General features: G+C 40.4%; 55 protein-coding genes and 1 pseudogene (1 of these 56 running past the window's edge). 35 read left to right on the top strand and 21 right to left on the bottom strand.

The genetic code is table 11. From position 1 onward, the window contains the following. The 3 genes from ACEW80_RS14180 to ACEW80_RS14190 all read left to right on the top strand — a co-directional run. A partial coding sequence (locus tag ACEW80_RS14180) for a hypothetical protein (protein WP_373527200.1) occupies positions 1-243 on the top strand: 243 nt, incomplete at its 5' end. A 71-nt stretch (positions 244-314) separates the two neighbouring features. Continuing rightward, positions 315-1,838 carry an HlyD family efflux transporter periplasmic adaptor subunit gene (locus tag ACEW80_RS14185; protein ID WP_373527201.1) on the top strand — a complete coding sequence of 508 codons (1,524 nt, stop codon included), beginning with the start codon at positions 315-317 and terminating at the stop codon, positions 1,836-1,838. A gap of 137 nt (positions 1,839-1,975) precedes the next feature. Next, positions 1,976-2,722, top strand: a complete 747-nt coding sequence (locus tag ACEW80_RS14190) for a peptidylprolyl isomerase (RefSeq protein ID WP_373527202.1) — start codon at positions 1,976-1,978, stop codon at positions 2,720-2,722. Positions 2,723-2,791: 69 nt separating this feature from the next. On the opposite strand, the gene ACEW80_RS14195 is transcribed toward ACEW80_RS14190, so the two are convergent. From ACEW80_RS14195 to ACEW80_RS14205, 3 genes are all read right to left on the bottom strand, one after another. Continuing rightward, entirely contained in the window at positions 2,792-3,853 is a 1,062-nt protein-coding gene (locus tag ACEW80_RS14195) for a T3SS effector HopA1 family protein (protein ID WP_373527203.1), read from the bottom strand. A 17-nt stretch (positions 3,854-3,870) separates the two neighbouring features. Further along, entirely contained in the window at positions 3,871-5,049 is a 1,179-nt protein-coding gene (locus tag ACEW80_RS14200) for an aminoglycoside phosphotransferase family protein (protein ID WP_373527204.1), read from the bottom strand. 249 nt (positions 5,050-5,298) lie between these two features. Further along, on the bottom strand, positions 5,299-5,496 hold the full coding sequence (locus ACEW80_RS14205; protein WP_373527205.1) for a hypothetical protein: 198 nt from the start codon (positions 5,494-5,496) through the stop codon (positions 5,299-5,301). Between the two features lie 591 nt (positions 5,497-6,087). On the opposite strand from ACEW80_RS14205, the gene ACEW80_RS14210 reads away from it, so the two are divergent. From ACEW80_RS14210 to ACEW80_RS14220, 3 genes are all read left to right on the top strand, one after another. Further along, positions 6,088-6,624 (top strand): hypothetical protein, encoded by a 537-nt coding sequence (locus ACEW80_RS14210; RefSeq protein ID WP_373527206.1) that lies wholly within the window; start codon positions 6,088-6,090, stop codon positions 6,622-6,624. A 94-nt stretch (positions 6,625-6,718) separates the two neighbouring features. Then, positions 6,719-7,159: a PIN domain-containing protein gene (locus ACEW80_RS14215; RefSeq protein WP_373527207.1), complete on the top strand. Its 441-nt coding sequence runs from the start codon at positions 6,719-6,721 to the stop codon at positions 7,157-7,159. Continuing rightward, positions 7,149-7,355, top strand: a complete 207-nt coding sequence (locus tag ACEW80_RS14220; RefSeq protein WP_373527208.1) for a hypothetical protein — start codon at positions 7,149-7,151, stop codon at positions 7,353-7,355. The genes ACEW80_RS14215 and ACEW80_RS14220 overlap by 11 nt, the downstream gene beginning before the upstream one ends. A 145-nt stretch (positions 7,356-7,500) precedes the next feature. Here ACEW80_RS14220 and ACEW80_RS14225 read toward each other — a convergent pair whose 3' ends face one another. The 3 genes from ACEW80_RS14225 to trmB form a co-directional block, all read right to left on the bottom strand. Then, a complete protein-coding gene (locus ACEW80_RS14225; RefSeq protein WP_373527209.1) occupies positions 7,501-8,601 on the bottom strand; it encodes a T3SS effector HopA1 family protein in 1,101 nt (366 codons plus the stop codon). 26 nt (positions 8,602-8,627) lie between these two features. Further along, positions 8,628-9,788, bottom strand: coding sequence for a phosphotransferase (locus tag ACEW80_RS14230; protein WP_373527210.1), 1,161 nt, complete (start codon positions 9,786-9,788; stop codon positions 8,628-8,630). Positions 9,789-10,272: 484 nt separating this feature from the next. After that, a complete protein-coding gene (gene trmB, locus ACEW80_RS14235; protein ID WP_373527211.1) occupies positions 10,273-10,932 on the bottom strand; it encodes a tRNA (guanosine(46)-N7)-methyltransferase TrmB in 660 nt (219 codons plus the stop codon). A gap of 305 nt (positions 10,933-11,237) precedes the next feature. Here trmB and ACEW80_RS14240 point away from each other — a divergent pair, with 305 nt between their 5' ends. Continuing rightward, a complete protein-coding gene (locus tag ACEW80_RS14240) occupies positions 11,238-12,365 on the top strand; it encodes a metallophosphoesterase (RefSeq protein ID WP_373527212.1) in 1,128 nt (375 codons plus the stop codon). Positions 12,366-12,413: 48 nt separating this feature from the next. On the opposite strand, the gene ACEW80_RS14245 is transcribed toward ACEW80_RS14240, so the two are convergent. Then, positions 12,414-13,646 (bottom strand): FIST N-terminal domain-containing protein, encoded by a 1,233-nt coding sequence (locus ACEW80_RS14245; protein WP_373527213.1) that lies wholly within the window; start codon positions 13,644-13,646, stop codon positions 12,414-12,416. A 362-nt stretch (positions 13,647-14,008) separates the two neighbouring features. Between ACEW80_RS14245 and ACEW80_RS14250 the strand changes: the two genes are divergently transcribed. The 3 genes from ACEW80_RS14250 to ACEW80_RS14260 all read left to right on the top strand — a co-directional run bounded on the left by ACEW80_RS14250 (position 14,009) and on the right by ACEW80_RS14260 (position 16,086). Continuing rightward, positions 14,009-14,254, top strand: coding sequence for a Calvin cycle protein CP12 (locus ACEW80_RS14250; protein ID WP_373527214.1), 246 nt, complete (start codon positions 14,009-14,011; stop codon positions 14,252-14,254). A gap of 901 nt (positions 14,255-15,155) precedes the next feature. Beyond that, positions 15,156-15,752 (top strand): DUF3177 family protein, encoded by a 597-nt coding sequence (locus tag ACEW80_RS14255; protein ID WP_373527215.1) that lies wholly within the window; start codon positions 15,156-15,158, stop codon positions 15,750-15,752. Between the two features lie 34 nt (positions 15,753-15,786). After that, entirely contained in the window at positions 15,787-16,086 is a 300-nt protein-coding gene (locus ACEW80_RS14260; RefSeq protein WP_373527216.1) for a hypothetical protein, read from the top strand. Between the two features lie 273 nt (positions 16,087-16,359). Here the strand turns inward: ACEW80_RS14260 and larC are convergent, their stop codons facing one another. Continuing rightward, entirely contained in the window at positions 16,360-17,622 is a 1,263-nt protein-coding gene (larC, locus tag ACEW80_RS14265) for a nickel pincer cofactor biosynthesis protein LarC (RefSeq protein ID WP_373527217.1), read from the bottom strand. An 82-nt stretch (positions 17,623-17,704) separates the two neighbouring features. On the opposite strand from larC, the gene ACEW80_RS14270 reads away from it, so the two are divergent. The 4 genes from ACEW80_RS14270 (at position 17,705) to ACEW80_RS14285 (ending at position 21,215) form a co-directional block, all read left to right on the top strand. Then, entirely contained in the window at positions 17,705-18,364 is a 660-nt protein-coding gene (locus tag ACEW80_RS14270; protein ID WP_373527218.1) for an L-threonylcarbamoyladenylate synthase, read from the top strand. 405 nt (positions 18,365-18,769) lie between these two features. Beyond that, positions 18,770-19,990: a HetZ-related protein gene (locus tag ACEW80_RS14275; protein ID WP_373527219.1), complete on the top strand. Its 1,221-nt coding sequence runs from the start codon at positions 18,770-18,772 to the stop codon at positions 19,988-19,990. 113 nt (positions 19,991-20,103) lie between these two features. Then, positions 20,104-20,325, top strand: a complete 222-nt coding sequence (locus tag ACEW80_RS14280) for an addiction module protein (RefSeq protein WP_373527220.1) — start codon at positions 20,104-20,106, stop codon at positions 20,323-20,325. Between the two features lie 407 nt (positions 20,326-20,732). Then, complete coding sequence (locus ACEW80_RS14285; RefSeq protein WP_373527221.1) at positions 20,733-21,215, top strand: PD-(D/E)XK nuclease superfamily protein; 483 nt, start codon at positions 20,733-20,735, stop codon at positions 21,213-21,215. Here ACEW80_RS14285 and ACEW80_RS14290 read toward each other — a convergent pair. Continuing rightward, a complete protein-coding gene (locus ACEW80_RS14290; protein WP_373527222.1) occupies positions 21,212-22,039 on the bottom strand; it encodes a DNA adenine methylase in 828 nt (275 codons plus the stop codon). The two genes, ACEW80_RS14285 and ACEW80_RS14290, sit on opposite strands and share 4 nt — an antisense overlap. A gap of 163 nt (positions 22,040-22,202) precedes the next feature. On the opposite strand from ACEW80_RS14290, the gene ACEW80_RS14295 reads away from it, so the two are divergent. The 3 genes from ACEW80_RS14295 to ACEW80_RS14305 all read left to right on the top strand — a co-directional run bounded on the left by ACEW80_RS14295 (position 22,203) and on the right by ACEW80_RS14305 (position 23,733). Beyond that, on the top strand, positions 22,203-22,409 hold the full coding sequence (locus ACEW80_RS14295) for a DUF751 family protein (RefSeq protein ID WP_373527223.1): 207 nt from the start codon (positions 22,203-22,205) through the stop codon (positions 22,407-22,409). A 97-nt stretch (positions 22,410-22,506) separates the two neighbouring features. After that, positions 22,507-22,926, top strand: a complete 420-nt coding sequence (gene rbfA, locus ACEW80_RS14300; protein ID WP_373527224.1) for a 30S ribosome-binding factor RbfA — start codon at positions 22,507-22,509, stop codon at positions 22,924-22,926. A 570-nt stretch (positions 22,927-23,496) separates the two neighbouring features. Beyond that, positions 23,497-23,733, top strand: coding sequence for a DUF4327 family protein (locus tag ACEW80_RS14305; RefSeq protein ID WP_069073690.1), 237 nt, complete (start codon positions 23,497-23,499; stop codon positions 23,731-23,733). Positions 23,734-24,326: 593 nt separating this feature from the next. Here the strand turns inward: ACEW80_RS14305 and ACEW80_RS14310 are convergent. Further along, complete coding sequence (locus ACEW80_RS14310; protein WP_373527225.1) at positions 24,327-25,466, bottom strand: cystathionine gamma-synthase; 1,140 nt, start codon at positions 25,464-25,466, stop codon at positions 24,327-24,329. 10 nt (positions 25,467-25,476) lie between these two features. Next, complete coding sequence (locus ACEW80_RS14315) at positions 25,477-26,838, bottom strand: cystathionine beta-synthase (protein ID WP_373527226.1); 1,362 nt, start codon at positions 26,836-26,838, stop codon at positions 25,477-25,479. Between the two features lie 459 nt (positions 26,839-27,297). On the opposite strand from ACEW80_RS14315, the gene ACEW80_RS14320 reads away from it, so the two are divergent. The 3 genes from ACEW80_RS14320 to ACEW80_RS14330 all read left to right on the top strand — a co-directional run bounded on the left by ACEW80_RS14320 (position 27,298) and on the right by ACEW80_RS14330 (position 30,459). Continuing rightward, entirely contained in the window at positions 27,298-27,897 is a 600-nt protein-coding gene (locus ACEW80_RS14320) for an MBL fold metallo-hydrolase (RefSeq protein WP_373527227.1), read from the top strand. Positions 27,898-28,539: 642 nt separating this feature from the next. Further along, positions 28,540-29,862 (top strand): NAD(P)/FAD-dependent oxidoreductase, encoded by a 1,323-nt coding sequence (locus tag ACEW80_RS14325; protein ID WP_373527228.1) that lies wholly within the window; start codon positions 28,540-28,542, stop codon positions 29,860-29,862. A 45-nt stretch (positions 29,863-29,907) separates the two neighbouring features. After that, positions 29,908-30,459, top strand: a complete 552-nt coding sequence (locus ACEW80_RS14330) for a DoxX family protein (protein WP_373527229.1) — start codon at positions 29,908-29,910, stop codon at positions 30,457-30,459. Between the two features lie 248 nt (positions 30,460-30,707). Here the strand turns inward: ACEW80_RS14330 and msrB are convergent, their stop codons facing one another. Both msrB and ACEW80_RS14340 read right to left on the bottom strand, forming a co-directional pair. After that, a complete protein-coding gene (gene msrB, locus ACEW80_RS14335; RefSeq protein WP_373527230.1) occupies positions 30,708-31,202 on the bottom strand; it encodes a peptide-methionine (R)-S-oxide reductase MsrB in 495 nt (164 codons plus the stop codon). A gap of 308 nt (positions 31,203-31,510) precedes the next feature. Next, entirely contained in the window at positions 31,511-32,737 is a 1,227-nt protein-coding gene (locus ACEW80_RS14340; protein WP_373527231.1) for a glycoside hydrolase family 10 protein, read from the bottom strand. Positions 32,738-33,033: 296 nt separating this feature from the next. Here ACEW80_RS14340 and bchI point away from each other — a divergent pair, with 296 nt between their 5' ends. Next, on the top strand, positions 33,034-34,158 hold the full coding sequence (gene bchI / locus ACEW80_RS14345; protein WP_373527232.1) for a magnesium chelatase ATPase subunit I: 1,125 nt from the start codon (positions 33,034-33,036) through the stop codon (positions 34,156-34,158). A gap of 172 nt (positions 34,159-34,330) precedes the next feature. Then, complete coding sequence (locus ACEW80_RS14350) at positions 34,331-34,627, top strand: hypothetical protein (protein WP_373527233.1); 297 nt, start codon at positions 34,331-34,333, stop codon at positions 34,625-34,627. Positions 34,628-34,668: 41 nt separating this feature from the next. Here the strand turns inward: ACEW80_RS14350 and ACEW80_RS14355 are convergent, their stop codons facing one another. Both ACEW80_RS14355 and ACEW80_RS14360 read right to left on the bottom strand, forming a co-directional pair. Continuing rightward, positions 34,669-35,757: a DNA polymerase beta superfamily protein gene (locus ACEW80_RS14355; protein ID WP_373527234.1), complete on the bottom strand. Its 1,089-nt coding sequence runs from the start codon at positions 35,755-35,757 to the stop codon at positions 34,669-34,671. Positions 35,758-35,944: 187 nt separating this feature from the next. Beyond that, positions 35,945-36,178, bottom strand: coding sequence for a Nif11-like leader peptide family natural product precursor (locus ACEW80_RS14360; RefSeq protein WP_373527235.1), 234 nt, complete (start codon positions 36,176-36,178; stop codon positions 35,945-35,947). Between the two features lie 473 nt (positions 36,179-36,651). Here ACEW80_RS14360 and rplU point away from each other — a divergent pair, with 473 nt between their 5' ends. Next, complete coding sequence (gene rplU, locus ACEW80_RS14365; protein ID WP_373527236.1) at positions 36,652-37,059, top strand: 50S ribosomal protein L21; 408 nt, start codon at positions 36,652-36,654, stop codon at positions 37,057-37,059. A gap of 30 nt (positions 37,060-37,089) precedes the next feature. Then, positions 37,090-37,386 (top strand): 50S ribosomal protein L27, encoded by a 297-nt coding sequence (gene rpmA / locus ACEW80_RS14370; RefSeq protein WP_373527237.1) that lies wholly within the window; start codon positions 37,090-37,092, stop codon positions 37,384-37,386. 725 nt (positions 37,387-38,111) lie between these two features. Here the strand turns inward: rpmA and ACEW80_RS14375 are convergent. After that, complete coding sequence (locus tag ACEW80_RS14375) at positions 38,112-40,103, bottom strand: ABC1 kinase family protein (protein ID WP_373527238.1); 1,992 nt, start codon at positions 40,101-40,103, stop codon at positions 38,112-38,114. A 273-nt stretch (positions 40,104-40,376) separates the two neighbouring features. Here ACEW80_RS14375 and recN point away from each other — a divergent pair, with 273 nt between their 5' ends. Both recN and ACEW80_RS14385 read left to right on the top strand, forming a co-directional pair. After that, positions 40,377-42,116, top strand: coding sequence for a DNA repair protein RecN (recN, locus tag ACEW80_RS14380; protein WP_373527239.1), 1,740 nt, complete (start codon positions 40,377-40,379; stop codon positions 42,114-42,116). A 302-nt stretch (positions 42,117-42,418) separates the two neighbouring features. Then, positions 42,419-42,781, top strand: a complete 363-nt coding sequence (locus ACEW80_RS14385) for a Fic/DOC family N-terminal domain-containing protein (protein ID WP_373527240.1) — start codon at positions 42,419-42,421, stop codon at positions 42,779-42,781. Between the two features lie 158 nt (positions 42,782-42,939). Here ACEW80_RS14385 and ACEW80_RS14390 read toward each other — a convergent pair whose 3' ends face one another. Beyond that, the gene (locus ACEW80_RS14390) at positions 42,940-44,385 is read right to left on the bottom strand and encodes an FAD-binding domain-containing protein (RefSeq protein ID WP_373527241.1); all 1,446 of its coding nucleotides are present in this window, start codon (positions 44,383-44,385) and stop codon (positions 42,940-42,942) included. A gap of 269 nt (positions 44,386-44,654) precedes the next feature. Here ACEW80_RS14390 and ACEW80_RS14395 point away from each other — a divergent pair. After that, positions 44,655-44,918, top strand: a pseudogene (locus ACEW80_RS14395) (DUF4351 domain-containing protein). Here ACEW80_RS14395 and ACEW80_RS14400 read toward each other — a convergent pair. Both ACEW80_RS14400 and ACEW80_RS14405 read right to left on the bottom strand, forming a co-directional pair. Further along, the gene (locus ACEW80_RS14400) at positions 44,883-45,014 is read right to left on the bottom strand and encodes a hypothetical protein (RefSeq protein ID WP_373527253.1); all 132 of its coding nucleotides are present in this window, start codon (positions 45,012-45,014) and stop codon (positions 44,883-44,885) included. The pseudogene ACEW80_RS14395 and the gene ACEW80_RS14400 sit on opposite strands and share 36 nt — an antisense overlap. An 81-nt stretch (positions 45,015-45,095) precedes the next feature. Further along, positions 45,096-46,376, bottom strand: a complete 1,281-nt coding sequence (locus tag ACEW80_RS14405) for an APC family permease (RefSeq protein WP_373527242.1) — start codon at positions 46,374-46,376, stop codon at positions 45,096-45,098. A gap of 309 nt (positions 46,377-46,685) precedes the next feature. Between ACEW80_RS14405 and ACEW80_RS14410 the strand changes: the two genes are divergently transcribed. The 3 genes from ACEW80_RS14410 to ACEW80_RS14420 all read left to right on the top strand — a co-directional run bounded on the left by ACEW80_RS14410 (position 46,686) and on the right by ACEW80_RS14420 (position 49,718). Next, positions 46,686-47,720 carry a glutathione S-transferase family protein gene (locus tag ACEW80_RS14410; RefSeq protein WP_373527243.1) on the top strand — a complete coding sequence of 345 codons (1,035 nt, stop codon included), beginning with the start codon at positions 46,686-46,688 and terminating at the stop codon, positions 47,718-47,720. A 42-nt stretch (positions 47,721-47,762) separates the two neighbouring features. Beyond that, positions 47,763-48,647 (top strand): aspartoacylase, encoded by an 885-nt coding sequence (locus ACEW80_RS14415; RefSeq protein ID WP_373527244.1) that lies wholly within the window; start codon positions 47,763-47,765, stop codon positions 48,645-48,647. A gap of 87 nt (positions 48,648-48,734) precedes the next feature. Then, positions 48,735-49,718, top strand: a complete 984-nt coding sequence (locus tag ACEW80_RS14420; RefSeq protein ID WP_373527245.1) for a polysaccharide deacetylase family protein — start codon at positions 48,735-48,737, stop codon at positions 49,716-49,718. A 12-nt stretch (positions 49,719-49,730) separates the two neighbouring features. Here the strand turns inward: ACEW80_RS14420 and ACEW80_RS14425 are convergent, their stop codons facing one another. Then, positions 49,731-50,147 carry a response regulator gene (locus ACEW80_RS14425; RefSeq protein WP_373527246.1) on the bottom strand — a complete coding sequence of 139 codons (417 nt, stop codon included), beginning with the start codon at positions 50,145-50,147 and terminating at the stop codon, positions 49,731-49,733. A gap of 511 nt (positions 50,148-50,658) precedes the next feature. Between ACEW80_RS14425 and ACEW80_RS14430 the strand changes: the two genes are divergently transcribed. The 5 genes from ACEW80_RS14430 (at position 50,659) to ACEW80_RS14450 (ending at position 57,286) form a co-directional block, all read left to right on the top strand. Next, positions 50,659-53,139, top strand: a complete 2,481-nt coding sequence (locus tag ACEW80_RS14430; protein ID WP_373527247.1) for a dynamin family protein — start codon at positions 50,659-50,661, stop codon at positions 53,137-53,139. 392 nt (positions 53,140-53,531) lie between these two features. Continuing rightward, on the top strand, positions 53,532-53,831 hold the full coding sequence (locus tag ACEW80_RS14435) for a KGK domain-containing protein (RefSeq protein WP_373527248.1): 300 nt from the start codon (positions 53,532-53,534) through the stop codon (positions 53,829-53,831). 142 nt (positions 53,832-53,973) lie between these two features. Then, on the top strand, positions 53,974-55,590 hold the full coding sequence (locus ACEW80_RS14440; RefSeq protein ID WP_373527249.1) for an NAD(P)/FAD-dependent oxidoreductase: 1,617 nt from the start codon (positions 53,974-53,976) through the stop codon (positions 55,588-55,590). 145 nt (positions 55,591-55,735) lie between these two features. Continuing rightward, positions 55,736-56,359 (top strand): Uma2 family endonuclease, encoded by a 624-nt coding sequence (locus tag ACEW80_RS14445; RefSeq protein WP_373527250.1) that lies wholly within the window; start codon positions 55,736-55,738, stop codon positions 56,357-56,359. Positions 56,360-56,494: 135 nt separating this feature from the next. Further along, positions 56,495-57,286 (top strand): phospholipase D-like domain-containing protein, encoded by a 792-nt coding sequence (locus ACEW80_RS14450; RefSeq protein WP_373527251.1) that lies wholly within the window; start codon positions 56,495-56,497, stop codon positions 57,284-57,286. Between the two features lie 56 nt (positions 57,287-57,342). On the opposite strand, the gene ACEW80_RS14455 is transcribed toward ACEW80_RS14450, so the two are convergent. After that, positions 57,343-57,671, bottom strand: the 3' portion of a protein-coding gene (locus tag ACEW80_RS14455; protein ID WP_292748428.1) for a DNA-binding protein. The gene runs 7 nt beyond the window's last position; 329 of the gene's 336 nt are visible here — the last part of the coding sequence; its start codon lies off the right edge, out of view — the gene reads right to left on this strand; its stop codon occupies positions 57,343-57,345.

Consider the following 57,671-nt stretch of genomic DNA (forward strand, 5'->3'; position numbering starts at 1 on the left):
AGAGTTTCAATTTTTCGATACATTTTCTATATTTATGTGAGGATTTTTACCCATTTTACCCGATTGCCTTGCACTTTTTTCCCATTTATAGACTTCAATCACTATTTGTACAAGGGTTTCAGCTTTAATCAGCAAGCCCTAGATAGAGGCGTGTTGATTGAGAGTGGGACTCACCAAGAGTTGATGGCGAAGCGGGGACATTATTATTATCTCAATCATCAACAGTTGGATGTTGCGGGGTGAAAAAATAGGAAAAGTACGAAGTTTTTCTTGTCTCCACAATCCAAAATCCCAAATTTATATCAGCAAAAATCATGCCAAACACATTGAATGGAAGCGTTCAAACCGAAATCTATGAGGTAGAACAGCCCCAGGAAATTTTAAGGGAGCAAACACCAGATAGAACAACTGATGATTGGGCTGACGCGACTAAGGATTTGCTTGATAGCTTGCCCCAGGTTTGGACAAGAGGATTGCTGTATTTTTTGGTAGTGTTTGTGTCGATCATTTTACCTTGGGCAATGCTATCTAAGGTGGATGAAACAGGTTCCGCAAGAGGGCGACTTGAACCAAAGGGAAAGACGGTTAGGCTGGATGCTGCTGTGGCAGGTACTGTTGCCAAAATTCGGGTAAAGGAGGGTGATTCGGTTAAAGTTGGGCAGACTTTATTGGTGTTGGAATCAGAATTAGTTAAAGCGGAAATGCGGCAGATACAGGATAAGTTGGAGGGACAATTAAATCGACTTTCTCAGTTAAATTCATCTAAAAGTCAATTAGTTGTATCTTTGACAACGCAACAGCAACAAAATCAATCTCAACAGTTAGAAAAGCAGTCTCAAATTGATCAAGCGCGACAGAATATGAATGCTCTTAGGAATTCTTATGATTTACAAAAAGACGAAAAATTAGCTCAAGTCAATCAGGCACGGCAAACTGTTGAGCATAGTCAAACAGCTAATAAGTTAGTAAACAGTAGTTTAGCGAGTACCGAGCGCGAAGTTGAACGCTATCGCAGTCTTTGGCAATCAGGGGTTGTTCCAGAAATTAATGTTGTCCAGAAGCAAGATATAGCTAAGGACAAGCAACAGTTATACGAACAAAATCAGTCAGATATTCAGCAAGCTAAACTACGTTTGGTAGAACAACAGAGTAGTTATGAGCGGACTATTCGGCAAGCAAATGCAGATATTGAGCAGGCACAGTTGCGACTGAAAGAACAGGAAAGGAGTTATCAGACTTTGACTCGTTCCAGCAAGCTAGCTGTGCTAAAAATCGACGAGCAACAGAAGAATTTGGAGACAGAAATTACTACGCTTCAGGCAGAAATTGCTCAAAGTAGGAGTCAGATTGTCTCGTTAAAGTTTCAGTTAGGACAACGAGAGTTAAGATCCCCCGTAAATGGTAGACTGTTTCAGTTACCGATACAACGGGCTGGGTCTGTGGTGCAGCCTGGAGCAATGATTGCGGAGATTTCACCCGAAGGTTCGCCGCTAATAATTCGGGCGCAAATGGCGACGAATGAGAGTGGTTCTTTGCGAAAAGGATTGCCAGTCAAGTTAAAGTTTGATGCCTATCCTTTTCAGGATTATGGAGTACTAGAAGGAGAATTATTAGAGATTTCTCCTACTACTATAGAGGTAGAAACATCTAATGGAAAGGTTGCAGCTTATGACTTGGAAATTGCCCTAAACCAAAATTGTATTCCCTCGGCTAATAAGTGTATTGCCTTGCGTCCTGGGGATACGGCGACAGCTGAGGTAATTGTACGCCAGCGTCGGATTATTGATTTTCTGCTTGATCCATTTAAGCAGTTGCAGCAGGGAGGGGTAAAATTGTAGAAAACCCAACCCCCTTCCCTACGTCCAAAGGACATGGGAATTGGGAATGTAGAGATGTTAGATGTAATGTCTCTACATCCCGCTAAAAATTCATGCTCTCATGTTTAATTTTGCTAACCAAATTTAGGATAAATATCATGCCACAAACTATCACTATTACTAACAAAGATATTCTTCAGCAAGTTAAGTTATCTTACAAAATTCCTGAAATAGTTGAGCAGATTATTAGCCGCAAAGTGATTAGAACTGCTGCGGAAGAAGCTGGGATAAAAATAGATACAGAAGAATTACAAAAAACAGCAGACTTATTCCGCTTAATAAATAAACTCACAAGTGCTGAAGAGACTTGGGAATGGCTAGAAAAATATGGGTTGTCCTTAGATGACTTTGAAGAAATCGTATATAACAGTATCCTTATTAGTAAGTTAAGCCAACATCTATTCATAGATAAAATCGAACCTTATTTTTTTGAACATCAGCTAGACTATGCTGGTGTGGTAATGTATGAGGTTGTGTTGGATGATGAAGACTTAGCGCTAGAACTTTTCTATGCTATTAAAGAAGGTGAGATGAGTTTCTATGATGTTGGTCACAAATACATTCAGGATACAGAGTTACGCCGTTCTGGAGGATATAAAGGAATGGTGTTCCGCAACTCACTGAAGCCAGAAATTTCTGCTGCTGTTTTTACTGCTAAACCACCGGAGCTTATCAAACCAATTTTGACTTCTAAGGGAGTACACTTGATCTTAGTTGAGGAGATTATTCAATCACAATTGAATGACAAGTTGTATCAAGAAATTTCTTCACATTTGTTTTCTGAATGGTTGAAGCAACAAATTGCAAAAATTGAGGTTATTAAGCACTGGAACGACCTTAGCTGAGTTTTTATCCTGAAGTTTAACCTTGAGTTTTATTGCGTTTAACAGGGGTATTGGCTTGCACACTTTGCTTTACTCCAATGGTGTGTAGATATCTTCAGAGTTAGGATTGAGATATGGATGCTCTATGTCAATCCTAAATTTATCTAAATATTTGAGTATATATTTCATCCTAGATTCTGGAGATTCATCACCATTCGTGTGAGCTTCTAGTAAAGCATTGGCAACAATTTGACAACGGTTAATCCCAAAACTTTCTTGATACCTAAATTGTCGATCTGGGTGTTCAGCCAAGCCAATTCCAGGTGCAAGCACTTTAGTAAATAAGGGAGTCTGAGGTTGAAAGTGGGATTTATTTTCTGTATAAATAGTTTTCAAGACTTCCCAAACTAATTTATATTCAACATTATCAAATCGAAGAATTCCTGAATCATAGCGCTTATATTTTAAAGGGTTGTATAAGACTTTGAAAGTGAAAGGAACATTCATTGCATTCAATCTTGTCGTTACACATTTCATGGCTGCAATTGCAGCCTCATGACTGAAGTTAAAATAAACAAGTACCGCCTGATTGGAAAAATTTGCTGGATGCCCAAAATCACCAGACGCATCTCCCATTACCAAATAGAAATCCTGCTGTAGATAGCTAGAAGGAGACCATATTGATACAAGATCACCTACCATAGCCGATTGGTTTGTTAACGGAAGATGATGGTTTCGTTGGATGTGTATAATAACACCATCATACTGTACAGCGAGACTGCCATCAGCTTCTTCTCTTAGAACGCGGTAATCTGGATGAAACCAACCTTTTCCTATATTGTTACTCTCCAATTGTTCGTAGAATTCCCAATCAACTTCTACAGAAGCTATTTTTTTTAAAATTAGGTCATTCATCTGAAATTCTTCGCTTACTTCTGTCACAGGTGAGCCTTCGCAGTAAATGCTATATATCAATCTTAGCATCTGTAAGTTTAAGCACTTATATTGAATTTGCTGAGGCATTTTTTGTAGCTGTGCTAGTGTAGCAGTGGGAATTTCTATAGTGGGGAAGTTCGCATAAGTGAGATGTAAGTCAGAAGCTGTTATTTTAAGATTGCTAGCGATATGTTGCAATATCTTGAGTAATTGCATAATAGTTGTTATTAATGCTATTTGCTAGAATGTAGTGCTGTGTCTATAATATCTGATACCGTTAAACCAAAAACTGAGCTAAAAGATTCTTCTGGTTGGCAAAGTAAATTTTTTCCTACTTCCATCATACAAATGAACCGATTATTAGATAAATTGGGATCTTGAAAGTTACGCAAAATTGTATAAATTAACCCAAGTCCAGCAAATTGAATAACCCGTTTAAGGAAATCAGCGTGATCTTCTAAAACTTTGGGATAAGTATTGATGTAAGCTTTGGTCATAGCTGCAATTGAGGGATAAATCATTTCTAGGGGAATTGTAGCTAGCTGTAAAGATTGCTCCAGTTCAATAGCTGGATGTACAGTGATACTGTTAAGCCATACTAACAAATAACCAGCAATTGCTATTCCTAAATCGCAGGCTGGCTCACCCCAGCTAAAACTTTCCCAATCAAGAAGTTTAATTAAACTTAGATCATAATAATCAGTTTTTGATAATAGCTTCTCCGACTGCCTGTGAATTAAAATTTTATTTAAATGAAGATTATTATGGGTTAGACAGCAGTGGGACTGATGAGCTACAAGCTCAATAACTGCATTTTTCAGCTTTTCATAGCGTTGGTAAAAAGCAATAAATCTTAAACCTTCTACTGGAAACCTTCTTAAATTTTCAGGTTCAATTCTATTTAAAATATAGTTATTATAAGGGAAAGTATCTTTAAAGTTATCTTTATATTTTGTTAAGGATTTATAGCAATTCTGAGAGTTTCTAGTTTCCGAATGTAGTGTTGCTAAAGTATGTCCGACTAATTTAGCAATTGATATTGGAAAAGAGTTATTATTTTCATAATAACTCTCTAAATTAACATAATCACTGGAATATTTATATATTAGTATAGAATTGATTCCATCAAAATGAAGTATATTGGGAGCCAATGATGAGGTATAGAATAAATCAGGACAAGATGGCAAAAAGTCATGAATATACAGCTCATTGCTAATAGAGTTGTCTATAATAGGCTCATATTTATGAGATATCTGCTTAACAGCTATATTGTAAATTGGTAGATTGAGTATCCAATAGTAGTTTTTGCTACATTTAACGTCAACTTGCAGATATTCCAAATCTTTTTCTTGGCATATATTAGCGTCTACCAAGTATTTAAATAAGTTTTGATGGTTTAACTTGCCTTTCATAAACAGCCTATTTTTAGTTTTTTAATTGCATACAGCAAAGTATTACTGCTTTTACTTCTGCTTAAAACATAAGTTAATTTAGGTCAGTCTTAAACTATCCAATCTTCAAATTCCAAAAAAACAAGTGTAGCAACTTCATAGCAAATTTAGTCTATAAGTGCTAACTGATATAGAAAAGGGAAAAGGTTAAATATATAGGAGTTTGCCCTGAAACCTTTTCCTTTACCTTAATTATGAAAGTGAGTAATATTAAACAGCAAAAATATCAAAGGCAGCATGTGTTTGACAATTACCACTAGTACAACTATTTGAAACACCGCTATTAGCCGCTAGTCCTCCTGTTACCTGACCTATTTCATCATCATTTAGATAGTTCAGGAAACTTTCAGAATCGGCAAACAATGCAGTACCAGCGGGTTTGATGTCATTAACTTTTATATTAGCCATTTGAGTTTAGTCTCCAAGACAATTGTGTTAGTGATTAGGAATCAAATAGTTATGTTTGTTTCCTAATTACATCCTATTAAAAAGGTTTGAATATGCCTAGATAGTTCAACAGAGTTAACAGACCATAAAAGTTACAGATTAAGGTAAAAATAGTCGGCTATTTATGGTAAAAATCTATTTTTTGTAAAGGATTGTATAAGTAGATGAGCTTGACACCAGACAAAACTAAAATAGTTATGTCCCCATAGATTTTGAACTAACCAAAAGCGACAAAAAATCAGCCCAAAAATCCTTTAAGACTAAACGATAAAAATTTAGGGCTATTTCATTGTCGTAGTAGCAGCAAACCCCATGCTATTTGCTACAATCTGTCGAACTCAGGTGAGACGTGCTGCAAACTGCGCGATCGCTTTCCACAGCCTCTACAAAGTTGGTATCCAAACTCTAGGCTGATCAACAGATATTAAATGATTGCATTGCCAAAAATGCGTAGGCAAAGCCCGTCGTAGACATCGCATCAATTACGTCAACTATATGAGTATGATATACTCATATTATACTTACTAAGCTGATTCCTAGTTATGAGGTAACATGACCACGCCGATATCATCTAATCCAGAAACGGTAGAAACTAAGCGACAGAACTTCAACATTACTCCAGAACAAGAAGCAAAGCTCAACTGGCTACGTGATGCGATCGCTGCTCCTAATACCAAAGAAACAATCCTGCGTTCCATTGATCTAATGGTCATGCTCAAGCGCCAGATGCGCCCAGGTACTCAACTATTTCTCCACACAAGAGAAGGGCAAGTCCGCCTACTTATCCCAGAACTTGAATCTCCTCCAACAGGCAACTGGCAATATCTGGTGGAACGCCCTCACCCTTGGCGGCGGCAACTTTACATCAAAGGGCGAAAACTACTTGCTTCGACTGTGTGGCAAGATATGATTGCCAACCAGATGTCAATAGAAGAGGTAGCAGACAATTGGAACATCCCCCTTGCTGCGATCGAGGAAGCTATTCACTATTGCGAAAGTCACCAAGAACTGTTGAAACTGGAAGTAGAAGAGGAACGTTACCGCCTTGAACAAGAAGGAGTCTCCCTTGAGCCTAAAACTACTCATTGATGAAGACTCCCAGCCAAAACGTTTAGTTAATTTGTTATGGAGTGCTGATCATGATGTTAGTTAAAGAAGCCGAGAAAGTATTAGACACAGTGACATGACCAGAGTTTATTTAGACACAAGTATTTATAACCGCCCCTTTGATGACCAAATACAGCCAAAAGTATTTCTAGAAACACAAGCTGTCATCTTAATTGTACAAATGGTCGAAGCCAAATTAATAGAATTAGTTAGTTCTTCAGTTCTAGAATATGAAAATAGCCGTAACCCATTTCCTCTAAACCAACAGTCAATGGAGCGATACTTACAAATAGCTACATTGAGAGTATTACTAGATGAAAATATTAGAGGGAGAGCAAAACAACTAGAACAACAAGGGATTAAAGCCATTGATGCTCTCCACGTTGCTTGTGCCGAAGCTTCTAAAAGTGATTATTTTATCACTTGCGATAAAAGATTAATCAATCGCTGTCAAGGTTTAACACTCAAAGCAATTAACCCCACTGATTTTATTTTGGAGATAGAAGATGACAATTAAAGTTATTAATGAACAACAAAACTTACAAGAAGTAATACAAGTTTTACTCACACATTTAGAGCCATCCAAGGTGATGAAATTTTGGGCAGCTTGTAAATTAGGCGAAAGTGATTATTTACAACTAAAAGAAAAGCTATTTGCTCAAGATAATGTTGATAGTTTGTATGAAAAAATTAAAGCCTATCAAGATATGTAATGAAACATAGATGAGTCATTCTGAACGGAACGGAGTGTAGTGTTCGCCTAGCCTCTCGTAGAGAAGAATCTCACAATATGTTTCATTTCGCTTAAATGACACATTTAGGATTTATGCAAGAGAGTCTATTCTTTTCCGAAGATGTCTAATAAATATCTTCTGAATTGGCATTAACATAAGGGCGCTGCAACTCAATCCCCAAACGAGAAAATTGCCCAATGATAGCCTGCATTCTAACCTCTGGCAAGTCATCCCCTTGCTGCCAAGCTTCCAGTAACCCATTCGCCACAATCTGACAGCGATTCATCCCAAAGCTTTCTTGAACAGCAAATTTCTGGTCTGGTTCTTCTGCTAACCCCAACCCTAGTGCTAGTTGTTTGGTAAATAAAGGAATTTCTGACTTAAAATGCAATTGGTGTTCTTGATAAATAGTTTTTAAAACTTGCTTAACAACTTCATAGTCTCTCTTGTCAAAGTAAAGCACCCCTGAATCGTAGCGTTGGTATTCCTTGGGGTTATACAAAACCTTGAAACTGAAAGGAATTGCTAACTCATTCAGTCCTTGTGTTAAACTCCCCATCACTGCGACAGCACCTTCAGGAGTTACATTGATATAAATTCGTACAGTTACAGGCTGAATTTTCACATCTTCAATACGACTGAAGCCTGCATTGCCAACGGCCATGTAAAAGCCATTTTGTACTCGATTCTTAGGCATCTGAATAGCCACAGAATCACCTACCACAGATCCCACTTCAGTAGGTTGAAGATGCTTATTACGTTCAATATGCACCCTCAAACCGCCTTTAGTCACAGCTAAAGTCCCATCAGTTTCTTCTTTCAAAACAGACCAACCAGAATCAAAATAACCCTCTCCAAAATTACTTTCATGCAATTGCTTATAAAACCCCATATCTACCCCTAAAACAGTATTATTCTCCAAATCTAGGGGCAAACCATTTCCCTCGCCATCAAGTGCCAACGTACTTTGCATAGAACCGTTGTAATAGATACCGTAAAGAAAACTCCGCAATTGTAGACTCAGATATTTTTGTTGCATCTGGGTTGGCATCTTTTGAAAACGTTCAACTGCCTCAGATGGTAATTCCAAAGGTTTGTAATTTGGATGGTGGATGGAGAAATCAGGTTTTATCTCAATTTTCCGAACAATATCTTGCAGAACATCCAGTAATTGCCCAGTTAAACTAGTCTCTAGGTGAGTTTGAGGAGAATTTAATAATTGCATAACTACTTTAGTAATAACAAAATGATTTAAACAGCAGAACTACTCAGGTGACTTAATTCAACAGCAGCAGCACCAAAAATTGTTGGCATCGATTGTACAGGACGGCTTAATAATGTCTTAGCAACCTGAAGCATAGCAATCCCCATATTGCCAAAAGATTTTTGATATTGAATCATCGCCTGAATCTGTTGAATCAAAGCAAAACCTGTAAATTGCACTACCCGTTGCAAGAAATCAGGGCGGTGTTCTAGAATTTCTGGAAAAGTGTTTAAATAAGCTTGAGTTAATGCACAAATTGAAGGTTGAAGCAGTTCTAAAGGTGTTATTGCCAAGCGTAGAGATTCTTCAATACTCAAAGAATTGCTGATAATCAAGCTACCCAGCCAGATTTGTACATAGCTGCCAATAAGTGTTCCTAAATCAAAAGCTGGATCTCCCCAAGCGGAGCGTTCCCAATCAATTAGCCGGACAATATTGTTACTGGAATCGTGCCAATCTTTGTACAGCAGGATATTATTTAGTTTCAAATCATTGTGCGTTAGACAACAGGGAATCACAGCATTACCTAATTGTGCGATCGCCTGTCCCAAGCTATCATAACGTTGATATAGAGCAAAAAACTTTAACCCATCCCCAGGAACTAGACCAAAAATTTCTGGTTCAATCCGTTCTAACCCCCGAACTAAATGTGATACTTGATCAGCCATTAAATTATCAGAATTTTTAGAAAAGAATTCCTGATATTCTTGGCAGTTGAAAGTATCACGATGGATAGTGCCTAAGATGGTGCCAATTTCCCTAGCAATTTCTGTAGAAAAGCTCTTTTCTTTAGTGTAGAAATCCATTAAATCCCGATAATCATCCAGATATCTGAAGACAATAATGGAATTTTCAGCATCAAAATGCAGTGCCTCTGGCAAAAACGAGTGGTAGTTGTCAAGGTTTGGAAATTGTTGTAAAAACTCTTGAATTCGCCACTCGCTTAAAAATTCACCAGCGGCTTTTCCTTCCTGATTGTGTCGTTCTTGTTTAACTAGAAGCTTGCGATCGCCTGACCAACTCAGTAATAAATTAAAATTTTTAGCTGTAACTGGTTCTATCTGACTGGGTGGTTGGTCGCACTGATTACATAGACCATGTACAACTAAATAATCGAAAACATTATGAGAATTCAATAAAAATGTCATAACTTTTGAATTTGTAATCTATTTTTTAATTTTAAACAGCAAGAATAAAATAATGATACCTTGTTCTTTTTCTCTTAATTGTTGACTATTTTAGGTTAAACATTGAATCAGTGTAATTGCTTAATGTAGGTTTCTATTATAGGAAAAAACAAAGCTCTCTATTCTATTGTTGAAACTATAAATTAGACACAAATAAAACTTTTATGTCACTAAAAAACAAGAAATTTTGAGTTATCCCTATTTTTCTCTAAGAGCATATAATCTTAGTTACTCAAGCTGCAAAATCTTGCATACCGATTCAAATTAAATATCTCAGACCATTTCGACCATTAACTAAAACATTTATGTCCCGAAAATATTGTTAATTGACAGGTAATGTCTAATATTAAGTCGCTCTGCATCAACTTATATTTCATACAATCTCTAAAATGTCAATATGTAAAGCCAGATTTGGCATTTATCGTGCTAGACGATCGCTCTCTCATTATTCCTCATTGGTAACTTCTCGCCTGACAAACAAAGCTCGATAAACAGGCTCACCCTTATTTTGGGTATATATTTCCCGTTCTGTAGGGACTGGTAGCGGGTTTTGTGACAACCATTCTTCTGTACCCATTTTCTCAAAAGCTGGATTTTCAGCAAAGCGATCGCGCATTTCCACGGCGACAAATTCCATATCTGATTGCAGAAAGACAACAGAACCAACCGCCAGATAATTAGCTAATTCTCTTACTAATTCTGGTTGCACTACACGACGTTTAGCGTGGCGGTTTTTAAACCAAGGATCGGGAAATTGAATTGTAACGCGCTGTAAAGTTCCTGGAGGGAGAGAAGATAACAGCGGTAAGGAATTATTTACATTACAAAATAAGTAATGCAAGTTTGTTAAATTTAACTCATAACCTAACTTATTCGCGTCCGCCACCAGCGGTTCCCGAATTTCCAAGCCGAGAAAATTCCAGTTAGGTTCTATCTTTGCCATATTCAATAAAAACTGTCCCTTGGCGCAGCCAATATCTAGATGTAGTGGTTGATTTGGCTTTGCATAAACTTTTTCCCAGTCAAGGGGACTCGCTGGTGTTTGATATTTGCTACCAAGTGGGTTAACATGCTGGCGGACTCGGACTTTCTTACGTAATATCAATAGCTTTAGCCTTTAATTTCTCTCAAATGCTTATTTTAAACCGAACTATATGCTGTAGTCAGGTGGGTATTCTCCGCAACAATAAGTAATCGAATGGAATCAATTACACAATGTCATTGCGATCGCTTCTCTCCGAGACGCTCCGCGATCGCTCGCAATGGCTGTAAATATTTTTGTCCGCCTACTTAAAATTAACTGTATATAAATGTTAAGTGGATGCGTTTCTAAGCAGGCAAACAAAGCAAGCGTTATACTTTTGGGAAAAGACTTGTTTTAACCCCTGCTTTTAACATTTTCATAAATCAATGACTCTCAATTTTCGCTTTGCGGTAGTCAGTGACTTACACCTGGCACTTCCCCACACAATCTGGAATCATCCTAGCCGGTTTCATCTAGTCGAAGTCAGTATCTCGGCCTTTGAAAGTGTACTAAAACATTTAACACAACTCGATTTAGATTTTCTCTTGCTACCAGGAGATTTAACACAGCATGGCGAACCAGAGAATCATGCTTGGTTGCAAGAACGGTTAGCCCAGCTACCTTTTCCTGTCTATGTTGTTCCTGGTAATCATGACGTTCCTGTGCTGTTGGCTAATCAGCAATCAATTGCTTTTGCAGATTTTCCCTATTATTACACTAAGTTTGGCTATGACGATCCACAGCAGATTTACTACATTCGTCAGTTGCTACCTGGAGTCAAGTTGATTGGACTAAATTCTAATTCCTTCAATGACCAAGGTGAGCAGGTGGGGTGTTTGGATACCAAACAGCTAGGGTGGTTAGAAGAGGTGCTGGCGGCATCTGGTGATGAATTAGTTTTGGTGATGGTGCATCATAATGTAGTCGAGCATTTGCCCAATCAGTCGAACCACCCACTGGCAAATCGCTATATGTTGGCTAATTCAGCAGACTTGTTGCAGTTGCTAAGGCGCTATGGAGTCAAGCTAGTGTTTACGGGGCATTTGCACATTCAGGATGTTGCTTACTCAGAGGGAGTATATGATATTACCACTGGTTCTTTAGTTAGTTATCCTCACCCTTATCGGGTGCTAGAGTTTAGTCAAGATAAGCAAGGTAAACAATGGTTGCAAATTTTATCCCATCGGGTAGAGTCAGTGCCTGAGTTCCCTGACTTGCAACACTCATCGCGGCAGTGGATGGGCGATCGCTCTTTCTCCTTTTTAATCAGACTACTAACTAACTCTCCATTAAACTTACCACTATCACAGGCAAAAGAACTGGCTCCTAGTTTGCGCGACTTCTGGGCAACTATTGCCGATGGAGATGCGGTGTTAGATTACCCTCATTTTCCACTAGAGGTACAGCGCTACATTCAGACATACAATGCATCGCAGCCCAACTCAGGCATCCCCACTGGTGGAGATATTAGTTTGATTGATAATAACAGCACACTTTTACTAAATAAGAGTTAGGAGTGAGGAGTTAAAAATTTAATTCATCAACTCATAACTCAGCACTCACTACCGATTTTGGCGGCAAATTCCAAATGCTGAAGTGTAGGCGTGTAAGAATGTTCTGCCACCAACAGGGCCGATTTCACCGCCACAGAAAAAGCCGCTTACAGGAATGTCGGTGAGGTAGCGCCTAAATAGTTCAGAATCGAAATTGGGTTTACCGTAGAGTCCTTCACCTCGCCCCATACAGGCAAACATCAAGGCAGCTACGGCAGAAGGTTCAGAGTCTCGTTGCTGTTGATAACTTTGCAGAAGTAATTCTAAGTCTTCAGCAGAGGCTTGGGCATCACGCAGGTGGAATTGCAGCCTTTGACCAGAACGGACGCGATCGCCAATTGCGATCGCCCCAGCTGTGGGATCTACCCCCAGAATACCGCGAATTAAAAAGTCTCCCTGTTGCAAAGCCATCTTAAATTCATCCATTGCCACACCAACAAACAGAGAGTGCTGTGCTAAGGTGCGTTCTTGTTCGCTAAGACTGGCAATCAAATCTCGCAATACCACCAGAGGTACTTTTTCATCTAATTCTAGAATAATATTGCGATCGGCTTTTGTAACTTGCAACGGTTTGCCAATGGGTCGGCATCCTTGGGCTACAATCGTTTCCAACACAATATTGCCAGTCAAAGCTATACCGACAGTGCCTTCACGATACAGGTGTTGTCCTAGCTCACCGCCAACCTCGTTACAAAAAAGGGCAACACGACCACCCATACCCCCACCACTAGCCTGTCCCCCCACGATCACTGATCCTGGATAAGCAAAATCCAGCCCTTGCAACAAATCATTGATTCCAGAGGCGAAGGAACTAGATAATAAGATGAACTGGGGTGTCGGAGATGATGGCACACCGATCAAATCAAGCCAAGCATCTGGTGGGCCGTCTAAGTCAGGTAATTCTTCAGCAACAACATGAAATACTTGAATATTCACCCCTGGAAGGTGCGCTAAAGTCAGGCTGATAGCTGGTTCAGCTTCTAGTTCTTGGGTTTCTCCGCTAACCGTTGTCCCAATTACACCTCCACCACTACAGCCAATGAGCATCGGCACAGAAAGTTTCTCAGCCAACAAGGGTAATAGTCGAGAATACTCACTCGTAAAAGCAGACGAAATGAATACCAGCCCTAAATCCGCAGGTGCGGTTAACGACGAGACAGCTCGTTGTACCACATCTGCGACTGCTGCTTCCAATGAATGATGGGTTGATAGGGCGTTTGTCCACTGCATTTGGTCTGCCATGAGTTTTGAGCTTCTTTGTCTTTTTAGGCTAGTAGTTTTTAGTTTTTCATTTTGGGAAGAATTGCATCCTACAAGAGTTGACGCCAGCCCTTTGTATTCCCCATTTTAGGAAACTGGGGTGATTATTCCCTAATACACGCATCTAAATATATTGTATGATTATTCATCTATGGTAATGATTCCAGAAAATCTTAAAAATAAAGGTGGATGCGTTAGTCTGCTGTATGGGTGATAAACCAATAGACTAAAACACTAACTTAAGGAGCAGCTAAATTGTTAGAATAGTTAGTAATAAAGCCAAAAGCTGCAATTTTTGAATTTTTTCTATAATAGTATTAACAACACACAGCGAGACTAAAGCAATGAGCAACATCCAGGAAACAGTAAAGGATGACATCCAAGAAAAAATTCACGAAGAAGTAGAACAAGCACGTGCTACCTGTGATATTACAGGTAGCACTTCACCAGAGTGTGCTGCTGCTTGGGATGCGGTAGAAGAAATGCAAGCTGAAGCCTCACACAAGCGCCAAAGCAAGCCAAAAAACTCTCTAGAACAGTATTGTGATGACAACCCAGACGCAATTGAATGCCGGGTTTACGACGACTAGAAATTGAGGTAAGTGAATTTTTTGTTTAGTGAGCAAGCAACTAGGATCTATTTACTTATATCTCGTATCTTCAGTCCACTCCCGTCTAAAATAGCGATCGCTCTTTTTCATCATGTTCCTTAAGGGGTGTAAACTTGGTGAAATGTGTGGAGTTAGATATGTCTAAAGATTGAACTTTGAGAGTTTTTTGATCTCAAAAAGAAACCTCGAATAAATTGGGGTTTCGTTCAGGAGTGCTAAGTATATAGCGTCTAGGTGGGTTTTGAAACTCTCTCTGATGCTTACTACAGGTAGGTGCAAAATCTAAGTCGAATATCTTCGAGTTGCTTGTTTTTTTGCTCAATAGAGAGATTAGAAAAATGAACTAAATAATTGACAAAAGTTCATCTTAATAATACCTTTTCCAAAAACCTTTGCAACAAAGGAATTGGCTGTAGAGACGTATAGATGTCATATGTGTCAACTTAACGTAAAAGTGATGTCCGGCAAGGAACTTAACTTCCTTGCTAATAGCACAAGTCATCTTCAGATGACTAAATACCTCCAAAAATCTCTAGTCTACTTCAGTAGACTTTAGCTGTTAGCCTTGAACTAAAGTTCAAGGTGGGTGATGAAGCCAACAGTTAAGCTATTCCTAGCTTAAGTTGACACCAAGGTATAAATGTACGCCCCTAAAAACGTGTATGTAGTATGAATTTCGTGAAATGATATGAGTTTGGGAGCCGCTTACTTGCAGAGAGAAGTCAGGGTGTAGTTTTGAGGCTAGCCACCGAGTTTTGTGGTTGAATTAAATTGTTATGTAATATAGATAAACTACTAAGTAGCTAATAGCTTACAAGTATGTCAGTTATGGGTAATCACTGTTGGTTAAAACTGTTTTGTTTATCGTTTGAGAAAAACTATGGACTATAGTGTCTGGTTTCGCCCTTTCGTCTGGATTGATTACCGACTGGCAGTATTATTCCTGGGAATTATTCCGCTAATTCTTCTGATTTGGGCATTTGTGCAAAAAGCAGAAAGTATACAACGATTGTTAACTATATATTGGCGAGTAGCAAGCTTGGTGGCAATCACGATTTACTTAATGATTGCTCAATATCAAGTTAGCTTTATTTCAGGGTTGATGGCTCGGATTTTGATCCCGATTTCACTGTGGTTCTGGGTGGATCTCAACGATGAAATTGAGTATCAAACCAGTGGCTCTTTGAAATTTATTTTTACTTCTTGGCGCTGGGCTACAAGTGTTTATTGTATTTTGAGTGCACTAGCCTTGATCCCTTTTTTGGGTTGTGCTTTTTCTGAAAATGTTTTGAAAACTCCCTATTGTCGCGTCTGGTTCGAGGCTCCGTTGTTATTCAAAGAATATTTCCATGCTAATAGCAAAGCTGAGTTCTTAGGTTTTCTTGCGATAATTAGTTTAGTAATTTATGTGCTTTACTTAAGCTATTTTGTTTTGATTAAGCTGGGCAAGCAGGGACGCTCGGCTACACCACAATAACCCTCACTGTGTCCATAGCCATACTCTTAAAAAAATGAATTCCATTGGCAAGCGACTGGAACAATATACTGCTAAATACCCCCAAGAAGTCCTACTTGTAACGGTGGAAATTGCCGATGAGCAAGATAGAATTGCTATTTTTAGAGGCTTTTCCAGTTCTTTGATGCGTCCAACGGCATTTGATGCAGATGTACCAGTTTTACCAGATGGCGCAAACATCCTCAACATTGACCGAGTAGCCAGTCCTTACAATCCTGAAGCACCCCGTTATATTCAACAAGGAATTTCTTGGGAAGCTATGGAAGCTTTATTATCAGAACTGGGGGTCAACTAATTCGTAATATCATGTCCGCTTGATTACTTATTAAACCCGGAGAACCCCACCCCGCTAAAGCTGTGCTTTGTCTCCCCTCCCCGCAGGCGGGGAGGGGTTGGGGCTGGGGTTCTTTTATTATGGGTAATTTGACGGACATGATATAATTGGTGATTTTGCGACAAGGCTGACTTTGAGATTTTTGATGGAGCCATTTTTAGAAAAAACTAACTCCCCGCAACTTAATACATCCCAATGAAAAGCCGTGTCTACGACGACCCCATAGAAATGGTATTAGTAGTCTTGATTTTCTAAATACCAACGCTGTAGCACCAGCCGTTGAATTTCGCGCCAAGGAATATTATGTTTTCGGGCTAATTCTGCACAATCTTCATATTCTGGCTGCACATTAGTAATAAGTTTTTCTGATGATTGTCCATTCCATGCTATTTTGACACGCACTTTGCCATATTCAATTTCCACTTGTTGAATTTCCCGTTGTAAAATGGCGCGTTGCTGAGTTGTTCGCCGAATGCCGAGAGTAGTGGTTTCCCGAAATAAAATCGCTTCACAACTGAGTAAATTTTCTGGATGACAAATTACACTCAGCAAAATCCCTGGACGAGACTTTTTCATTGCGATCGCCTGGGTAAAAACATCCACCGCACCAGCAGCAAATAACGCTTCAAACACATAGCCGATCACTTGGGGATTTAAATCATCAATTTGGGTTTCTAGTACCGAGATGGTTTCTAAATTTGAGCTAGTATCTTCAGAATCGCTGAAATTGGACTGTAAACTTGCGCTTTCGCCCAGCCAGAGGCGGAGAATATTGGCAATGGGTAAATTGATCGTTCCTGCTCCCAATCCTATCTGCTTGATCGCGATCGCAGGTGGCGAACCAAAATCTCTTACTAAAGTAGTGGCGATCGCAGCTCCCGTTGGTGTCACCAGTTCTCGTTCAATGCCGTTGCTATAAACCGGGCAACCCCGCATTTCCCACAGCTTTAATACCGCCGGTACTGGTACCGCCATCTGACCATGTGCAGCCCGAACAGTGCCGCCACCAGTCGGGAACGCCGAGCAATAAAGTAAAGGCCATCCTTGGTCATTGCTATCAATCCTCAACCAATCCAATCCCAGGCAAGTACCCACAATATCCACGATTGCATCTACAGCACCCACCTCATGAAAATGAACTTTTTCAGGAGAAATGCCATGCACTGCCCCTTCTGCGACTGCTAGCCTTTGGAATACCGCCAAACTCCAAGCTTCTGCTCGTGATGGCAAGCTCGCTCTGAGAATCATCTGCTCTATTTCTGGCAAATGGCGTGTGCGATCGTGGTGATGGTGGTCTACCAAATCTACATAAACTTTAGTCGCCTGCTGACCATTCCGCTGGACAAGTTCTGCCCTTAACTGATATTCCTGTTCAATACCCAACCCATTGAGTTTTTCAATTAAATACTCCACAGGAACACCCAAACTTACCAAAGCACCCAGGCACATATCACCAGAAATCCCCGTCGGACATTGAAAATAAGCTATTTTATTCATAATAAATTTGTCATTTGTCATTGGCATTGATCAATAATTAATAGTTCTTCTCCCCCTGCTCCCCATCTCCCCACTACCCGTTATGGCAAAAATTTTCCCCGTTCATCCGGATAATCCTCAAATTCGCCGAATAGAGGAAATAAAGTCGGCGCTTTCTAGTGGCGCAGTCATGCTTTACCCTACTGATACAGTTTATGCGATCGGTTGTGATTTGAATGCTAAATCGGCGGTAGAACGAGTGCGGCAAATTAAACAGCTAGCAAATGATAAACCACTGACATTTTTATGTCCCTCGCTTTCAAATGTCGCAACTTATGCCTCCGTAAGTGACACAGCCTATCGAATTATGAAGCGTTTGATTCCAGGCCCATACACGTTTTTGCTCCCAGCTACTAAGTTAGTACCGCGATTGGTGCAAAGTCCCAAGCGGAAAACTACTGGAATTAGAGTACCAAACCATATTGTATGTTTGGAGTTAATGGCAGCATTGGGCAATCCGATTATTTCAACTTCAGCCCATCTGCCACCAGATGAAGCAGACGATGGGATGATTCAGATAGATCCAGAAACTATTCTGTCGCGGGTAGAGCTATTTGACCGTTTGGACAAGTTGGTAGACATAATTGTAGACACTGGCGAGGAACCTACATATCAAGTGTCTACTATCTTGGATATGACTGAAGATAAACCAGTAATTAAACGGAGGGGTTTAGGTTGGGAAGCAGCAGCAGCATGGGTATAAGAATTCCACTTCACAGGCGCACCTCTGGGTTTCGGAAATTGTGATCAAAACGACTCCAGTTTTGAGATTGTCATATTTAGAGGTGATATCTACAACGGGCTGTTCGGTGACGCAGTGGATATAACAGGATGGTGGAAACAGTTGGCACAAGGTATTTGACAACTTTGATCAAATGGTGGGTACTCGTGTGTCAGCGTCAATGGGGTGGCTTGTGAAAAAAACCGACACATTGCCATAGCTATAACTCTTTCGTATTTCCTACAGTTTTATATATGAGCTTTAGATATGAGCATTACATGGGGCAAATCTTAACGGATGAATGCCCAAAGACTATCCAGCCTTGGACGGACTTGATTGCTGTGTCTGCGTTGTAATTACGGTGCAATACTACTCCCTAGAAAAGTCATGAAAGCTAACGTCGTCAATCTACCCAACTCTACACACATTTTTGAGAACCACGTTTCGACTGAAGAATTTTTAGACAGCAGCAGCGATACATTGATTGAATTGCTGTGTGAGGAAATGCAAGGGCAAGTCAAAGCAGCACCCAAGTGCGTAGAAGCTTTAGCAAAGCGCATAGCCATAGAAGTAGAACGCATTTGCGATAAAAGCTCCCGTATTCAAACATCTGGGGAAATCAAGTCCTGGCAGATTACGTTGGGAAGGCATCGGATGCAAAAGTGCTTACGTTACTACCAACTAGGTTCCAAGCAAGGGCGGGTGGAATTACATAGCAATTTGGGTGCTATGGTTTACCGCCATGTAACTATGTCTGGCTCGGAGTTGGGTTTTGAAGCTCGTTACAGCCTGATTGAAGATTTTTTACAAGCATTTTATATCGAAGCGATCAAAGCTTTCCGCAGAGAAAACGAACTACCTAATGATCATACACCGCGTACTCAGCTGCAATTAGCTGAATATATGTCCTTTACGGAGCAGTATGCCAAACGCCGGATTAATTTACCTGGTGGTGCAAATCAGCAATTGATTATCCTGCGGGCTCAAGGTTTTGCTCGTCGTCAGCCGCAAGAGACTACCGTAGATATTGAAATGGCGGTAGAGTCTGCTAAAGGTGAAGAAGGAGAATCTTACCAGCGTAACTCGGCAGTGCAACAACTGCGATCGCAAATGGTTGCCCAAACTAATTTTGATCCATCTGAAGAATCAGAACGCGATCGCGTCATCACTGAGTTGATGAAATACCTGGAGTCTCAAGGCCAATCTGATTGTATGAACTACCTCAGCTTGAAGCTCCAAGACCTTTCAGCCCCAGAAATTGACCAAATTCTCGGTTTAACCAGCCGTCAGCGCGATTATCTCCAACAACGGTTTAAATACCATGTGGAAAAGTTTGCCAAACAACACCACTGGCAATTAGTACATCAATGGTTAGGCGCAGGTTTAGAGCAGAAGTTGGGTTTATCTTCCCAGCAGTGGGAAATCTTTGTGAATCAACTCACAGAACAGCAACAGCAAATATTACAGTTAAAAACTGCACGGGAAAACGACGTTGCGATCGCTAAAGCCATCAAATGCACCCCTAAACAGATGCAGAAACGGTGGACTCAACTTTTAGAAATAGCATGGGCTATCCGCAACGGTCATACTGAAGCCCAGACGGGCTAAAATGAAGGTGAAATCACTAAAATTTATCTAAACTCAATCCTAATTATTAGAAATGTTGTTATGTGAGGGTTTTAGGGTGTGATAATGAAAGTGAATAAAATATAGAGAAGACCATGAACCCAGTATTTCCTGAACTCTCTAGTCTTTCGAGAGCGGAAAAACTTCAACTGGTAGAAGATTTATGGGATGAGATTGCCGCTATACCATCAGCGATCGCAGTTTTAGATTGGCAGAAACAAGAGCTAGCCCGTCGCAAAGCCGAATATCTACAAAACCCAGCCATTGGCAGCAGTTGGGAAGATGTAAAAGCCAGAATCTCTCAACGACATGGCTAGAAACTTAACTATCCTTACAGCCGCAGAACTAGACATTATCGAAGCTTACGACTGGTACGAAAGGCGCTAATTTAGCTTAGACACTAAGTACAACATTTCATTAATTAGTAGCGAATTTCCTGCGTGCCTCTGCGCTTACCTCTGCGCCCCTTTGCGTTTAAATTTCACCCTTCAATTCGCCACGATCTTACGCAAATAACTATTATCTAAATTAGTAACTCGTTCCTTATCGAATTATTAATACATTTTGTATTTATTTAGTACAAAAATACCAATATTTTCCTACTTTACACCTAATAAATCTAGACTTGTGCATCCAAAATCAAAAATTTATATAACCTAGCATTTACTGTTGCTTCCAGGGAATCCTAAAATCAGGAAACCTTTTGAAGATAATCAGGATAAAGATGACTCAAGGTGCAAGAGCAGTTACTTCTGGCAATGTCTTGGAAAAAGCTGTAGAAGGGACTTTACTGGGTCATGGATATGTCCAAGTAGGCTTTGATTTACCAAAGAAACAGCGCCTTGGATGTCTTTTAAGCTCAAATACTATACCAAAACGATATGCAAGGCAGGTTTATATCGGAGCAGGAATTTATGGGAGCTATATATATGTAGACTTTTATATTATTGGTGCTGCATCCATTTCTTCCGGGCTGATTATTGAGTGTAAATGGCAGCAAAGTAGCGGATCAGTCGATGAAAAACTCCCTTACCTAAACTTGAATATTCAAAATTGCTATCCTGCACAAGCAGTTGTATTAATTGATGGTGGAGGTATGAAACCGCAAGCTGTATCGTGGTTAGGTAAACAAGTTGGTTTCAATCAAAATCTTCTCTCTGTTCATAATTTAAGTTCATTTATTGCCTGGTATAACAATAATCTTTAATACGAAGTTACTAATAATTCTGTAATTTTTCCCCGCTTTTTGGCATTGGAATTAATTGCCCTAGATGCTGATATCCTGTGGATATTAAAACTGCTGTAAAGATTGCGAATAAATTCACAATCTGAGTTAGATAGCATGACTTTAACTCCACGTTCAGCTAATTTTTCAAATATATCTTTGAGTTGAACTTGCTGATCTTCAACAAAGCGATCGCTACTATAAGCTGTAAAATAGCTAGTTTCGCTTACAGGATAGTATGGTGGGTCAAAATAAATAAAATCATCACTACTTGTAGCATAATTTAGCATATCAACAAAATCTGTTTGTTTAATTTTAGACGTAGAAAGTGCTTCTGATGCTGTTCGCAGTAAAACCTCAGAACAAATATTGGGATTTTCATATCTGCCTAAAGGCACATTGAATTTGCCCTGTGAATTGACTCGATAAAGACCATTAAAACAAGTCTTATTAAGATAAATTAGACGAGCTGCTTTTTCTATAGCAGTACCATCGGAGTTGTTTCTGACACTATAGTAATAATCTTTATCATGTCGGATTTTATGCTCTTTCAATAAAGAAATTAATTCTTCAACATGATCTCTAACACAACAATAAGTGTTAATTAATTCGGCATTTATATCAGTTAGAATTGCTGCACTTGGTTGAAGATAGAAAAAAATAGCACCACCACCTAAGAATGGTTCATAGTAATTTTTATAACTCTCAGGAAAATAAGGAATATATTGCTGTATCAACCTACTTTTACCCCCTGCCCACTTCAAAAAGGGACGCGGGCTAGTTTCTTTAGAAATTTGAATTACCATTTACTTCCGATTTAACTGAAATAATCACGATTAAGTAAAGCCAATATAACCGACGAGCCATATTTTATATTAACTGCTAATTTTTCAGCCGCATAGATTACAATTGGGTAGATAAAGCAGATCAAAACAAACGTAAGTCTATAACAAGGCAGTTTACATTCAGATGTTTGATGGATTTTGGGATAACATCTTTCGATACCCGCGCTATTTTATTACTATCCTCTTAGGTGTAGTTTTAAACGCCTTTGCGCCATTAGTGCCACTGTTGAAACGCCCAATCACCTTGATCGCCATCTTAGGTTTATTTGCGGGCAGCCTATTCTTTCTTACTCTTACCCTACGTGCAATGCTAGGCTTGAGTACAATCTAGACAGACTGTTGCTCTTGGCGTTGTTGCCGCTAAGTACTGTCTACGCAACTTGCAATCTATTTTTGTTATACAACCTCTGTAAGGAGGCGAAATTTTTATGGCTACAAATCGCCGAGTTTCCCGCGTTGCTGAACTGATCAAACGGGAAGTTAGCCAAATGCTGCTCAACGGCATTAAGGATGACCGTGTGGGTACAGGGATGGTAAGTGTTACTGATGTTGATGTTTCCGGCGATCTCCAACACGCCAAAATCTACGTAAGTATCTATGGTACAGATGAAGCTAAGGTAGAAACAATGGCAGGCTTAAAGTCGGCCACTGGTTACGTCCGCAGCGAACTTGGGGCGCGGGTACGGCTACGTCGTACCCCAGAGGTGATATTTCTCGAAGATCGCTCCATCGAACGCGGTAATAAGGTACTAGCACTACTAGACAAACTTAACCATGAGCGTCCGCCAGAAAATTTAGTATCAGTAGAACATAGCACTGATCAAGATAATGAATCATTTACTGAATAAGTAACTTAAATAACAATGTAACTTCAGAACAATTAATCTCAGCAAATCTGCCAAACAGTTTACAGACGTGACTAGATCGCGTCTGTTTTAATGTAACCATAACCTGCTTCCGCGATCGCTAGCTGCATATATCTGACAAATATAGTTGTGTTGTTTATCCTTGTATAAATACCAGCAGTTCTATATCTGACTTTGAGGTGATTATTTGATATGTAAGCGATGCCTACGGTGGACTACGCTTACGCAATACAAACTCTTATAACCTGGCGAATCTTGCCCAAAGCCAGTAATGGCAAGCCTTTCATACTTGTGGAATAAAAGTTTTATAGCTACCTAAGCAGGTTAAGTTAACTACTCTGAATTCTTTTTGTAAAGCTAATTTTCCCAAAATGTCAGGATTTGTTGACTTTCTTAACATTTCTTGAGATAATTTTAGGGTATGTAGCGTCAAAATAAAAATAGTTCCGTATAGCAAACTACAAAATTCTAGCCACAAGTCTTGTTTTTGTCATGTTTGTTCCCAATTTGTAACGGGAACTTTATCTAACTGTTAATTTGTGAGTAAAAACCATGAGTGTGAATACGGTGCCTTCTATCAATTACTACTCTCTAGATGTGATCCAAGACGAAGCACGCCGACTGGTGCAAAAGGGAATGATTAGCCGACAGCAGCCAATATATACACTCTGCCAATACATTCCAGCGAGAGAGTGGGTTTGCGTTGAATGTGAATTAGAGAAATGTGACTTTTTGTTACGCGATCGCATTGGCGATCTGATTGGTCGTGAACAATGGGACAACGACTAATCTAGTGATTTCGGATTTTGGGATTGGGAGTTTATGTTCGATTTGTGGATTTTACAATAAACGATTCGACACCCAATCTGGGGGATAATCTCTGGCTTTTAATGAGCATTACCCGATTCAGAATCTTACATTTTTCATTAATACAGTAGCACTAAAGTCTCATTTTATACAATTAATCAGGTTAAGGAAAGCATCAGAACCAATTGTTCTCTAGATCTGATGCTACAACTTGAGTCTAATACCACTAGGTGGAATTCGTAATAAGGCTCATACCCCCTACGGGAAAGCAATCTAGGCGCAGTGTGCCGTAGTCAAGACTCGCTAAGGTAATTAATTCCTATACCACAGCGGTTTCATGGTTACTGAGCTTGCCGTAAAGCCTGCGGCATAGCTTCGCTTAAGGCGCAGCCTCTCGTAGAGAAGTATTGATTTGAAGTAGGCGGTTTCCGCCGTGTTGTACAAGCTGTTCTACATTTAACTTACATAATTGGGGTGGACAAGACTTCAGCGCAGAGCATACAAATGCGTCCGATGAACTCAGAACCGCCCATGATCATATTCATGCAAGAACTCCTCTTCCCCACTCCCAATTTTCAAGCTAGAGCATTTTCCAAATCAGCTTGTAAATCTTGCTGATGTTCAATTCCTACCGAAAGACGGACTAAATTATCTTTTATTCCGCGCTTGAATCTTTCTGCTTCTGGTAAAGCGCCGTGAGTCATTTTGGTAGGATAGCAAAGCAGTGATTCCACCCCTCCTAGACTCTCTGCTAGCAAGAATAACTTGAGTCGGGAAGCGAATCTTTCAACCTCAGCAAAACCACCTTTTAATTCCAAACTAATCATCCCTCCAAAGCCAGACATTTGCTCTTTTACTAATTGATGCTGTTCATGACTAGATAAGCCTGGATAATAAATACGCTCAATTTTGTCATGCTTTTCTAAAAACTCAGCCAAAAACAAAGCGTTTTTTTCATGTTCTCGCATTCTTACAGCCAGAGTTTTAATTCCTCGCAGCACTAACCAGCTATCAAAAGGACTAGGAATCGCCCCGATCGCATTTTGATAAAACTTCAGTTCGGTGTATAATTGCTCGTTAGATGTGATAACTGCGCCACCAATAATATCACTGTGTCCCCCTAAATATTTGGTAGTGCTGTGAACCACAATATCAGCACCAAAATCTAACGGTCTTTGAAAATAAGAACTAGCAAAGGTATTATCAACTGCTAAAATGATGTTGTTTTTACGGGCAATATTTGCCAGTGCAGCAATATCAATAATTTTTAACAAAGGATTGGTGGGAGTTTCAATCCAAATCAGCTTGGTATTTGGTTGAATGGCAGTTTCAAAATCAGCGATATGATCAATATCTACATAAGTAGTTGTCACACCCCAATTTTTCACCACCTTTTCTAATAAACGATAAGTTCCACCATACAAATCATCACCAGCAACAATATGATCCCCAGTTTTTAGTAGACTTAATACTGTGGTAGTTGCAGCTAAACCAGAGGCAAATGCTAAACCAAATTTCCCATTTTCAATAGAAGCTAAAGCCGATTCTAAAGCAGTACGGGTAGGATTTCGCGTGCGAGAATATTCATATCCTTTATGTTTACCTATGGCTTCTTGTTCATAAGTAGAAGTCAAATAAATGGGAACAATTACAGCACCTGTTTGCGGATCTGGTTGTTGACCTTCATGAATAGCTCTAGTCTCAAATTTCATCATTAATCCTTGATTATTCCTGGGTTTGACTAATCCAATATTTGATTAAATCGGCTCTGGTAATTAATCCAATGGGAACATCATTTCGCTTAATAATAATCCCTGTTGTTCCCGATAACAATACTCGATAAGCTTCAGAAACATCGACTTCTTCATCGAGCATTGGCAGCGGTTTACCCATAACTGCCGACACTTCCTGGTTAGAAAAGTTGATCCCATCATGGATAAACTTCATTAAAGACGCTTCATTCACGCTTCCTACTACATGATTATTATCAATCACAGGTAACTGAGAAATATTCAGTTTTTGCAGATAGTTTGTGGCTTTGCTCAAAGTATCACGGGGGCTGACAGCAACTAAAGAAGGAAAATCTATTTTCTGAGCGAGAATTTCGCCAATTTTGATGCTTTTTACTGTTGTACCTTCCCAAAAACCATTTTCTTGCATCCAGGCATCGGAGTAGATTTTATTAATGTAATTTCTTCCCGTATCTGGTAACAAGACTACAACGTACTTCGGCTCTGTTAATCTGGCTGCATACTTCAGCGCTGCGGCTACTGCTGTACCACAGGAACCTCCTACCAATAAACCTTCCTCCCGTGCTAAACGACGAGCCATATTAAAAGACTCTTTATCGCTAATCCGAACCATTTCATCGACTAATTGACGATTAAATGTCTTGGGAATAAAGTCTTCACCAATTCCTTCAAGTTTGTAAGATTTTGGGGTGTCACCAGAAAGAATTGAACCCTCTGGATCAGCACCAACAATTACTATATTTGAGTTTCGCTCTTTCAGATATTTAGCAACTCCTGAAATTGTGCCGCCTGTTCCCATACCTGCAACAAAGACATCAATTTTACCATTACTATCTGTCCAAATTTCTGGGCCTGTAGTTAAGTAATGAGCTAAAGGATTATTCGGGTTTTCAAATTGATTTGGTCTGTAGGCTCCTGGTATTTCTTTGGCGAGTCTTTCCGCGACACCGTTATAACTTTCTGGTGAATCAGGCGGTACAGATGTGGGAGTTACAACTACTTCTGCACCATAAGCTTTTAGTAAATTGATTTTATCTTGGCTCATTTTATCAGGCATTACGAAAATACAGCGATATTTTTTTACTGCTGCAACTAATGCCAGTCCTATACCAGTATTACCTGCGGTAGCTTCAATAATAGTGCCACCCGCTTGCAGTTGACCTGTTTTTTCTGCGGCTTCAATCATGGTAACGGCAATTCTATCTTTGGTACTCCCGCCAGGATTGAGATATTCTACTTTGGCATAAATAGTAGATTGAATGTCTTCGGTAATTTTGTTAAGTCTGACTAATGGAGTTCTACCAATTGCTTGCAAAATGTTGTCGTAAGTAGCCATATATAGCAGTCCTAAATAATTTATAAAATCCTTTGTTTCTTATCTTCGCATCCTTTGTCTTCTTTACGGTAGCTTGCGGCAAGACGCTACGCCTCTACTTGAAAAAAAGTAATTTTCATAATTCGGATAGAATTGCTATGGTTGCTCTTCTCTAGTAATAAAAAATAAGGTGTTATGGGTCTTTCATGTTGGATTAATTGGGAACGTTGAAATAAATTGCACACACAGACACAGAGAGAAGTTTGAGTGGCAGCTTGTCGCCATAGATCAAAACTTTTCCTTAAAAGACGCTGCGTATACCTATTTAAGACTAGGGGTACGGTGGGGCAGAGAAAAGAGAATAAATCGCTACTGGGATGTACGTTGGAGTTTAAGTAAGCGATCGCTAATCCCCATGTCCCATTCACTCTATTATTGATATTAATAGTCAATTACTGAAGATACTGATCCAGAATCATCATGAAATCTTTACACCGTCCTGATCTCTATAGCTGGTCTAATTTCAATCCGGCAAGAAATATTGATTTCAATGGGATTGCCTGGATTCGCCCAGATGGCAACATCTTGATTGACCCAGTAGCCCTATCAAATCATGATTGGAATCATTTGCAATCTCTCGGTGGTGTAGTTTGGATTGTGCTGACGAATTCTGAGCATATCAGGGCGACTAAAGAAATTGCCGATCAAACCTATGCTAAGATAGCCGGGCCTGTGGCAGAAAAAGACACTTTTCCTCTAATTTGCGATCGCTGGCTGTCTGATGGTGAAGAGTTTGTACCGGGACTCAAGGTGATTGAACTCCAAGGTTCTAAAACCCCCGGTGAATTGGCACTGCTACTAGAAGAAACGACGTTGATTACAGGGGATTTAGTCCGGGCACGCAAAGCAGGTAGCTTAACAATTTTGCCAGATGACAAGCTGCTGAATCGAGAGGAGGCTGTTGCTTCTGTGCAGAGGTTAGCAGAGATGAGTCGGGTAGAAGCGGTGCTGGTGGGGGATGGTTGGCCAGTCTTCCGGGATGGATGCGATCGCTTAAAGGAACTTGTGGCGACGTTGTAAATGAGTGGGGGCGATCGCAATCAGCAAAGTCAAGAGTTTGGAGCTTGAAAAGTAGAGGTTAAGAGGCGATCGCTACCCAACAATGAGATCATGAAGATAAATAATCATTAATTACATTCAAGCTTGTGTGAATATTACCATTCAGTCCAAAACTTCCCCGCAAAAGATTTTTTTATACAAATTTGATCAAGCATTGCGCTTTACTGAGTATCATCAAGAGCTTAAACTACCTGAAACCTTCTTGAAGGCAAATGGTTATATTGTTCCTATTTTAACCAATGAATCTCAACTTGTTCAACTATTACGCTTCTCCGAACTACCGACGCTTGGAAGTTTACTTTGTTGAAACAATGACGTTCAATATTCCCACTGTTTACAGGAATAATCGCTCTCTGCAACCAAACTCTACATGGAGTGCTATCGTCCTATGCCGTCAACCTCTATAAACTCAGATGGTTTAGAGACTGGATTGAGGCAGAATAAGAATTTTGTATCTACACTTATTCCCATTCTGTAATGGACGAAGCGTAATCATAAAGTCATTTATTTGATCTAAGCCCTGATGACACTATCGATAATTTGTTATCAATATATTATTGACAGTTAATAACTTGACCGACTAGCTAAATCAAGAGGGGAAGGATGAAGAGTCGTCGCGTTGTCATTGTTGGCGCTGGATTCGGTGGGTTACAAGCTGCCCAATCTTTGACTGATTCTGGTGCAGATGTATTATTAATTGATCGCAACAACTATCATACTTTTGTCCCGTTGCTGTATCAAGTTGCAACGGGTCAATTGGAACCTGAATACATTGCTTACCCTATCCGCACGATTTTACGGCGATTTTCTTTCCTGCAGAATAAGCCTAACGTTCAGTTTTTGATGGCTGAGGTTGAGCAAATTGATTTTTCAGCGCAGACTGTTGAAACAGATAGGTGTGTGATCATCTATGACTTTCTTGTGCTTGCAACTGGAAGCCGAACCCAGTTTTTGGGAGTTCCTGGAGCTTCAGAATATGCTTTCTCCATGAGAACGTTAGAAGAAGCAATAGCATTGCGAAATCAGATTTTCTCTTGTTTTGAGCAAGCTATCCAGGAATCTGATTCATCACGACGCCAACAATTGCTGACGTTTACGATCGTCGGCGGTGGGCCAACGGGTGTTGAGATGGCAGGTGCTTTCGTTGAAATGCTTCGAGGTCACTTGCGTCGAGATTATCCCACACTTTTGAAACAAGTGAGGTTAATTCTCGTGCAATCTAGCGATCGCTTATTGTCCGATCTCCCAAAGAAGTTGGGAGCTTATACTTGCAAACGACTACATCAGCTAGGAGTGGAAGTTTATCTACAAACTAGAGTCAGTCTAGTTACTTCTGAATCTGTACATCTTCAAAACCATGAGGTGATTCCAACTGCAACCGTTATTTGGACTGCGGGATTAGAGGCAAACTCTCCCCCAACATCACAGGAGGTATCTTTGGCAAAGAAGGGAAAATTACTTGTTCATCCCACCCTGCAATTACTAGAGCAACCCAATGTTTATGCAATTGGGGATCTTGCATATATAGAAAATAACGGTAAAGCATTAACCGGAGTTGCACCAGAGGCTCTTCAGCAAGGTGTTGCTGTAGCCGGAAATATTCAGCGGCAATTTCGAGGTAAATCGCTAAAGCCCTTTAGCTATTTCAACAAAGGAAGATTAGCGATCATCGGTTGCTATTCAGGTGTGGGAAAAATTGGTGCATTTGCATTTACAGGCTGCTTGGCTTGGCTGATGTGGTTAGGAGTGCACTTAGCATATCTTCCTGGCTACCGCAGTCGCTTGTTAGTTTTACTCACTTGGTTACATACTTACTTATTAGGCGATCGCTCTGTTCGCTTGATTCTGTCTGTTAAATATATTAACTCTCAAAATCGCCAAGTGCTTCCCAAAGAGAAGTTACATTTTTTCCCTGAGTCGCGTTAATCTAAATTCCTGCAATTGCAATTAATCACAGTTGGAGTTAAGGCAATGACTGAAAACAGAACCCACATTAGTCTCAAATCAAAAGATATTGCGATCGCCTATTTATTGCTGCGAATTCTCATCGGTGTGAATTACTTTAATCACGGATTCACTCGCATTTTTAAGATCCCTGGATTCGTTGAAGATACCGTCAAACAACTAGCAGATTCTTATTTCCCAGAATTTCTGGTGAGAATCAATTCTTACCTAGTGCCGCCCGTAGAATTAATTGTGGGCGTGTTGATCACGGTTGGGTTAGCAACTAGAAGCGCTTTAATTGTCACCTTTGCCCTGATGATCATCTTAATGTTAGGGGTGACATCAGTACAAAACTGGGCTGCTGCTGGTTCGATGCTTTCTTACGGTATTGTGCTGTTTATTTTGCTTGCAGGTAGCAGCTTTAATATTTACTCGCTCGATCACTTGAGAAGAAACAGACGAAAACTTGCAGATTCAGCAGATGATCATCAACAAAGTATGGTCAACTTCTTGAGGAATAACTTTTGGATAAAACGCCGACTACAGCATCGTTCACCTAACCATAATACTTTCAAATAAAGAAATGTTTTTAAAGTGCTTTACACGAATGTCTAACGCACTTGCTCATAAAACACGTAAGATGATGTTTTAAAAGTTAGTGAGGGCATGGCAATGCCATGCCCCTACGAGAAATCTATTTGTATCAAGGTCTTCGTGAAATGGTATAAGTCCTCAATTCATACTAGCCCAATCTTTTCAAACAACCTCTAAGAGCGATCGCACTGTCCCACCGCGATGATTTTGGCTAGCAGTGCGATTGCGACTTATTAAGCAGGAACAAACTTCAGCGAAACACCATTCATACAGTAGCGCTTGCCAGTGGGTGCAGGTCCGTCGTCAAAAACATGACCCAGATGACCACCACAGCGACTACAATGCACTTCAGTTCTAGTCATAAACAACGACTTATCTACAGTTACAGCGATCGCACCTTCAATTGGGTTAAAAAAGCTTGGCCAGCCAGTACCACTATTAAATTTGGTATCAGATGTAAACAGTGGCAGTTCACACGCGGCACAAAAATAAGTGCCTTGATCGTATTCCTTATCCAGTTGGCTGGTATAGGGGCGTTCAGTTCCATGTTTACGCAATACACTAAACTGTTCTGGCGTTAAAATTGTGCGCCACTCTGACTCAGGTTTAGTAATTTCAAATCCACTCTTAGAAGTTGTCATGCCTTCTGACCTCCAATTGATATGTTGTGATAACCATGCTGTGCCAACTATTGCAGCACCAGCTTGTAAAAAATAGCGTTTGTTCATATATCTATTATTTTCTATTTTTTGGTTAAGTGGCCAATCAACTCCGGTACGGTATTCCCTGCCTTAATTACTATAATCAGCGTAGGCGTAGCCCGTCGAAGACATCGCCCTGAATCAGTCGTGATAGTTTGATTAAAATTAGCTAAGAAACAATAAATAGTTTTTCAACAAAATACAGGGCGGGAATCCGATCAACTCGCCAAAGATAATCTGAAATTTTTGAGGTTTGATTATGCGATCGCTCAAAGCTTAAAATAGCAGATTTAATTAGTGCATTGACCTTTAGTCTATGCACTTGAGCAGAAAAGTTATTCAACTCTGGCGCGGAGTGCGGGAGATGGAAAAATGTTTTCAAATCCAGCTTGCCGCTCATCCAAGGGTTCTGGGGCATCGTTCCAAAGGCTCTCATAATAAAAGAAGGTTACGCCTAAACCGCGTTCTTGGGTAGCCCGCACCTGAGCTTTAATTTGCTGTATTGGAACTGGATTATTTCGTAACCCTGTCATAATGCCAATTCCAGTTGGAATTATTTGTTGAGCTTCTTGAATTTCTAGGCGGGAAATATTTTCCACAAAACTTTGCAGATTCGGACGATAAACTTGCACAATTAACTCGTCTACAATATTTTGCCGCATCCAACTCAGCCAGTCTTGTAAGTGAAACTTGTAAGCAAAATCATAGTAATTAGGAGAAACGGAGAAAATCGCCTGGGGTTTTCTCTGCTTCACTGCTTGGTTAAGTTGTACCATGAACGCCGTAATTTTATCTGCCCGCCACTGTACCCATGCCGCATCTTGGGGATTGGTTGGGGGAGTATTATTGGTTTCTTGAGTGTACAAAGCAACTGTATATTGATCGTAGCCAAATTCATAGGGCAAACTCATGTGATCGTCAAACTGAATGCCATCGGCATCATATTGAGTGACAGTTTCTAGCACGAGATTGGTAATAAACTGTTGTACTTGGGGATGGAAGGGATTGAGCCACATAACCTCACCTGCTGCATCGCTCGAAGTTTGGCTACCATCCCGCTTTTGTGTGAACCAATCTGGATAATTCAGTGCCAGTTCTGAAGTTGGGGGAGCCATGAACCCAAATTCAAACCAGGGAATCACCAGCAATCCTTGGCGATGGGCTTGGTTAATCAGGTCTGCCAGAATATCATGTCCATCTGAACCTCTGGAGACAAAAGGTTGAATACCTGCACGTTGTGCGATCGCACTGGGATACATCACATAGCCAGAATTCCACACCACAGGATAGATTGTATTGAAATTCAGTCGTCGTAGTTGACTCACAGCATCCTGAACTTTGGCACGATTCTTGAGGGTGTCAAAATCATTGCTAGTCATCCAAACCCCGCGAATTTCCTGACGGGGTAGCTGCGCGATGGCGCTGAAGCGCCCACCTTCGGTGATCGCACTGAAGGTAAAGCTGTCTACCAGCAATATCGTCACAAAAGATATTAAAATGAGAATTGGAAAAAGATACTTGAGCAGTTGCCGCCAACTTTGAACAAAAAAAGGTGATTTCATAGATTTGAATGATGCATTAGCTACCCACACACGCCATTGCTCGCTTTGATGATTGAATCTACTAACCATACAGTCTAAAAGTATTTATGCTTACTACAGGATCGATGAGTTGGTAGTTGTTCGTTCCCTGCTTATGGAACTTTTGCACCAAAAAAATTAAAGCAGACTTAGCAAAGTTATAAGATATTTGACGTAGTTAGTAGTCATTAGTGTCCCTTGTTCCCCTGATCTCCTCCACACCCCACTTGTGTCACAATAGAAAACTGTAATAAGAAAAATATTGTTAAGGTAATTTAGTGAGTCCAACTGCTCAATCCACGACAAGTAAGCGTCGCGTGGTATTTCCTTTTACGGCAATTGTGGGACAGGAAGAAATGAAACTGGCGCTGCTATTGAACGTGATTGATCCCAAAATTGGTGGTGTAATGATCATGGGCGATCGCGGCACCGGGAAATCCACAACTATCCGCGCACTTGCGGATCTGCTGCCAGAAATTTCCGTGGTTGCTAATGACCCCTTCAGTAGTGATCCTAGCGACCCCGATTTGATGAGCGATGAAGTCCGCCAATTGTTAGAACAAGGGGCAGAAATTCCTGTAGCTCAGAAAAAAGTCCAAATGGTAGACCTGCCGCTAGGAGCCACAGAAGACCGAGTTTGCGGCACAATCGACATCGAAAAAGCTTTATCTGAAGGTGTCAAAGCCTTTGAACCGGGACTACTGGCAAAGGCTAACCGGGGCATTCTCTACGTCGATGAAGTCAACTTGCTAGATGACCACCTCGTAGACGTGCTACTCGACTCTGCTGCCAGTGGATGGAACACTGTAGAACGCGAAGGTATTTCGATCCGTCACCCAGCGCGTTTCGTTCTTGTGGGTTCTGGAAACCCAGAAGAAGGCGAATTGCGTCCCCAACTGCTCGATCGCTTTGGGATGCACGCAGAAATTCACACAGTCAAAGAACCAGTCTTGCGGGTGCAAATCGTAGAGCAACGAGCAGATTTTGACCAAAATCCCCCAGTATTTCTCGAAAAGTATAAACCCCAGCAAGAAACATTACAAGAGCAAATTGTCAATGCTCAACAGCTTTTACCAGAAGTGAAAATTGACTATGATCTGCGGGTAAAAATTTCTGAAGTCTGCTCAGAATTAGATGTAGATGGTTTGCGGGGTGACATTGTTAGTAACCGCGCCGCTAAAGCCTTAACAGCGTATGAAGGACGCACTGAAGTTACAGTTGATGATATCCATCGCGTGATTACGCTATGCTTGCGTCACAGACTGCGGAAAGACCCCTTAGAATCGATTGATTCTGGGTACAAAGTCGCTAAAGCTTTTAGCCGCGTCTTTGGCGTCGAACTACCAGAAGATGCTAATACACAAAAAAACGGCACAGGTCAAAAATTAGGGGCTAGGGGTTAAAAGTCAAGAAGGGAATAGGTTACAGGTGACAGTGAAGAAAACTATCCTCTGTCCCCTGTGTCTTGAGGATAAAAGTTAAGAGTTTTCAATAAAAAGCTGCTTCATAACTCACAACTCCTAACTCAGCACGGGCTAAACCCTGGCTCTCCGCTAACACAACTCAACACTAACTATGAGATTTTGGTATTTTTGGTTTAATAGCTTTGTTATGTCTAGCCATTACAATCCGCCCCGGTTTGTAGAATTATTGATGCTCTTATTAGCGATCGCAATGCTGGCAATAGCGAGTATTTTACCCGATCGACCGTATTTAATCTTAGGTTTAAGCTTAGTAGTTGGGGCATCTATTTCCATCTTAGTGCGGGAAGCGATCGCCCCCTCACCCCAGACGCGAATTACCAGACTAACAGCATCCCTATTGCTCATTATCGGCCTCTATGGCTTTGCTGATTTAATGTACACTCTTTAATGGGGAGTAGGGAATAAACTTAATCAACAATGACCAATAACTTACCAATTCTGCATTTCCACTAATTCCATACACAACTCATTAATTTGTTCCAAATCAGGTTTGTGAGGTAGGGCGGATTGTGCGTAAACAATTTCCATTTCGGCAACTAAATCTTCTGCCATTTTCATTACCTGCTCATAAGAATACTCTCCCTTTAAAATGGCTTTTAAATCCTCAACATCGCCAGCAATTCTCCTATCTACAATCACTTCACCTTGGCGCAATATTTCTACTCCACTGCGTAACAATCTAATGCAGTGCATCCCATGTTTGAGGTCAAAACCCGACTTTCTTTCCATTTCTGCCCTAGCCGGATTTCTATTTTCCTGCCAGGATAAGTAAGCCTTCCATTCTCTTAAAGCTATTTGATAGCTTTGACTTTTTTGAAGCAGGCGGATAAAATCTTTACGGCTATTGCTTAAATGTTGGGTATATTCCAAAGTTTCATTAGGTAAAGTATATTGTTTTAACACTCCTTTAAAATCAATATCTGCCGTCAGCAATTTGTATAATTGTTCCGCTTCCTCCAAAAACTCAATCCGTCCTCTGATTAAGTTATAAAGATACTCTAGGAAAGCATTTAGTTCATCTTTGGAGAGCGGTGTTTCGTCTTCTATAGCAAAGTCAGATGGGATTGGTTTTTTTTGCGGTGGCTTTAACAACCACTTACGATGGGTTTCCATCTTTTTTATTTGGGCAAAGGCATAACCAGTGTAAGTATGTTTTACCTTTTTGCTCAGAAATAGCTGTTTATGGTTAATTAAATATTGTCCTATTGGGGTTAAAAAAGGATAGTTGTTCAACCAAAGCAATTCTAAAACATTGGGATTCGCACCCAATAATAACTGGAGAATTTTTCTTAATTCATATATAACTGTGTCTTTGTTGCTATCTAGGAATGGAAATATTCCTGGTTCATCCCAACCATCATCTTTTTGTTCTATGCGGTCAAATCCCAAATAGTACCTTTTGGGTGCAATAAAGACTCCCCGATAATCAAAGTCTGAATCAGGACGATTTAAACCATAGCCGTAGCTACCTGCCAAACCAATTAAAATAGTTCTTTGTTCAACTTCTATTCTTTGCATATCAGCTAATTAAAATATAGCCATCCTAACTCATGAGTTAAACAGATGGAAAGATGGTAAGATGGTAAGCAAAGTTGCTTAGTTTAACAAAAATGCTCCTAAAGGAGATGATGCAACGGTATCCCCCTTTAAGAGCAGAACTTGTTAATTCAGTTGTTTCTATACTTTCGCTTTCCTAGAACAGAAATTATCTAGGATTAATGTGGCGTCTAGTCCCCCATCCTGGATTGACAATGGCGGCTAAATCTTCTTCAGACAATTTGCTGATTTCACCCTCCAGTTCTTCGGTTGTGAAGTAATAGCCACGCTCTTGAGCTATCTTGATGAAGGCTTCTGGATTAGCTGTTGCTTTGAGTCTTTGCTGTAATGCTTGATCTTGTTTTACAGCTTGAAAAAGTCGGGTAGCATTTTGCTGTGTCATGACAGTCTATCTCCTGTTTTAAATATCAGGTTTGAATGTAGTAATTTGACTCCTCTGGATTCCCTAAATTCTGTGAAAGCTTTTACATCAAGCGTGTAAGTCCAATTTTAAAACAAAGAAGAAAAATGTGTGGATTTTGACAAGAAAATATAAGTTATAGTCTAAATATTTCTACTGGTTTGTAAAAGTCATTCCCTAAGATGGAAGCAGTATTTAATTAAAAAGTATTGATTCTGAATTGTAAGTCCACGTTACATTTTTTGGGTGGGCGATGTCTACGACGGGCTACGCCTACGACCGTGACAACTTTTGGCAAAATGAAAGCTTGACTTGACACCTGTTAATAAAATATCATATTAGATTGTCTGTCTAATTCCTGCTCGGATCAGGTAGACATATTACAAAAGCTGGCAAAAGCGTCTCAACGCCAGATAAAAACCAGCTACCTGTACGGCAACCTCAAGGACAATTCCATGACCTACGCAATTATTGAAACTGGCGGCAAACAAATACGAGTAGAGCCAGGGCGGTTTTACGACATTGAACTGCTTGCGATCGAACCAGATGAAAAAGTTACAATAGACTCCGTATTACTCGTGCAGCATGAGGGCGAAGTCACCATTGGACAGCCAATAGTGACAGGTGCGACTGTAGAAGGGACTGTAATGCGACATTTTAGGGGTCGTAAAGTCCTGGTATACAAAATGAAGCCGAAAAAGAAAACTCGTAAAAAGCGGGGGCATCGTCAGGAAATTACCAGACTTATGATTGACTCCATCACCCTGAATGGTGCAGTGTTTGCTGCCCAAGGAGCAGTGGAGGAAGAAATCCCGGTTGCAGATGAGACTCCTGCCGAAGAATTTGAAACCGCTGTTGAATAATAAAAAGAAGTAGATACACAAGAGGGAATCATGGCTCATAAGAAAGGAACAGGTAGTACACGTAACGGTCGTGATTCTAATGCCCAACGTCTGGGTGTTAAGCGTTACGGCGGTCAAGCTGTGCGTGCAGGAAACATTCTCGTGCGTCAGCGCGGCACCAAATTTCACCCTGGCAATAACGTCGGTATTGGTAGCGATGACACTCTGTTTGCCTTAATCGACGGTGTAGTAACGTTTGAGAGAAAAGGTAAAACCCGTAAAAAAGTTAGTGTTTACTTACCGGTAGCCGCTGCTGAGGCAGTCACTGCTGAGGCAATAGCAAGTTAGAGTGTTAGGGTGGGTATTGTACCCACCCTATTTGTTAGGAACCAGAGGGATAGAACGGTTTACAGTTAACAGCCCTAGTCTCTCAATATGTCTGGAAAAGTTACACGCGGATAATCTGTGATAATTGTTGAGATAACCGTTCAGTATTGCCTAGAACTTATTAATTCTCCATAAAAGTAACCGAAGAACCAAAATTACTTGCTCTTAACAGAACTTGAACAAAAAAGGAAATAATAACACGCTATAGTGCTTTACTGGTATAGTTTTCACGTCACAGGGTAATAGTATTAATAATAATGAGTGTGTTTTTGTTTGTGGTGATGCTGTTGTTAACAGCCATAGACCATCATTGATATTAGCCACTGTCAGTACAAAAACATCGCTGACACCGCTGCTATTTTTTTTGCTAAAAATGCGATCGCTTATTCCCTAGTTCGCTTTTTTTAAAATTAAACAATTTCAGCAAATATGTCTAAGTATATACTTCCTAAAATGAAGCTAATTTCGCAATTCAAAACCATCATAAGTGCGATCGCTATCTTTTTGATAGTGTTAAAACTCAGATTAACTATTAATTTTTTGAGATTTTTATGTTATAATTTACGCAAATTTAAAGGTAAAAGAAATATCGGTTTCTCTTACCTTTAGGCGCAAATAATCTTGATTCTTAGTTGCTATTATGAACGATTTATGAGTTCAAAACCTTTTTTAACTCATAACTCTTACTAGGATGCCAACAACTGCCGAATTAACCTAGCTACAGCCTTCTGGGTGAAGCGGTTGGCAATTTGTTGACCCAAACGCTGCACACCTGGATTTATCAATAATTGGGCAACTTGGGACGCAAATTGGGCTGGGTCAAAACCTTGGGTTTCTCGAAGAATATTCAAAATACGTTTTATCTGCTCCAAGGTTTGTTGTTGCTCAACTGTCGCCGCCGGAGTTTCATTAACTGCTGTCAATCCTACCCGTTCCCGCAGCATATAGGTGAAGTTATGCAAAACATTCTTACCTAAAGCATCAAGTCCGTTAACAGATTCATCTACCAGCTTGTCACGAATAAAAGCGCCGCGTTCAGAAGCGAGAAATTCTATCCCCTGGTTCAGCACTAAGTTAAAGTCATAGTCTTGACTGTTACTCGCATTACGTAACAAGTTTTCTAAGCGATTCCAGCGAAATCTGCCATCTTTAAATAGCAAATCTTGCAATGATGCTCTTAATTGTGGTGCTGGGTCAGTTAAGAGACGTTTGGAAACGTAAGGATAAGCTTCGCTGAGAACTTTAAAGTCGGGATCTATAAATATTGCAATACCTTCGAGCGTCACCAGAGAGCGAATAATTAAAGCGTAGTAGGGAGGTACGCGGAAAGGATACTCATACATTAAAGCCGATAGTTCATCGGTGATACTTTTAATGTTAAGTTCGGCAACACTGGCTCCTTGGGCATCAGCAAAGACTCTTGCAAAAGCTGGAATAATTGGTGTTAAATCGGTTTCTGGTGATAAGAAATCTAACTTAACGTAATCTTTTGCTAGTCCTTCAAAGTCGCGGTTGACGACGTGGACGATCGCTTCAATTAAACCATAGCGCTGTAGTGGCTGAATCTCGCTCATCATCCCAAAGTCGAGATAAGCCAATTTACCATCTGGTGTTGCTAACAAATTACCAGGGTGAGGATCGGCATGGAAAAACCCATGTTCTAGCAACTGGCGCAAAGAACACTGCACACCCACTTCAATTAGATAACGAGCATTTATGCCTTGGGCGCTAATTTCTTCTGTCTGAGTTAATTTAGTGCCGTTAATCCACTCCATCGTTAATACACGACGATTAGTGTATTCCCAGTAAATTTTTGGTACATATACGTCTTTCATATGACCGTATAACTGGAAAAATCGCTCGGCATTTTCGCCTTCGTGGATGTAGTCCATCTCTTCAAAGATGCGATCGCCTAATTCATCGAGAATACCAACTAAGTCACTTTTTACCCGTTTGACCTTTTTCTGCACCCAAGCCGCGAGGTTACGCAAGATATACAAGTCAATAGTGATCCGCTCTCTTAAGTCGGGGCGTTGGACTTTGACGGCAACTTCTTCACCAGTTTTTAGTTTACCTTTATAAACTTGCCCCAATGAAGCCGCAGCAATTGGCTGGGCCGAGAGTTCCGCGTAAACTTCTTGGGGAGGTGCACCTAGTTCTTCTGTGATAAACTGGTAAGCAATTTCGTTGGGAAAAGGCGGTAATTGGTCTTGCAGCTTTGTTAATTCTTCTAAGAATACCGGAGGAACCAGATCCGGTCTGGTGGACAAAGCTTGGCCAATTTTGATGTAAGCAGGACCCAGTTGGGTCAGCAAGACTCGTAGCTGAGTGGCTCGGCGGCGATCGTTTTTGACGACAATTCCCCGTTTACTATCCGACCACAACCCAAAAGCAAAGGATAGAGTCGGCCCCAACACAGCAAAAATCCGCCGGACAACTTGCAGGGGTCTATTTTTATAATGCACCGCTATGCTCACGGGATCATAAAGCTTCTCAGGTTCGGCTGTTGTCCTTACCTTTTGGGCGGCTAAGAGGCTTGGCGAACGCACAACCAAGCTTTGTGTACCATTTTCTTCTGGTACTATATCAATAACGTCCAGTTCGCCCCGGCGATTTGTGCCGTTGCTACTGTCCTCCTGAATCGGTCGGGAACTAGGGGGAAGTGTCTTAACAATCATGAAGAAGGCCACCAGTCAGAACGATCACATTAAGTATTGTAACAATATGTTCAGAGATTGGGCATGGGGCATTGGGCATTGGTTATTTCCCACTTGCTCCCCTGCTCTCCTGCTCCTCTAGCTCTTAAAAGTCTTCAGTACCAATAGGTCTGCTACACTTAAATGGGCATACTATTTCAATAGTAATAGCTATTGCTAGTTGCTGAAAAATCATACTTATTGTCCTGTAAATTGGAAGTATCCGGCATCTGCCCTAATGGAGAATTTGGCTTGATGTTGCTTTGCCTGCGAATTGAAAACTTTGCCTTAATTGACCAACTGGAATTGGAATTTGGCGCGGGACTAAATGTGTTGACAGGTGAAACCGGCGCTGGAAAATCGATTATCTTGGATGCCATTGATGCCGCTTTAGGCGGTAAAGTATCTAGTCGAGTCATTCGCACGGGGACAAGTCGGGCGATGGTAGAAGCGACTTTCACCTCAAACGCCCCTCTAGCGGCTTGGTTGACTGAACAAGAAATAGATTTACTTGATGAAAATTCCGTAGTTATTAGCCGAGAAATTACGGCCACTGCTAGTAATATCCGCAGCCGATCGCGGGTGAATGGGGTGTTAGTAAATCGCCAGATCATGGGAGGAATGCGCGATCGCTTGGTGGAAATCACAGCCCAAGGTCAAGCGGTACAAGTGGGACAATCTGCCCAAGTCCGGGACTGGTTGGATTTGTATGGCGGTGACTCTCTAATGCAGCAGCGTCATCAAGTCGCCACGAGCTTCAGTACTTACCAACAGGCGCATCTAGCACTAGAAAAACGCCGGACATCGGAACGGGAACGGTTGCAACAATTCGACTTGCTCAATTATCAAGTGCAAGAATTGGGAGCAGCCAACCTCGACGAATTTAATGAATTGGAACAGTTGGGACAAGAACGGGAACGCCTAAATCATGTTGTTGATTTGCAACAGATGAGTTACAAAGTTTATCAAGCTTTGTATCAAAACGATAATGAAACCCCAGCCGCCGCAGATTTATTAGGAGACAGTGAGACGACATTAAATCACATGGTGGAATATGATACCCAATTGCAACCCCTATTGGAATTGGTGCGAGACGCGCAAGCTGCGGTAATGGAAGTGGGAAGGCAGATTAATGCCTATGGGGATGGTTTGGAAGCCGATCCCCATCGGTTGGAAGAAGTGGAAGAACGGATTCAGGAATTAAAGCAAATTTGTCGTAAGTATGGGCCGACACTAAAAGAAGCGATCGCTTATTACCAACGTATCCAAGGGGAATTAGGGTTACTTAACGATAGCGAACAGTCTATCGAAAAGCTAGAACAGCAAGAAAAGGCGTGTTTTGATAAACTCACCCAAGTAAGTAATCAGTTAACTCAACTGCGGAGTAAAGCGGCTGCTAATTTAGAATCACGTTTGATAACTGAACTCAAGCCTCTAGCAATGGAAAAGGTGAAATTTCAGGTTGAGATACTGCCTGCTTCCCCAACTGCGATGGGAGCAGATAAAATTACCTTTATATTTAGTCCCAACCCTGGAGAACCACTGCAACCTTTAACGGAAATTGCCTCTGGCGGTGAAATGAGCCGCTTTTTACTAGCGCTGAAAACTTGTTTCTCTCAGGTTGATGTGGCTGGGACAATGGTATTTGATGAAATTGATGTCGGGGTTTCGGGAAGAGTCGCCCAAGCGATCGCGGAAAAATTACACCAGCTAAGTCAACGCAACCAAGTATTGTGTGTTACCCACCAGCCTTTAGTTGCGGCAATGGCCGATCGCCATTTCCGCGTAGATAAGCAAACTATCAATCAAAGCAAAAATAAAAAAGACAACGCCGAGCAGCGTACCGTTGTCAGAGTCACTACCTTGGATAATTTAACCACTCGCCGGGAAGAACTAGCGCAGTTAGCTGGTGGTAAATCTGCAAGTGATGCGATCGCTTTTGCCGAATCTCTGTTATTGCAAGCTGCTAACCACCGACGCAGGGAGCATACTTGATTCAGTAGCATTATTAAACATTTAACCACAGATTTTCCGGAAACTATTTTTTAAGTAAGTAGTCAGCATAATTTATTTGTTACATTAATCGGTTATTTACGTAAGTCGAGCAAAGTTCTAGCAAGCGTACTGATCGCTCAGGGAACTAAGACAAAAGGAATATGCAGTTTAGTTGCTGTTTGTTTGAATTTATAAAAGGCTTGATTATATCATACGAAAATACAAAAAAATTCTTATTGCTGATACTAAGGGAATTTGATAATATGGATTAAAAATCTTCTCTTGTGAATGGAATCGATAATATGATTGATACCAAGAGAGCAAGGGTATACGTAGAACAGCTAGCTGGATACAAAGCTTTTATACCTAATCCTTTACCGCCTATACCAAAATTATGTATTGATGATGAAATGTGGGAACTTTTATCACAAGCAGATAGAGCATTAGGTCGTTTAGATGGATCAACAGACGCTTTACCTAATCCCGACTTATTCGTGTTTATGTATGTTCGTAAAGAGGCGGTGTTGTCAAGTCAGATAGAAGGAACACAAGCTTCTTTAATAGATGTCCTTGAGTTTGAATCCCGTACAGTGGAACCAGACAACCCGCAAGATGTAACCGAAGTTGTCAACTATATCGCAGCAATTAATCACGGACTCAAATGACCCAATTATCATACACTAATGCTAACAATTTAGTCAAAGAATTATGCACAATAAAAATTGTGCAAGAAGTTACTGGAAATAAACGTAATCGAACTTTTTCTTATAGCCCATACCTATCTATTTTTACGGATTATTAACATGGCTATTATTTAACAATTTCACTCAGCACTACGGATGGTTTTTTGCTGTTGATAACGCTGTTTAAACTGCTGTTGCTGTATTTTATGATCAACAATTGGTTCAGGATAGCCAACAGCATGACGTTCTAAAGATGGAATTTTACCAGTAACTAAATATTCTGGATCAACAGACCGCAATTCTGACACCCATTGCCGAATATATTCCCCATCTGGATCGAATTTTTGTGTTTGACTGGCTGGATTGAAAATCCGCACAGGTTTCGGGTCCATCCCGCTAGAAGCACTCCATTGCCAACCGCCATTATTGGCAGATAAATCTCCGTCAATCAGCTTCTGCATAAAATATTTTTCTCCCAATTGGGGATTAATTAGCAAGTCTTTAGTGAGAAAACTAGCGACAATCATTCGACAACGGTTGTGCATCCAGCCGCTTTCATTCATCTGGCGCATTGCTGCATCCACAATGGGATAGCCTGTTCTTCCCTCACACCAAGCTTGGAAGTGTTCTTCGTTAGTTTCCCAAGGAAAGTTCTTGAAGGTGTCGCGGAAAGCACCATCAGCTAATTCGGGGAAGTTATACATTGCGTGTTGATAAAACTCCCGCCAAGCTAATTCCTGTTGCCATGTGCGGATAGCGGCGGCAGTTTCCTCGCTGCGGCTATTTTCTTGTGCTTCTATGGTGGCTTGCCAAACGGTGCGAATGCCAATTACCCCAAATTTCAAAGCCGCACTCAGTTGCGATGTACCATCTACTGCGGGAAAATTTCGCTGTTCTTGGTATTCAGTAATCGCTTTAGTAGTAAATTCCTCTAGCCGTTCTTGCGCTGCCGCTTCTCCCGGTGGAATAATCAATTCTCCATCCCAAATAAATCCTAAATCTTTCGCTGAAGGTAGTGTTAAGGTTCCTGCAAGTTTTGCAATTTTCTGTTCAGCTTCCGTTAATCCTTCAACATTTTGCAGTGTTTCTACTGGTTGAGCCTTCGGTTTGGTAATCCAGTTTTTCCAGAAGGGAGTGTAAACCGTGTAACGACTGTTACCACCCGTGCGGATCTCCTCTGGGGAGTTGAGGATTTGATCCCAATTTTGGTTAAGAAACTCAATGCCTTTTTCTTTAAGGACATTTATAATAGCGCGATCGCGTTCTTGCGAATAAGGTTCTACATCCCAATTCCAAAAAACAGCTTTGGCATTTATTGCCTCTGCTAAAGCTGGTATCGCTTGCACAGGATTGGCGTGGAGTATTAATAACTGGCTGCCGACTTCAGCATACCGCTCTTGGAGTTTCTGCAAACAGCCAATCATATAAGTTACTCTCACAGGAGCAACATCATCCCGTTCCAGAATATGCAGATCAAGGCAAAACACGCCTACCACTTTCGGACTCTGCCGTTTTGCCGCAGCCAGTCCCGTATTATCAGAAATGCGTAAATCGCGCCGATGCCAAAATAGAATTAAGTCAGACATTCCATACTGAAGATAGTTCACCCGTACTATATTAAATGCTAGTGATACTAATTAGCATCATTCTGACGATAAATTTATCCTGTGAGTGGGGAGTGAATTAAGCAGAAGGTTAGATTCCCAATTATATAGAAATCAAGTGAGTGATTCGTTCAAGAAGCCGTATTAAAGCTCAATTTTAGGATCGCAAACTGTGATATTTATTACGTAATGCTTTAACTCTAAACTCAATTGACAACAATTTAATCAGTAGTTTATTGCGAGAGGAGCTTATGCAGGAATCTGTAGTCTATCAAAGAATTATTAGACAAGGAATTGAGCAAGGGAGACGAGAAGAGGCTTTGTCAGTAGTCATGCGCCAACTTCCTCGGCGAATTGGTGTAGTTGCTCCAGAATTGCGTAGGCGAAGCCCGTCGTAGACATCGCAGATTGAGGCATTATCTCTAACTCAATTAGAGGATTTGAGTGAGGCACTATTAGATTTCTCGACAGCAGCGGATTTAACAAGCTGGTTCAATAGTGTTAGAGAAGCCTAAACCGTCTGCATCATCTGGCATAGCTTTCAGGGGTTCTGCCACATATTCAATGGTAATATTGTTCTTAAATGAACTCCGCAGATATTGCGATCGCAATTTTAGGTGTTTGATCTCTCTGATCTGAACTCACCTTAAATAATCCTACGGCACTCAGGCGATGTCTGCGACGGGCTACGCCTACGCTCGCCGAATTTTGTGCCAGATTAACCCGGCGACAATCAACCCTAAACCTACTTGCCAAATCGAAGATTCCACCCAAAAAGCGAGGAAAAGGCAAGATATAAGACCTAGCCAACCCACCCATACAGGATAGAGTCGCTCTGTTGGGGTGAGGCGCAAGGCGGCGAAGTTGGTAATTGCATAATAAATCAAAACACTAAAAGCACTAAATGACCAAGTAGTTTTGACATTACCTAATAGTACCAGCAGAGCGATCGCTATCCCGACAAATACCACAGCCCAGTATGGGGTTGTCTGTTGTTGATTAAGACGTGCTAAGAAATTTGGCGCATCTGAGCGGCGTCCCATTGCCAATAACACGCGGGATAAGCCCAAAATCAAGTTCAATAGTACGCCCAGCATTGCTGTCACCGCACCAATCGCTAACACCAAAGCACCACCAGAACCGGCAACGCTGCGGACTACCACTTCTAGGGGTGCTGCCTTCGTCTGCCCTGTGGTACTTCCCAAGACATCTGCGCCCACAGCCCCAATGCTAACTATCGCCACTGTCATATATAGCAACATTGTCAGCAGCAGACAGACAATCATGGCTTTAGGAATCGTTTCTCTCGGCGAGCGTGCTTCTTCCCCCATTGTGGCTATGCGCCCATAACCTGTGTAGGCGACAAACATTAAAGCGCTAGCATGGAGTACTGCTCCTGGGGATGTTGTGAAAAATGGTGTCAAATTCTCAATTCCCACTTCGGCTGCACGGGGGAGACAAGCAAGAATAAAGAAGCCTAAAGATAACAGCGTTACCGACACAATCACGGTGTTGGCAACATTAGAGCGGCGGATACCACTTAAGACAACCAACGTCATGATCACAACAGCGAAAAGGGCTGTAGGAACTACCCAACTGGAATTAAAACCGCCAATGTTTAGTAAGTAACCAGCAAAACCTAAAGCGGCGGTTGCGGCAGAAGCAGTTTTTGCTACCAAAAACATCCAGCCGGCGGTGAAGCCCAAGGCGGGGGTGAGATATCTGTAGCCATATTCATAAGTGCCACCACTAACAGCATGATTAGCTGCTAACTGGGCGCTGTTGAGTCCATTGCAGGTAGCAACAATTGCCCCAATTGCTACCGCCAAAATTACCGAAGTTCCAGCAATCCCAGCTGCAATCCCGATACTGACAAATACACCCGTACCAACAATCGAACCAAGTCCCATCAAAGTTGCGCCAACAACCCCTAACTCTCGTTTCAGTTGGGGCGGAGAATTTGTAGCAGACATCTTATGTTTAATTTTTCTTTTTACCCCATTTTACAGTAGACATCTCCGATAATGAATGTAGAGACGCGTTAGCGTAGCGGGACGAAGTACAATTTCGCGTCTCTACAAGGGTTCTGCATAACGCATATTTAATTTCTGGAGATGTCTAGTTATGTACACCCTCATATAGACTTGTATAAGTAGGTTATTTTGTGATTGTTCAGTGTCGGCGCACCTCGTGAACAATTACATTCTGAGCGCGTAGTTTACAGCCGTAGGCATCGCATAGATGTGCTATTGGTAAATAACACACATCAGGCAATAAAGCTTATGGATGACGATAAAAATCTCCCAAAGAAAAAGGGCAGGACACTTCCTCCAAAGCTGATCATTTGGCTAGGAAAGTTTATCTGGACGAGTATGTGGCACATAATGATGTCAAAGCTTGCTCCTAGCAATCAGTCGGGGGCGTATATTCGTCCTAATAGCCAGTTTCGCAAGTTCATCGGCACAGAATCAGGAAACCTACACCCACCTGCAACTGGGCGCTACAAACTTTATGTTGGGCTGGGCTGTCCTTGGGCACACCGGACTTTAGTTGTGCGATCGCTCAAAAAAATTGAAGCGGTAATATCAGTGTGTATCGTCTCTCCTTCTCCCATTGAAGGCGGTTGGATATTCAACCAAGAAGAACAAGGTTGCCGCACACTAGCTGAATTTTATCAGCTGGCAGAACCAGGCTACACCGGACGAGTTACAGTTCCAATTTTATGGGACAACCAAACAAAAACTATCGTCAACAATGAGAGTTCAGAGATAATTGTAATGCTGAACTCTCAGTTTAACGAGTTCGCCAACAATTCTACACTTAATCTCTACCCAGAAGAACTCAAAGAGAAAATTGACTGGTGGAATGAGAAGATTTATCACGCGGTAAATAACGGTGTGTATCGCTGCGGCTTTGCCCAGAGCCAAGAAGCATACAATCAAGCCTGTAATGAACTGTTCGCAACTCTGGATGAGATTGACACTGCATTGCAGACTAATCGATATCTGTGCGGAGACAATCTCACACTCGCTGATGTGCGTTTATTCACAACGTTATTTCGTTTTGATAGTGCCTATTATGGGCTGTTTAAGTGCAGTAGGCGGCGAATTCGAGACTACGAGAATCTGGGAGGCTACTTAAGTGATCTATATCAGCTTCCAGGTGTTGCTGACACCTGCGATGTAGATACTGTAAAGCGGGACTACTACGGGAATCTATTCCCACTTAATCCCAGTGGGATCATTCCCGATGGCCCGGATATGTCATATCTTAATCAACCACATGGTCGCGATCGCATCGGCAAAGTGAATAATTGATAACTGATACCTCAATAGCTGCATTCTAGAGTTGGTGTAATCGTGAACCAGATTAATCGAGTTGCAATTGTTGGTGGAACTCATGGCAATGAGTTTACGGGAGTTTACCTGATCCAAAAATTTGATCAGTTTCAAGACTTGATTACTAGACCAAGTTTTGAGACAGTAACTCTGTTAGCAAATCCTAACGCTTTTGCAGCAGTAAGGCGATATGTAGAGAAGGATTTAAACCGATGTTTTCTCAAGCAAGATTTACAAGATTCAACTCTGGGTAGTTACGAAGAATTGCAAGCTAAATCAATCCAGGATACCTTAGCATTAAACAGAGATAAACAAGCAGATTTCATCTTAGATTTACATAGTAGTACAGCTAATATGGGTCTGACAATTATTTTGGTAAACAGTCATCCCTTAAACTTGAAATTGGCTGCTTATCTGAGCCAGATTAATCCTTTGGTGAGGGTTTATCGCTGTTCTTTTAAATCAATTGAAGAAAACCCATTTCTAAATTCCCTGTGCGAATTAGGCTTTGCAATCGAGGTTGGGCCGATTGCCCAAGGTGTCTTAAAAGCAACGCTGTTCCAACAAACAGAAGAACTTGTTTACGCGGTTCTGAACTATCTAGAGGAGTTTAACCGGGGTGAAATTCCATCAACTAACGAAACGTTGATTCTCTATGACCATTTATCAATTGTGGAATATCCAAAAAAAAAGGATGGTACAATCTTTGGGATGATTCATCCAGATATTCAGGACAAGGATTATCAACCCTTGCTCCCAGGAAATCCAATGTTTTTAACTTTTAATAATGAAACAATTATTTATGAGGGATCATCTACCGTTTGGCCTATATTTATTAATGAAGCAGCTTACTACGATCAGGGAATGGCAATGTGTTTTACCCAGAAGCAGCAAATTAATATCTAGGATGCTGAGAAAATTTTACTTGACCCGTAAAGCCCAAACTTAACACTATAATTTACGCTTTAAATTGTCCAAATATTTGAACTTATAATGAAAATCAAGCAAAAAGGAAACAAACCAATAGCCAGTCTTTCTTTAGACTTAGATAATATTTGGTCTTATTTAAAAAATCAGGGCGCTCCGGGTTGGGAGACTTTTCCCTCTTACCTGGATATCGCAGTACCTCGTTTTTTAGATATTCTCCAGCAATGGAATTTGACAATCACAGTATTCATTGTCGGTCAAGATGCAGCCCTAGAAAAGAATTTTAAGGCATTACAAGCGATCGCTAATGCTGGTCACGAAATTGGTAATCATTCATTTTATCATGATCCTTGGCTACATCTCTATTCAGAAGATGAAATTGAAGAAGAAGTATTACTAGCCGAACAACATATCAAGCGCGTCACTCATCAACACCCTGTCGGCTTCCGGGGGCCTGGATACAGTTTTTCCCCTGCGGTATTGAAAGTTTTAGCACGACGAGGATACGAATATGATGCTTCGACTTTTCCCACATTTTTAGGCCCCATAGCACGAGCTTATTATTTGATGACTTGTAAACTGAGCAAGGAAGAACGCAAGAAACGAGAAGCTCTGTTTGGCGGTTTCAAAGACGGTTTGCAGCCTCTAAAACCTTACCAGTGGCACATGGGTAAGGATAAACTGACTGAGATTCCCGTTACTACCATGCCAATTTTCAAAGTGCCAATTCACTTTAGTTACATAATGTATCTGGGTACATTTTCTTCTGAACTGGCTTTACTCTATCTGCGAATTGCCCTGTGGCTATGTAAACTTACACACGTTCAGCCTTCTTTACTACTCCATCCTACAGATTTTTTAAGTCAAGAGGATGTGCCAGAACTGTCATTTTTTCCTGGTATGAGCGTCCCCACCTACAAAAAGCTAGCAATAGTGAACAAAAGTTTGGAACTTATATCTAGTCAGTTCAATGTTTTAACTGTTGGACAACACGCCAAATTTGTAGCTGGTGTCCGTCAACTACCTGTATTAGTACCTCAAAAGAGGTAAAAATATCCTCTATTACCAATTACAAGAAGCAAACAAATTAGCGACAATCTCAACTAGTTCTCCTGGATCAACTGGTTTAGATACATGAGTCTGAAAGCCAGCTTCCAAAGCGCGAATCCGATTCTCGCTATCGCTATAGGCGGTTAAGGCAATAGCTGGAACTTTTCCCCCCATATCGGGCTTGAGCGCACGTATTTTGCGGATCAAAGTGTAGCCATCTTCGCCAGGCATACCTATATCAGAAATTAAGACATCAGGTTGCAATTGGGGTAATATTTCTCGTGCTGCGGCTGCTGATGGAACTGCTACAATGGTGGCTCCATCTGCTTCTAATACTGTAGTAATAAAAAAGCGAATATCATCATCATCTTCAACTACGAGAATATTTAAGCCAGCAAGAGCCGGAGAAGATTGTATAAAGGATGACATTTTAATTTTGTCTAATAACAATGCTGATCTAAAATATAGAATGGTTAAAGATTCTGTTTTACTCTAGCCGTAAGGGCAACAATGTTGTATGTAACAATAGCTTTCAACTATTTTGTATTGTATCTCTGTAGTCCTTCGGATGATGTTACTAATGCCAATGCACACCTATAGTAACTATTGTACCATTGAGAGCGATAATTTTAAATTTTTTGATTAATCAATACTGTATTAATGGCTTGATTACCAAAGCGAATTTTTGCTTATTTTAGGCTAGCAATGGCACTTAATATAAACCCTACTTTCATGTTTGACGAAATTCCTTAAGCTTTGTCTTTAAGAGTCATGGGATTTTAATTTAGTAGCAAAAACTTTTATTAATCAATAGTCATTAATTAGTCATTTAGATAATATTCGGCAATTAACACAGTATTAAAATTATCAGGAATTTTACTGAGCCATCAAGACAATAAATATTACTAATATATACATAAATATTGTCAGGATGCTAAATATGTCAAATCTACCGCTTCAGTACAAAAAATTGAAAGAGCAAGTTGAGTCAATATTACAACTTTCACAGCAAGAACCAACGCTACGTTCTCAAGATATTACATCTGTGCAAACTTCTTTAAGTAAGGCAATTTCTCCAAAGTTTGAGATTGTGTTTGCAGGTGCCTTTAGTGCTGGTAAATCAATGCTAATCAATGCACTCTTGGAGAGAGAATTACTTTACAGTGCAGAGGGACACGCTACGGGTACAGAATGCAAAATTGAGTATGCAGAAGTAGATAAAGAACGTGTTGTTTTGACGTTTTTAAGTGAAGTAGAGATTCGGGAACAAGTAACTTATTTGTGTCAGCAGCTAGGATTTGATACAGTAGCTAATATCAACCAGGCTGATGTAATTAACTTACTAAGTCAAGGTTCTGAAGCTATTATTCACCATGAGGGTGGTGAGAATAAATCAGAACGTGCAAAACAGGCGAAGGCGTTAATGTTGTTGCTAGAGGGATATATAGCAAACCGCGATCGCATCAACACGGTTAAAAATGCTATATATTCAATGGAGCAATTTAACTTTTCCAATCTCAAGGAAGCTGCTGGATATGCGCGTCGTGGTAGCAATAGTGCAGTATTGCAGCGAATAGAATATTACTGTAATCATCCTCTGCTACAAGATGGTAATGTAATTGTTGATACGGCGGGTATAGATGCACCAGTAGAAAAAGATGCACAACTAACTTATGCCAAAATTCAACATCCCGATACTTCGGCGGTGGTGTGTGTGTTAAAACCTGCGGCGGCGGGTGACATGACAAAAGAAGAAACAGAACTTTTGGAATTAATGCGGGAAAATGGGGGAGTACGCGATCGCGTTTTTTATATCTTCAACCGGATCGATGAAACTTGGTATAATACCCAGCTACGACAACGATTAGATGATTTAATTAGTGGACAGTTTCGCAATACAAGCAAGGTTTATAAAACTAGTGGATTATTAGGATTTTATGGAAGTCAGATTAAACAAACAAGTGTACAGAATAGATTTGGTTTAGATTCTGTTTTCGCAGAAAGTATTAAAGGTTTAGATGGTAAAGAAGAAACACCACAATTTGTCTATGCGTTTAACAACTACTGTGTAAATTCCGGAAAACTATCTTTCACTAAATTTCGTGTCTCTGTTAACGGCTTTGAAACGCCGAATCAAAATTATGTGCGGATTTTGGAAGATTCGGGAAATGAACTTATAGAACAGCTAATTGAAGATAGTGGTATTGAGGAATTTCGCAGAGCTATTACTCGCTATCTTACCGAAGAAAAGCGTCCACAATTGTTTAAAAATCTTGCTGATGACTTGGAAGATGTTTGTATTAAACTGAAGAAACATTATCAGAGTGTGCAACGCGATTTAGATAGTCAGCCACAAGAAATTGAAACTATGAAGGCGCAAGAGTTGCAACGCCTGAATCAGCAACTCCAGCAAATTGGTAGAGAATTTAGTGAGCATATCACACAAGAAGTTAACCAAATAATTAATATCTCCTGCGATGCTTTTGAAGCTGATTTTAAACAATTGCAATCACGAATGATTCGCCGTCTAGATGAATTGCTAGATACTTTTTCTGTAGCTGAGGCTTATCGACGTGCAACCATTAGCCATCCTCGCAATGCTACTGCACCTTTAATTGCTATTTTAGTAGAGGCATTTTATTACTTAGCAAATCAATTAGAAGATATTTTGGTTGATTCTTCTCAGCAAGTAGTTGGAAATTATTTCCAGCGGTTAATTGAAAAGATTCGCAAGTCAGAATATTATCGTCAATTGTATCGTTTATTAGATCATGATGGCGGAATTGAACAAGAGATCAGAACTTTAGAAAAACTAGTTACTCAAGCATTAGTGAGTGCAGCTAGTGTAGAGTGCGATCGCTATGTACGAGAAAGTCCCAGATTTTACGATGAAGGCACTTTTTCTATATATCAATTTCGCCAAACTTTGTTACAAACTTCTCAAGGTTACGACGCTGAAAGTATCGTGGAAGCAGAGCCAGCAATTAGGCAATTATTGAAGTTAGATTTTGAACCAAAAGTTTCCCAAACTATTCGTAAATCTTTCCGTCAAACCATCAACCAAATTCTCAAAACTCAGTTGTTACCAATGGCAGATCAGCAAGCAGATGAAATTTTGCAGCAATACCCACAAGCCCGTGCTTATTTAGAGAAAACACTGCAACAAGAAGCTGAAGAAAAAATTGCAACTAATCGGCGATTATTGAGTGTGGTTGAAGAAAATATGGAAGCATATAATTCAGCAGCTTCTAGTATCAATAGTTGTTTACAGGCGATGCAACTATCTGACCATCTTTTGCCTGTAATTGGTGATGCAGATTTGATATATGTTACTCCTGATTCATTAGATAATGGTGGCAAATTTGCTACTAACGGATTTGTGATTTCAGATGGTTTAGTTAATAACCTAGCAGAGGTTTAGTATTAATATCAGGTAAACACAGATAATTTTACAGAACTTACGGACTGTACAAATTAATCATGGTATGCTTTTGCCAAAATAGGTCGTTTCAGGCTTTGATTAATCATTACTTTGATGGTAAATAGATCCGCGCTGTAGGGGTTTAGCAATGCTAAACCCTTACGACAGATGCGGTTTTTTCCATTACACATATTTGGTATTTTCTGTCAATGCGTAAGTTCTATTTTAGATCTGTGTAGCTTGTAGTTAGTGACTTTAGCGCTCACTAACTACAGCTTTGCATAAAATAGAAAAATTTCAAAAATTGAGGTTGATATGGAAGATAGATTTAAGCCAATCGAGTGTAATGATCATGATGTTTTGGACTTCGTAGACAATACAAAGTTGCTAAATTGAAACAAGCAATGGATGCTTCATCTAATTCTGCGCTAGAATGTACATTGAATCAAGAATTAACTAGGCAAGGAGTAGAGATAAAACAGTCTCAGATTGTGAGTTGGTTTCAGGATGGTATGGATTGCAAAATTTTAACATTAGGTTCTCAAAGCTGGAAAAAGGGGAGAGTGAAAATTAAAATAAGTGTTGAATTTTATGTTGATGATGAAGATGTACAAACAACTAACAGCAACAATTTAGAAATCACCGAACCCGACTCGCCTCTTGATGATCTTCGCCGCATGATTTACGAGTAAAATTAATCAATCAAAATTTACATAATGTTAGAGGCGGCTGTCAGTCTTGTTTAACCCCGAAAGGAAATAGGCGATGCCTACGCAATCGCGCCACAGTAATTTTGATTAATATTTTTAAAGACAGTATGAATTTCTCCTCGCTATGTTACGACTAACAGAAGTAAAGCTCCCCCTTGATCATCCTGAAGATGAGATCAAGACTGCTATCCTCAAAAAGCTGCAAATCACAGATGAAGAATTGATCAGCTATTCCATCTTCAAACGGAGCTACGATGCCCGTAAGAAGGCAGAGATCAGCCTTGTTTATATTCTGGATGTAGAAACGACTCAAGAGACTCATCTACTCAAGCGCTTGAAAAAAGATCTCCATGTGATTGCCACGCCAGACATGAGTTATCGCCCAGTGGCACGAGCTAGCAGTAATTTGACGATTCGCCCCATTGTGATCGGTACAGGGCCTTGCGGCTTGTTTGCAGGTTTGATGCTCGCGCAAATGGGCTTTTGCCCAATCATTTTAGAACGTGGGAAAAAAGTCCGCGATCGCACCGTTGATACTTTTGGCTTTTGGAAGAAAAAATCAGACTTCAACCCAGAATCCAATGCCCAATTTGGCGAAGGTGGTGCGGGTACATTCTCTGATGGCAAACTCTATAGTCAGGTCAAAGATCCTCAGCATTATGGACGCAAGGTGTTAACCGAGTTGGTCAACGCGGGAGCCTCATCAGAAATTCTCTATATCAACAAACCGCATATCGGCACATTCAAACTGGTGGGAATCGTCCAAAGTATCCGCGCTAAAATTGAATCCCTGGGCGGTGAAATTCGCTTTGAAAGTCGGGTGGAAGATATCAACATCGAAAATGGACAGGTGCGGGGAGTTACCCTTGCCAGTGGAGAATATATCGCCAGCGATCATGTGGTTCTGGCGGTAGGCCACAGCGCCCGCGATACCTTCCAAATGCTATTTAATCGTGGGGTTTACATTGAGGCTAAACCATTTTCCATCGGCTTTCGGGTGGAACATCCCCAGTCTCTGATCGACCAATGTCGTTTTGGGGTTCAGGCTGGTCATAAGATTTTAGGTGCTGCTGATTACAAACTGGTTCACCACTGCCAAAATAATCGTTCCGTCTATAGTTTCTGTATGTGTCCGGGGGGCTTGGTGGTTGCAGCCGCATCAGAGCCGGGGCGACTTGTCACCAATGGGATGAGCCAATACTCTCGCAATGAGCGCAATGCTAACAGTGCGATCGTTGTGGGCATCACCCCCGAAGATTATCCGGGTAACGCCTTGGCGGGAATTGACTTTCAACGGCGCTTAGAAGAACGGGCTTTTGAGTTGGGCGGCGGGACTTATGAAGCTCCAGGGCAGTTGGTGGGAGACTTTCTCAACCATCGCCCCTCTACAGCGTTAGGTACTGTGAAGCCGTCTTATACACCTGGGGTACATTTGGGTGATTTGAGTGAGAGTTTACCAGATTATGCGATCGCAGCCATCCGTGAAGCACTTCCCGCTTTTGAAAAACAAATTAAAGGATTTGCGATGGACGATGCTGTGTTGACTGGGGTGGAAACCCGCACTTCATCACCGATTCGGATTAAACGCAATGAAGATTATCAGAGTTTGAATACAGTCGGACTTTATCCGGCTGGTGAAGGCGCGGGATACGCAGGGGGAATCCTCTCGGCGGGTATCGATGGTATTAAGGTGGCGGAGGCGGTGGCTTTAAGTATTTTGAGGAATTGCGGTAAGCTGTGAAGATTGCATTATACAAGTTTGCTGTAATAATGAACTTAACGAGTTAACAGACGGCATTAATAAACCTCTGAAAATCAGTAATATTAAAAAGGTTTTAAAATGAAATTTTACTCGGTGCTAGTACGCAAAATTTCAGGATGAAATAATGATTCAATCACTACAAAAACTATTTACCTTTGATGAATATTTAGAGTTTTTAGAAACACAACCGGAAAACATTCGTTATGAATTACACGATGGAGATATTATTCAAATGCCGCCACCATCAGGCAAACACGAGCAAATAGTAGCATTTTTAACAATGATCTTAGGGTATGAGTGTCTTCGTCTTAAACTTTATTACGGTATACCTAAAACCGCCACAGTGAAGCCAGAAAATAAAATGTCTGGGTACTATCCTGATGTTTTATTAATGAATTTTTCTAACTTGGGTAATGAACCATTATGGGAAAAACAATCTATCCTTAGTAAACCAGATTCAATTCCATTAGTGATTGAAGTCGTCAGTACTAACTGGAGAGATGATTATCATAAAAAGTTTGCTGACTATGAAGAAATGGGTATTCAAGAATATTGGATTGTCGATTATGCTGCTTTGGGTAGCAAGGAATTGATAGGCGATCCCAAACAGCCAACAATCACAATTTACTCTTTAAGTGATGAGGGTGAATATCGTGGTAAACAGTTTAGACAAGACGACCGTATAGAGTCGCCAACATTTCCAGATTTAAATCTAACTGTTGAACAAATTTTTTCAGTGCGTTATTGATAAAAACCTATTCGCCGCACTGATAATCGCCAAAAAGAATGCAGAGGATGATTTGCGATCGCTACTAGAGAAGCTATTTATTAACAAAATTGGGAACACTAAATTACTCAAAGGTCTATGGAGATGTTTAGTCAAATGTCGAATTTATCGGGTATTGAAAGAATCAAACTAGAAAAATTATTAGAGATGTCAAGTGGCTACGTTCTTAATTTTTCAGATAGAACATTTGATGATTATGTTCTAGAAAATACAGGTCTTAATATATATGAAGATAAATACATTGGCGCAGGTACATCAAAAGCAAAGAGGCTCAGATCATTTTGGAGACTAGAATCTAATCATATTGTTGGAAAATTGTTATTAGCTCTTTTAGAATATTGGAAATCCAGAAATACGTCTGATGATTTTTATCAGATAACAGAAGATAAGCAAAAATTGTTTGATGAATGTTTTCAAATCTCTCAAAGATTGGTGAATGATACACAGCTTGAAGAAATTCAAAACTCAACCTCAAATATCCTTTTTGAGAAAATTCAGAACGAAATAATCAAAGAAATTGAACAAGCTAAATTTACAATTTGGATTGCAGTGGCTTGGTTTACAGATAAGAAAATACTTGATAAATTAATTGTCAAAAAACAGGAAGGTTTAAACATACAGTTAATTATTTGTGATGACGAAATAAATAATAATTCTGGTCTAGATTATACAAATTTTGAAACTTATAAAGTACCAAAAACCGGAAAATATGAAAATATAATGCATAACAAGTTTTGTGTGATTGACTTGAATAGAGTTATTCACGGTTCATATAACTGGACTAATAAAGCTAAATTTAATGGTGAAACAATTGATAATTCTTTGAATCGTCAAGAAGCAGAAAAATTCGCCGAGCAATTTATTAAATTAAAAAGGTTAGCATCATAATAAGAAAATTTGATAATAGATAAACCTTAAAATAAGGAATTGCCATTATCAAGTTTTTAATTGCAACCAACTATTGTACTAACCTTGATATCAACGATATCAACATTTAATTTTTTACGAAGAACGTTAAAAATTGCTGTTAAATTATCCATAGTAGGATTTCCTTTTGCAGAAAGCATCCTATGAAGACTTTTACTTGGTTTAGAAGTTTCAATTGCAAGTTCTTCAAAACCTACAGTCCCATTCACAAGTTCTTTCAATATAAGTCTTGCAGTGTCTGGTTCACCATTAACGAAAAGAGTAATTGCTTCCTTAAATAAAGCTGTTGCAAATTCAGGATCATGTTGAACTCTTAAGTTAACTGTTTCTTTAAAGTCTCTAGTAA

Origin of the sequence: Nostoc sp. (assembly GCF_041747015.1) — a bacterium.
Lineage (GTDB): Bacteria > Cyanobacteriota > Cyanobacteriia > Cyanobacteriales > Nostocaceae > Nostoc.

Bases quoted from the DNA above. Each gene is read 5' to 3' on its own strand.
- ACEW80_RS14195 (WP_373527203.1), bottom strand. From the start codon at position 3,853: ATGCAATTACTCAAGATATTGCAACATATCGCTAGCAATCTTAAAATA.
- ACEW80_RS14430 (WP_373527247.1), top strand. From the start codon at position 50,659: ATGTCAAATCTACCGCTTCAGTACAAAAAATTGAAAGAGCAAGTTGAG.
- ACEW80_RS14410 (WP_373527243.1), top strand. From the start codon at position 46,686: ATGGATGACGATAAAAATCTCCCAAAGAAAAAGGGCAGGACACTTCCT.
- ACEW80_RS14325 (WP_373527228.1), top strand. From the start codon at position 28,540: ATGAAGAGTCGTCGCGTTGTCATTGTTGGCGCTGGATTCGGTGGGTTA.
- rbfA (WP_373527224.1), top strand. From the start codon at position 22,507: ATGGCTACAAATCGCCGAGTTTCCCGCGTTGCTGAACTGATCAAACGG.
- ACEW80_RS14405 (WP_373527242.1), bottom strand. From the start codon at position 46,376: ATGTCTGCTACAAATTCTCCGCCCCAACTGAAACGAGAGTTAGGGGTT.
- ACEW80_RS14200 (WP_373527204.1), bottom strand. From the start codon at position 5,049: ATGAAAGGCAAGTTAAACCATCAAAACTTATTTAAATACTTGGTAGAC.
- recN (WP_373527239.1), top strand. From the start codon at position 40,377: ATGTTGCTTTGCCTGCGAATTGAAAACTTTGCCTTAATTGACCAACTG.
- ACEW80_RS14230 (WP_373527210.1), bottom strand. From the start codon at position 9,788: ATGACATTTTTATTGAATTCTCATAATGTTTTCGATTATTTAGTTGTA.
- ACEW80_RS14360 (WP_373527235.1), bottom strand. From the start codon at position 36,178: ATGACACAGCAAAATGCTACCCGACTTTTTCAAGCTGTAAAACAAGAT.
- ACEW80_RS14270 (WP_373527218.1), top strand. From the start codon at position 17,705: ATGGCAAAAATTTTCCCCGTTCATCCGGATAATCCTCAAATTCGCCGA.
- ACEW80_RS14445 (WP_373527250.1), top strand. From the start codon at position 55,736: ATGATTCAATCACTACAAAAACTATTTACCTTTGATGAATATTTAGAG.
- ACEW80_RS14315 (WP_373527226.1), bottom strand. From the start codon at position 26,838: ATGGCTACTTACGACAACATTTTGCAAGCAATTGGTAGAACTCCATTA.
- ACEW80_RS14280 (WP_373527220.1), top strand. From the start codon at position 20,104: ATGAACCCAGTATTTCCTGAACTCTCTAGTCTTTCGAGAGCGGAAAAA.
- ACEW80_RS14295 (WP_373527223.1), top strand. From the start codon at position 22,203: ATGTTTGATGGATTTTGGGATAACATCTTTCGATACCCGCGCTATTTT.
- ACEW80_RS14185 (WP_373527201.1), top strand. From the start codon at position 315: ATGCCAAACACATTGAATGGAAGCGTTCAAACCGAAATCTATGAGGTA.
- ACEW80_RS14215 (WP_373527207.1), top strand. From the start codon at position 6,719: ATGACCAGAGTTTATTTAGACACAAGTATTTATAACCGCCCCTTTGAT.
- ACEW80_RS14220 (WP_373527208.1), top strand. From the start codon at position 7,149: ATGACAATTAAAGTTATTAATGAACAACAAAACTTACAAGAAGTAATA.
- ACEW80_RS14340 (WP_373527231.1), bottom strand. From the start codon at position 32,737: ATGAAATCACCTTTTTTTGTTCAAAGTTGGCGGCAACTGCTCAAGTAT.
- ACEW80_RS14310 (WP_373527225.1), bottom strand. From the start codon at position 25,466: ATGATGAAATTTGAGACTAGAGCTATTCATGAAGGTCAACAACCAGAT.
- ACEW80_RS14420 (WP_373527245.1), top strand. From the start codon at position 48,735: ATGAAAATCAAGCAAAAAGGAAACAAACCAATAGCCAGTCTTTCTTTA.
- rpmA (WP_373527237.1), top strand. From the start codon at position 37,090: ATGGCTCATAAGAAAGGAACAGGTAGTACACGTAACGGTCGTGATTCT.
- larC (WP_373527217.1), bottom strand. From the start codon at position 17,622: ATGAATAAAATAGCTTATTTTCAATGTCCGACGGGGATTTCTGGTGAT.
- ACEW80_RS14190 (WP_373527202.1), top strand. From the start codon at position 1,976: ATGCCACAAACTATCACTATTACTAACAAAGATATTCTTCAGCAAGTT.
- ACEW80_RS14375 (WP_373527238.1), bottom strand. From the start codon at position 40,103: ATGATTGTTAAGACACTTCCCCCTAGTTCCCGACCGATTCAGGAGGAC.
- ACEW80_RS14255 (WP_373527215.1), top strand. From the start codon at position 15,156: ATGGACTATAGTGTCTGGTTTCGCCCTTTCGTCTGGATTGATTACCGA.
- ACEW80_RS14390 (WP_373527241.1), bottom strand. From the start codon at position 44,385: ATGTCTGACTTAATTCTATTTTGGCATCGGCGCGATTTACGCATTTCT.
- ACEW80_RS14330 (WP_373527229.1), top strand. From the start codon at position 29,908: ATGACTGAAAACAGAACCCACATTAGTCTCAAATCAAAAGATATTGCG.
- ACEW80_RS14250 (WP_373527214.1), top strand. From the start codon at position 14,009: ATGAGCAACATCCAGGAAACAGTAAAGGATGACATCCAAGAAAAAATT.
- ACEW80_RS14450 (WP_373527251.1), top strand. From the start codon at position 56,495: ATGTCGAATTTATCGGGTATTGAAAGAATCAAACTAGAAAAATTATTA.
- ACEW80_RS14240 (WP_373527212.1), top strand. From the start codon at position 11,238: ATGACTCTCAATTTTCGCTTTGCGGTAGTCAGTGACTTACACCTGGCA.
- ACEW80_RS14285 (WP_373527221.1), top strand. From the start codon at position 20,733: ATGACTCAAGGTGCAAGAGCAGTTACTTCTGGCAATGTCTTGGAAAAA.
- ACEW80_RS14305 (WP_069073690.1), top strand. From the start codon at position 23,497: ATGAGTGTGAATACGGTGCCTTCTATCAATTACTACTCTCTAGATGTG.
- ACEW80_RS14245 (WP_373527213.1), bottom strand. From the start codon at position 13,646: ATGGCAGACCAAATGCAGTGGACAAACGCCCTATCAACCCATCATTCA.
- ACEW80_RS14225 (WP_373527209.1), bottom strand. From the start codon at position 8,601: ATGCAATTATTAAATTCTCCTCAAACTCACCTAGAGACTAGTTTAACT.
- ACEW80_RS14275 (WP_373527219.1), top strand. From the start codon at position 18,770: ATGAAAGCTAACGTCGTCAATCTACCCAACTCTACACACATTTTTGAG.
- ACEW80_RS14440 (WP_373527249.1), top strand. From the start codon at position 53,974: ATGTTACGACTAACAGAAGTAAAGCTCCCCCTTGATCATCCTGAAGAT.
- ACEW80_RS14425 (WP_373527246.1), bottom strand. From the start codon at position 50,147: ATGTCATCCTTTATACAATCTTCTCCGGCTCTTGCTGGCTTAAATATT.
- ACEW80_RS14350 (WP_373527233.1), top strand. From the start codon at position 34,331: ATGAGATTTTGGTATTTTTGGTTTAATAGCTTTGTTATGTCTAGCCAT.
- ACEW80_RS14290 (WP_373527222.1), bottom strand. From the start codon at position 22,039: ATGGTAATTCAAATTTCTAAAGAAACTAGCCCGCGTCCCTTTTTGAAG.
- ACEW80_RS14385 (WP_373527240.1), top strand. From the start codon at position 42,419: ATGATTGATACCAAGAGAGCAAGGGTATACGTAGAACAGCTAGCTGGA.
- ACEW80_RS14205 (WP_373527205.1), bottom strand. From the start codon at position 5,496: ATGGCTAATATAAAAGTTAATGACATCAAACCCGCTGGTACTGCATTG.
- ACEW80_RS14210 (WP_373527206.1), top strand. From the start codon at position 6,088: ATGACCACGCCGATATCATCTAATCCAGAAACGGTAGAAACTAAGCGA.
- ACEW80_RS14320 (WP_373527227.1), top strand. From the start codon at position 27,298: ATGAAATCTTTACACCGTCCTGATCTCTATAGCTGGTCTAATTTCAAT.
- rplU (WP_373527236.1), top strand. From the start codon at position 36,652: ATGACCTACGCAATTATTGAAACTGGCGGCAAACAAATACGAGTAGAG.
- ACEW80_RS14260 (WP_373527216.1), top strand. From the start codon at position 15,787: ATGAATTCCATTGGCAAGCGACTGGAACAATATACTGCTAAATACCCC.
- msrB (WP_373527230.1), bottom strand. From the start codon at position 31,202: ATGAACAAACGCTATTTTTTACAAGCTGGTGCTGCAATAGTTGGCACA.
- ACEW80_RS14355 (WP_373527234.1), bottom strand. From the start codon at position 35,757: ATGCAAAGAATAGAAGTTGAACAAAGAACTATTTTAATTGGTTTGGCA.